The following is a 57,671-nucleotide window of genomic DNA, read 5'->3' on the forward strand; positions in this document are numbered from 1 at the left end:
GGTTCTATGGTTCTATGGTTCTATGGTTCTATGGTTCTATGGTTCTATGGTTCTATGGTTCTATGGTTCTATGGTTCTATGGTTCTATGGTTCTATTAGATATAGAACATGACTGAATCACTCCCTGTAAAGCACAGCGTGCGTATTTTGAGCACTTACTGACTCTGACGCCATAAAAGCAAAAAGCCCTCAGAACAGAGTTCTGAGGGCTTTTTTGTTATCGACCGATTACTTGTCTTTTTTATCGTGCTTATGAGGATGATCGTTGTACATCTCTTCAATTTCGTCTTGGTAGCGATCGTTAATCACTTTACGACGTAATTTTTGAGTTGGTGTCAATTCACCTTTATCCATCGAGAAGCCACGTGGCAACAATTTGAATTTCTTCACTTGTTCAAATTTAGCCAAACCCTTTTGCAGCTCAAATACACGCTTTTCGAACATCTCAACCACTTCATTGTGCTTAATCAACTCAATGCGATCGTGGTATTTGATGTTCAGTTCTTTCGCGTATTCTTCAAGCGTATCAAAACAAGGGACGATAAGCGCCGAGACAAACTTTCTGGTATCAGCAATCACGGCAATTTGTTCAATGTAATGATCTTTACCAATGGTGCCTTCAATCGCTTGAGGCGCAATATATTTACCATTAGAGGTTTTCATCAATTCTTTGATTCGGTCGGTAATAAACAGGTTACCATTAACGTCAAATTCACCAGCATCGCCAGTTTTTAAGAATCCATCGGCATCAAAGGTTTTCGCCGTTTCTTCTGGCATTTTATAGTAACCACGCATCACCATAGGACCACGAACTAAGATTTCGTTATTTTCGCCAATCTTAACTTCCGCTCCCGGCATAGGCATGCCAATAGAGTCAGGGTTGTAGCAAGTATCATCCCAGCATGACACGGTTGCCGTGGTTTCAGTCATACCATAGCCAAGCTTAACGTTAATCCCAATCGCTTGGAAAAAACGTCCGATGGTTTCATCAAGCTTTGCACCACCACATGGCATAAAGTTTATTTGACCACCAAGCAATTCACGTAGCTTATTTAGTACGATTTTATCCGCTAATGCATAGCTCTTTTTTAACATAAAAGAAGGCTGAACATTATCTTGACGACATTGCGCCATTTTAGCGCCCATATTCACCGCCCAAGTAAACAATACCTTGCGGTGTACAGGGGCCTTAGATACGCGCTCATGGATAGCCGAGAAGATCTTCTCATAAAAGCGCGGAACGGCGCTCATCACCGTTGGACGAATCTCACCTAACGCATCGCGCACCTGCATGGTGTCTTGTAGGTAGCAATTGGTTCCCCCTTTATATAAAACATAGAAGGTCCAAGCGCGCTCAAATACATGAGACAACGGTAAGAAACACAGCGACACATCGTCTTCTGATAAGCTCAAACGTTCATCATGCCCTTTTAACTGGGCACCAATGTTTTGGTAGTCCAACATAACGCCTTTTGGCTGTCCCGTTGTTCCCGATGTGTAGATAAGCGTCAAAAGATCATCAAAATTAGCCTGTTCAATTCGCGCTTGCAGCGTTTGCTCAAGGTGCTCTGGTTGAACACTTGGCGTGGCGATAAAGTCATCCCAACGTGTGACATAGGAATCATCTGTGATCTCGATGTCGTCGCTCATCGCAACAATCCACTCTAATTGTGGACACTCTTCATAAATAGAAAGCGCGGCGTCAAACTGCTCTTGTTCGCCAACAAAAAGAATACGTACGTCGGCATTTTGAAGAATATAACTGGTTTGAGCTGGGGTATTTGTTGGGTAAATAGGTACCGTCACCGCCCGCAGCTGGAGCGAGGCGAAGTCAGCGATGGTCCATTTCGGCATATTGTTGGCAATGATACCGATCTTATCTTGAGGTTGGATTCCTTTATTCAGCAAAGCGAGAGACAGCGCGTCAATACTAGCGCCAAACTCTTTCCAACTGATCCCTTGCCACACATTGTTAATCTTGTGTTTTAAGGCGATCTTGTCGCCACCTTGCGTGATCCTGTCGCGAATCTTTTTTACGATATGGAATTCTAAATTAGCCATGTTCTATCTTACCTTTAAGCGTACACATGTAAGCTTTTTCAGCGAACAAGTGTACCTATGATGGTAAAAAAGGCAACAGACTCAAATCAAAGTTATCAATAAATAATGTAACGAAAAAAGCCCCTGACACTAGGCTTTAAAGCTAATATCAAGGGCTTATTCTCATTGGGTGTGAATTACGCTAGTGCGACAACTTCACCACAAATCATCATCAGTTGATCACGCAACCAAATGTGACCTTTATCTTTTTCACTCGATTCATGCCAGCTTAGGTAGCCGCTAATCATCGCATTATCAAATGGCAATGCAATGACTTGTAATTGATCTTTATTGACCGCGTTTTCTACCATCCAACGTGGTGCGATTGTCACAAGCTCAGACTGTCCGACAACATATAGAACATTACTTAAGCTAGTGCCTTCATAAGATGCTTGGCACTCTAAGTCTTTATAAGCGTGCTCAGAGAAACTGCGAACACCGTGTACTTTAGATAGTTTCGCGTGCTTTTCATTGCTTAGTTGAGCAACGCTCACTGCATTGTGAATACGTGGGTGGTTTTTCGACGCAACAACCACTAACTCATCTTGGAAGATTTCTGTGCTTGAAAAGCCTTGTGCATCATAGCGTGCGTAATCGATAACAAAGTCGATTTCTTGGTAGCGCATACGGTCAGCCAATTGGCGGTCCGCTTCTGCATCTAAATGCAACTGTACGTGAGGCGCCTGTTCACCAATGTTTTGCATGATTTTTGGAGCAAAACGCATATCGCATGGAGAACAAATCGCCATCTTAAATAGACGTGTTGATGTCTCTGGCGTAAAGATTGAGCTTGGTAGCTCATTGCGAATCAATTGCAATGCTTGACGAACAGGGCCAAACAACTGACGAGCGCGTTGAGTAGGCTGGATACCGCGACCTTGGCGCATAAACAACTCGTCATTAAACATCACTTTTAGACGCGCTACGGCGTTACTAACTGCTGGTTGTGACATTCCTAAGTTGTGCGCTGCACGAGTAATGTTTTGTTCCTGCATTACTGCGTCAAATACGGTTAATAGGTTTAGATCTACGCCACGTAATGTGCTTTCCATGCGGTAGCTAGCGATTGCGCTCATAGCATCTTTTTTGTCTAACATTTAGTAAGCCTCGTTAAGTTTCAATCTCGAATATGTGGGTAAGGATTAAGCAGAAACGTATGTCGTTCATTTCTGTACCCTACAATGTTCTATTAATCCTCTGCATAGTTCGAGGACGAAGCAAACTATCCACTAATAATAACTTCAACACCAACTAGATTGATAAAGAATCATCATATTTTACCGACAACAATACAATAACCATAAACAACAATAGCTTACATGTATTATAAAAAAAGATAAATTATATTTTTGATAACTTTTGTTGCAAAGAACCTCTAAAATGATAAACGAACGCTATATGAGTGCAATTTAATGATAGAAGCTCTTCATCGCTATATTTTATAGGTCACCGCTCAAACCATTAGCCAATTAGATAGGTGAAACAAATAACGACAAGGTGATTCATTTAAGATATGGATAACCCACCCACCCTATATACGAAAAAAAGCGACCTATCGTCGCTTTTTCTGCTGCTCTATGTCTTTAGCGGATGAGAAATGACTGAATTTCAGGATGCTAAGTAAACGTATCCCTAAGATTCGGGCTCACATTGAAACTCGGACTCACATTGAAACATAGCTGGGAAAGTCAACTTTCTCCCACAAGCGTTGGCGCAACAATTGACTACAATGCCACTCCCCTGACATTAACCAATGTGCTATCTCGCTTGCTACATCTGGATAAACCACGCGCTCTGCTTGTTGCTCATCTAACCAATCCCTAACCACAGACGCGTTTAATGTATCCATAGTATGAGCTAACCCAAGGCTTTCTAATGTTGCAGCATTACTTTGTTGTTCAAACTGCCCTTCTAAAGGCTTTACCAATAACTTCTTGCCTAAGCTCAATGCTTCAGAAGGTAATTCAAAACCGCCATTTGCGATGACACCATTACATCGATGTAAGTCGACTTGAAAAGTCTGATGACTCAATGGCTTCATCGTCAAATTCTCAATGGTTGCGATTTCAACAACATCAGGGTGATAACAAACAAATGGCTGATTAACAAAGCGAACCAAAAGATCAATGATGACATCGAGACTTTCAAACGGCAGATAAACCAGAACCATCTCTTCTGACGTCACCTCATGCGATTGAGTATGCACAATCGGTGGCAAAATTGGCTGATCAAAGTGATACCAATGCAATCCTAGTTGGTGATCCGAGGGTGCGAAATGTTGGATAATTTGGCTGTCCAACCAACTTGAGCCTTTTTGTGGTACATCGAAGCGAAAAGCATTCTGATGACTAATACTCACCGTCGGCACTTTTTGGCGCTTCGCAGCCCAAGCCGAAATCGGCTCAAAGTCATTCACAACTAAATCATAATGGCTGACATCCAATGATCGCGTTTCTTGCATGAAATGGAGTATGTTGTTATCCGTCGCCGTTTGCAGATAGTCAACTTTGCCATTTTTCGTTACGAAGCTAAATCCGCGCCGAGTTTGGTATTGCCCAAATTGCTCCATTGAAAAGTACTTATCTTTGTCACGACCAGAGAATAAAAAATCAACCTCGACATCATGAGCCCGCAGAGCTTCACTCATGGCTCTCGCTCTAGCAATATGACCATTCCCGGTCCCTTGAACTCCATATAGAATCTTCACGCACATCCCCCTAAGCCAGTAGTTCGACGTAATCCAATACGACCAATTTTGACGTTATATAATTTGCAGTAACCCAATTCAGCGCAAACATGGCGCATAACACACCTAGCACCGCACCAATGACAACATCCGTTAAAAAGTGCACACCGAGCAAAACGCGCGACACGCCAATTAAGGTTGCCCAAATAAGGCAAGCAAAGAAGAATTCTGGATAGAAATGACCAATCACGGTCGCCATAAGAAATGCGGCGGCGGTATGCCCGGAAGGTAAGCTATAGCGATCGGATGGGGTGATAAAAGGTTGAACATACTGACAAAGCTCTTGTGGACGACGACGTTTAAAACTGTTTTTTGCCACCCAATAGATAGGGAGTTCAACGGCAAAAGCAAGCAACGCTACTGCTAGAAAGGCCTCGCCTACACGCTCATCAACACACCAAACAAAGGCTGCGAGGCAAGCATAAAGAGGACCATCACCACTTCTAGAAATTAACCGGCTCAGTCGCGCGACTTGAGCATTAAAACGGTGATCCAAACAAAACAATGAAAACGCTAAATCGAAACGAGCAATCGGTTCAATAGTACGCATGACCTACTCCTTGTCATAGATAATCTCGTATGATCAAAAAATAGTCAGGTTGCATGACAGTTAGGTGACGAATTGTTGGAGATATGATGAAGGTGAGTGAGGTAAGAGCTTACCTCACTCATTTTACTTAGCACGCTATCAAGGAAGTAGCGCGACTAACGGTTAAATGTCTTCGTGTTTATGAACCAATCCCCAGTCCGCTAATATGGCGTAAGCGGATGGAATCATGAACAACACCAGTAACGTGGAAGCGAAAATACCAAACACAATCGAGATCACTAACGGCTGGATAACCTGAGCCTGCAAACTGGTTTCCATCAGCAGTGGCAGTAACCCAGCAGCGGTTGTCATCGAGGTTAGGAACACCGCTCTAAACCGCTCCCGACTGGCTTTCACTACAGACTCGTGAACCGACTCCCCCTCATCGACATGATGACGAATGTATTGCACTAGCAAAATAGAATCATTCACCACAATCCCCGCTAATGACACAAAGCCCATGATGCTTGGCATGCTTAATGAGTGCCCAAGCAATAGGTGCCCCCACACCACGCCGATGAATGCGAGTGGAATGGCTAACATAACCACAAAGGGTTCTAAGTAGCTGCGAAACTGGTAGCTTAAAATACAAAACACACCAAACAGTCCGAGCAAGAACCCTTTACCCATCGAGGAACCGGTTTTTTCGGTATCTTTTGCTGACCCTTCAAAATCAAAACGAAGTCCAGGATAAGCTTGCTTTAGGATCGGCACTTCCTCATTCTGGAATTGGCGGATAATTTCAGATGAGCTGACTTTACTGCTATCGGTATCGCCAAACACGCTAATAGTTCGCAGCCCATCAATTCTCTGGATCCTGACATAATTACGCTGAAAATCCATGGTGGCGATAGCACCTAACGGCAATTGCGCCCCATCAGGAAGAATGATCGGGAAGTTCGCCAGTTGCTGAACATCAGCGATATCGTGCTTATTGAGTTTCACCTCGATTTTGATGTTCTCAACACCAAGCTGGATCTCATCGGCAGTTTGACCAAAGAAGGCCGCTCTTAATTGATTGGCTATCAGCTGTCCATCTACCCCGTATGTTTCTGCTCCTGGGCGCAACTTAACCAGAATTTCTTCTTTACCCAATCGCATGTCATCGAGAACACCATGCACACCATCGAATTCATTGAGATACTGCTGAATATCAATGGACGCCGCTTTAAGCTGCTCAAGGTTGTCATGCTTAATGCGAATTTCAATCGCTCGACCACCCGGTCCCATCGTAGGTTGTTTAAATACCAACGAGATAGGATCGGCCAGCTCGCCGACATCATCCCGCCACGCATCGACAAAATCGTCAATCAGCGTATTTCGTTCTTCCGCACCAAGAAGGTCAAGCCGAACCGTCGCAAGATGAGGCCCCGACTCGTTTGCATCTTGATTGGTGTTAAACTGGCTGGTGATCTGTTGAACTAACGTTCGCCCTCCTTCATTATTTTCACTCCATACCAGGTTGAGCTTTTTAGCGGAAGCAACCACGCGATCAACCACTCGTTCCGTTTGCGCGAGCGACGCCCCAGGCGGCAAAATAATACGAACTTCCGCCGTATCACCATCGAGCTCTGGGAATGGGACAAACTTCACCGCACCACCAGCAATTAACGCAATGGAAACCAAGAGCAGCGACAACACTCCCCCCATAAAGGCATACCGCTGCGATACGACCCGATCGACTGCATTAACTAGCGTAGTATTTCTAAAGTTCTCAAAGCGTTCGAGTAAAACACGCTTAAATTTAATCGGCGGTTTCTCATTTTTCTGTTTATGTAACGAGTGAGATAGGTGGCTCGGCAAAATCAAAAATGCTTCGATGAGGCTCAACGACAACACCAAAATCAGTACCTGTGGCACCGCCTTCAATACCGCGCCCATTTCGCCATCAAGGAACAGTAAGCTGCCAAAAATACACACGGTGGTTAAAAATGAGGAGATCACACCTGGTAGCACTTTCTTAACGCCATTAATGACCGCGTCATCAATTTTTTGCCCTCGGTCAAGATGCGAGGCAATCGACTCTGCAATTACGATGGCGTCATCCATCATGATCCCTATCGCCATCAATAGCCCGACTAACGACATAATGTTGATGGATAATCCAAGGCTCGCCATTAAGAACAACCCACCTAAAAACGCAACGGGCAAACCTGCCGCCACCCAAAATGAGTAACGGAAACTAAAGAATAACCACATGGTGGCAAAGACTAAGACAATCCCTTGCCAGCCATTTTTCACCATCATGGTCAAACGATCCCACAACACAGATGAGAGATCGTTGGTCATTTCTAGCGTCACGCCTTCCGGTGCTATCGCGCGTTGGTCCTCAACAAATTGCACCACATTGTCTTTAATTCGCAGGGCATCGTCTTCCTTGTTTTTACTAATTTTAAGCACTGCCGAAGGCTTGTCATTGAACAACACTTTCTGCTCATCCAACTCAAACCTGTCGGTAATCGTGGCCACGTCGCTAAGACGAATTAACGCACCAGAAGAGCTGGAACCAATCACTAACGAGGCAAGCTCTTGCGGCGACACTCGACGTTCATCAAAACGAATAAGAAAATTTTTGTCGATGGTCTCTACATTACCACTGGGTAGCTTCACGTTCTGTTTGCCAATTTTAGCGGCAATATCGTTCACGCTCAGCCCTAGTTGTCGCATTACCTGGGTATTGAGTTCAACACGATATTGATGATCAGAAAAGCCACTGACCTCAACCAATGACACGCCGTAATCGAGTTTCAATGTTCTCTTGAGTTGCTCGGCGTAGGCTTTGAGTTGTGGCCATCCTATATCCGCGGTAATCGCAATATCGACCACAGGTTCATTCCAATCGAGTTCTTGGACAATCGGAGACTCGATCTCATCGGGAAAATCATTGATAGAGCTAATCTGAGTCTGAACGTCCACCAGCATACGACCGATATCCGCTTTCTCAGATAGCTTTAACGTCAAGCGGGCGGAGCCTTCAATTGCTTCACATTTGGTCTCTTCAATGTTTGCTAAGCCATCAACGGCATCTTCCATACGAATGCATAGACTCTCTTCCACCTCTTGAGGTGACGCGCCGGGATAGGTGATCGCCGCCATGATGTAAGGAGGACTGAACTCGGGAAACGTCTCACGTTTAATCGTCGAGAGTGAAGATAGACCCAGTATTACCAGCGCCAACATCAACAAGTTGGCAGCGGTGGGATGTTTTGCGAAAAAACGAATCATGAGTCAGGTTCCCCCTGTTTCATGCTCGAATCTCTCAGCAACATGCCTTCAATCGCCGGCAATAAGTCATTCAGGATCAGTTTCTCTCCCCCTTGAAAAGCCCCTGCCACTGAAACTTGGTTGTCACGTCGATACACTACCGTAACTGGCATGATAGTAAGACGCTGCTCATCATCCATCAGGTACACTTTATCGCCGTGCAACGCACGCTCTGGGATCAGCCACGCTTGCTGTGGCTTACCTTCAATGATGACTTTAACAAACATTCCATTGACCAACAGCGGTGTATCAGACAAACCATTTCCCGTTGTGGCTTGTGGGATCTCAAGGATCACGCCTGCCGTTGCTTGGTTAGGATCCACCGTTTCACTCACGCGCACGACTTTTGCTGGCCATGTGGATAACAGGTTACCGCTACTTAACTCAATGACCGCATTTAGGCTTTGTAACGAGTCCTGTTCATTGCCATTAAACGTATTGGCGATCAATTGAAGATCGTGTATGGATAACTGAGCTTCCACTTCCATCATGTCAGTACCATGTGCGGTGACCATAGCTTGCTGCTGATTGACCACTTGATTGACCTCGGCATCCACTTCCGAAATCCGCAATGTCTGTGGCAAATAAATACGCGTTTTGGCAAGCAATCGCTGCGCTTCTTGCTCTTTTGCGTTATTCACATTGACCACCGCAAGCGCCACTTCTCTTTCATCCGGTAATAATGCCAATTGATTTTGTAGCTCTTGCACCAATTTTTGCTGGGACAGCATGTTTTGCTTTTGGGTATCCACATCCGACTGCGAGCTAAGGCCTCGCTTATTAAGATCGACTCGTCGTTGATACTCGTTCTTTGTTAATGTCAGGCGATTAAGCTCGATGGTTAGCGTTTGCTTTAAGTTGATTTCTTCTTGATCAATACGCGCAAGCTGTGTCTGACTGGATTTCACATCAGCAATAGCCTGCGATAACCTGAGTTGGTAATCGAGCGGGTCGATACGCAACACTTCCGTGCCTGCTGCGACGATGTTGCCCTTTTCTAACGCAGGATGTTTAAACACCACTTCACCAGATACTTCCGAAATAGCCTTCCATTCCAGTTTTGGCGTCACACGACCAAAACCCACAGCCAAGGGGGAAGAAAGTTGCGGCTGCATGGTAACAATATCCACGACTCTGGCACGATCACCGGCAGGTTTTGTTGGAATATCAGGTCTTAAATTAATCGCGGCGACCAACACCAGCACTCCCACTGCAAACGCAGGAAAAAACAGTAATTTCTTATTCATAGGCTTCATCATTAACATTCTGATTTTTAATAATTAGTACGCAGCAAGCCACGCGTAAGAAGTTGGATGTTGTGGTCGAGTAATTCATCGAGGAACGTTTCCGTTAACTCAATACCATGCAGTTGCAACATCGCAGGAGGTGCAAGGAACGGGAAAACCATGAGGGCAATAAAGGAAACCTTACACAACTTAGGATCCACACCATCTCGTAAGTAACCCGCCGCTTGTAATTTTCCAAAGATTAAGTCGTGATCAGGTCGACCAATATCGCTAAAGACTTTTTCAAACAGGCGTCGCTGCGTGGCCGATGGCGGCATATGCATAACTTGAGAAATCAACCTTGGGAACTGCGGTACTTTATTCATTTCGTGATAGTAGATTCGCATAAACTCAAAGATATTTTTGTGATCATCTGAGGCAAAGGTAGCTTCCATTTGCTGCTTCATCGGCTGAATCGTTTCCCGAATCATCGTCTCAAACAGCCCCTCTTTATTACCAAAGTAGTAACGAATCATCGCAATATTAACGCCAGCTCGTTGTGCGATTAAACGAGTAGAAACCTTGTCATAAGGCATGACGACAAACAAATCTCGAGCATGACTTAACAGCTTTTCTCTAGTGTCGGTTTGCTTACTCGGTCGTCCCACCTTTCTTTTTATCGCCACATCGTTTTCTTGCATCTCTGATCTCTTTTATTAATCAATCGATTAATTATAGAACAATTAATTAACATATTGAGAGCGTTTAAATTCATCACTATTTAATCAACTGATTAAATAGTGATGAATTCGCCTCATTTCAGTCTGACTCATCCGATAACCAGAAAAAATAGCGGAAACACTTGACGCTGAAGTGTGAGTGCGGTACTAATTTGTTAACCAAATTTCGTGGAATGTATAACAATGACATTACGTTTTTCTCTCCTGCTGAGCCTCCTCCTTATCGTGAACAAAACGCGCGGGTAGCCAGTGTCTGAAAAACACCACTAAGAATTTTCTTAAAGCCCGCATCGAGATGCGGGCTTTTTTATATCAATCGAACAGGACGTAAACGATTAACCTGTACAAAGAGGAAGCAAATATGAATGACCAGGTAATTATCTTTGACACCACGTTGCGTGACGGCGAGCAAGCTCTTTCAGCCAGTTTGACAGTAAAAGAAAAACTGCAGATTGCTTTCGCTCTCGAACGCCTGGGTGTGGATGTTATCGAGGCTGGCTTCCCAATTTCATCGCCAGGTGATTTTGAGTCTGTACAGGCCATTGCCAAGAACATCAAAAATAGCCGTGTTTGTGCGTTGTCTCGAGCGGTAGCAAAAGACATCGATGCAGCAGCTGAAGCACTAAAAGTTGCCGATGCTTTTCGTATCCATACGTTTATTTCCACTTCGACTGTACACGTACAAGATAAATTGCGCCGCAGTTACGATGATGTGGTCGAAATGGCAGTAAAAGCGGTGAAACATGCCCGTAACTATACTGACGATGTCGAATTTTCTTGTGAAGATGCCGGACGAACGCCTATCGACAACCTTTGTCGTATGGTTGAAGCGGCAATCAACGCCGGCGCAAAAACCATCAACATTCCGGACACGGTGGGCTATACAGTACCAAACGAATTTGGCGGTATTATCCAAACCTTGTTTAACCGAGTCCCTAACATCGACAAAGCCATCATTTCCGTGCACTGCCACGATGACTTAGGCATGTCGGTTGCTAACTCGATTGCGGCTGTCCAAGCGGGCGCACGTCAAATTGAAGGGACCATTAACGGCATCGGTGAGCGCGCTGGTAACTGTTCACTAGAAGAAATTGCCATGATCATCAAAACTCGCCAAGAGTTATTGGGAGTACAAACCGGTATCAATCACCAAGAGTTGCACCGCACAAGTAAATTGGTTAGCCAGCTTTGCAATATGCCGATTCAAGATAACAAGGCCATTGTTGGTGCTAATGCATTTAGCCACTCTTCCGGCATCCATCAAGATGGCATGATCAAAAATAAAAACACTTACGAAATCATGACGCCTGAGTCCATCGGTCTTAAAAACAAAGCCTTAAACCTAACCAGTCGTAGTGGTCGCGCAGCTGTGAAGAGCCATATGGATTCAATGGGTTACAACGAAGCTGAATATAATCTAGATGCATTGTATGAAGATTTTTTGAAACTGGCGGATCGCAAGGGGCAAGTCTTTGACTACGACCTAGAAGCCTTGATGCATTTCTCAAATCTTCGTGAAGAAGACGACTTCTATAAGCTTAACTACTTGAGTGTTCAGTCTGGTAGCATCATGGCGACCACTAGCATCAAAATTCAATGTGGCGATGAAGAGCGTTGCGAAGCGGCAGTAGGCAACGGTCCGGTTGATGCGCTTTACCAATGTATTTACCGTGTAACGGGTTACGACATTGTTCTAGATAAGTTTGATTTGACTGCAAAAGGTGAAGGCGAGGATGGTTTAGGACAAGCCGACATTATTGCTAACTACAAAGGTCGCAAATACCACGGAACCGGCGTTTCAACCGACATCGTTGAAGCCTCTGGTCAAGCACTACTGCACGTGATCAATAGCATTCACCGTGCCAATCAAGTGGAAGAAATAAAACAGAAGAAAGTAGAGACGGTTTAAGTCTTTATCAAAAATCTTATAAATTAACGCAAATACAACAAGTAAGGAACAGGACACCATGGCAGGCACATATAAAATTGCAGTATTACCAGGCGACGGCATTGGTCCAGAAGTAATGGCTCAAGCACACAAAGTATTGGATGCAATTGAAACTAAACATGGCATCACATTTGATTGCGAAGAATATGATGTTGGCGGTATCGCCATTGATAACCATGGTTGTCCGCTTCCAGAAAGCACGGTCAAAGGTTGTGAAGACTCAAATGCGATTCTATTTGGTTCCGTCGGTGGTCCTAAATGGGAGCACTTACCACCCAATGATCAACCCGAGCGCGGCGCCCTGCTTCCTTTACGCAAGCACTTTCAACTGTTTTGTAACTTGCGTCCAGCACAAATTCACAGTGGCTTAGAAGACTTCTCTCCGCTGCGCGCAGACATCTCAGCTAAAGGCTTTGATATTGTCGTAGTACGCGAACTAACCGGTGGCATCTATTTTGGGCAACCAAAAGGCCGTGAAGGTGAAGGTCCAACAGAAAAAGCATTTGATACCGAAGTGTATCACCGCTACGAAATTGAACGCATTGCTAAAATTGCCTTTGAATCGGCTCGCTTGCGTAATAAAAATGTTTACTCCATCGATAAAGCTAACGTATTGCAAAGCTCTATCCTGTGGCGCGAAGTCGTTGAGGAAGTGGCAAAAGACTACCCAGATGTCACGCTTAATCACATGTATATCGACAATGCGACGATGCAGCTAATTAAAGATCCTTCTCAGTTCGATATCATGCTGTGCTCAAATATCTTCGGCGACATCATCTCTGATGAATGCGCGATGATTACCGGCTCAATGGGTATGTTGCCATCAGCAAGTCTAAATGAAAGCCAGTTTGGTTTGTATGAACCTGCGGGCGGTTCTGCGCCAGATATCGCTGGTAAAAACATTGCTAACCCAGTCGCACAAATCCTTTCTGCTGCACTGATGCTTCGCTACAGCTTAGGTGAAGAAGCCGCGGCTCAAGATATTGAATCTGCAGTCAGTAAGGCACTGTCTGCTGGCGAGCTTACTGCCGACCTATCTGGTGATAAGCCTGCACTGAGTACATCAGAGATGGGCGATAAAATTACTAGCTATATCGCTAATAGCTAATAGCTAATAGCTAATTAGGTTGCCGCCAATAATGGTTCGCAATTGCGCGATGGCAAATCATGTCATCGCGACATCATAATAAGAATACTCTGCTTGCGTGATGAAATAATTCGCGCAGACCAACAGCAAGGAATTAGCAATGTCGAAAACACTGTATGAAAAAGTCTATGATGCGCACGTCGCCGTAGAAGCCGAAGGTGAAAACCCAATTCTTTATATTGATCGTCACCTAGTCCATGAAGTGACGTCTCCACAAGCTTTTGATGGCTTACGTGAGAAAGGTCGCCCAGTTCGCCAAGTCAATAAAACCTTCGCCACCATGGATCATAACGTCTCCACTACAACGAAAGACATTAATGCGTCAGGTGAGATGGCTCGTATCCAAATGGAAACACTATCAAAAAACTGTGAAGAGTTTGGTGTCACACTGTATGACCTAAATCATAAATACCAAGGTATTGTGCATGTAATGGGCCCTGAGTTAGGCATCACTCTTCCGGCGATGACCATTGTTTGTGGTGACTCCCACACCGCAACACATGGCGCTTTTGGCTCATTAGCATTCGGTATTGGCACCTCTGAAGTTGAGCACGTATTAGCAACTCAAACCCTAAAGCAATCTCGTGCGAAAACCATGAAGATTGAAGTGAAAGGCAAAGTAGCGCCTGGCGTGACTGCAAAAGATATTGTACTGGCCATTATTGGTGAAACTACTGCCGCTGGCGGCACAGGTTATGTCGTTGAGTTTTGTGGTGAAGCCATCACCGATCTTTCTATGGAAGGCCGAATGACCGTGTGTAATATGGCCATCGAACTCGGTGCTAAAGCAGGTCTAATTGCACCAGACGAAACGACATTTGAATACATTAAAGGTCGTAAATTTGCTCCGCAAGGCAGCGACTGGGATGCAGCCGTTGAGTATTGGAACACATTTAAAACCGATGCTGATGCGACGTTTGATGCAGTTGTGACACTCAATGGTGCCGACATTAAGCCTCAAGTCACATGGGGTACCAATCCGGGTCAAGTGATCGCAGTAGATCAACCTATTCCTGCACCAGAAAGCTTTGCAGACCCAGTAGAGAAAATGTCGGCGAAAAAAGCATTAGCGTATATGGGACTTGAAGCGGGTAAATCCCTAACCGATTATAACGTCGATAAAGTCTTTGTCGGCTCTTGTACTAACTCTCGCATCGAAGACATGCGCGCGGCAGCAGCTGTTGCAAAAGGTCGCAGCGTTGCCTCTCACGTACAAGCATTAATTGTTCCAGGCTCTGAACAGGTAAAAGCACAAGCAGAAGCAGAAGGCTTAGATGTTATCTTTAAAGAAGCTGGATTTGAGTGGCGTCTACCTGGCTGCTCTATGTGTTTGGCCATGAACAATGACCGATTGGGTCCTCAAGAGCGCTGCGCGTCTACCAGTAACCGCAACTTCGAAGGTCGCCAAGGCCGTGATGGCCGTACCCACTTAGTCAGCCCTGCGATGGCTGCAGCCGCCGCTATTGCTGGTCATTTTGTTGATATCAGAGAATTGGACTCATAAGGAATAATACATGTCAGGATTTAAACAACACACAGGGTTAGTCGTCCCTTTAGATATCGCCAACATCGACACTGATGCGATTATTCCTAAGCAGTTTTTGCAAAAAGTCACTCGCACGGGTTTTGGTCAGCACCTATTCAATGACTGGCGCTTCTTGGATGACGCAGGTCAGCAACCTAACCCTGAATTCATCATGAATGCACCGCGCTACCAAGGCGCTAGCATTTTGCTCGCGCGTGAAAACTTTGGCTGTGGCTCTTCACGAGAGCACGCTCCTTGGGCACTAGCAGACTATGGTATTCAAGTCATGATTGCGCCGAGTTTTGCCGATATTTTCTATGGCAACTCTATCAATAACCAAATGGTGCCGGTCCGGTTAACTGAGCAAGAAGTTGATGAGCTATTTCATTTCGTTGCCAACAACGAAGGCGCTGAAATTACCGTCGATCTGGAGTCAATGAAAGTCTCTGCAAATGGCAAAGAGTATTCGTTTGAAATCGATGAGTTCCGTCGCCACTGCTTGCTAAACGGTTTGGATAATATTGGTTTAACACTGCAACACGCCGATAAGATTTCCGCCTATGAAGCAAAAATTCCAAGTTTTCTAAAGTAGAAGCTTCTGGATAAGCATGACTATGCATTCACATCAATCCCGGTTCATCACCGGGATTTTTTGATCTATCACTAATATCACTCTCTCTATAATTATACGACTCTCTCTATGACTACACGACTCCGTACCTTGCTTTCCCTGTATCAATGGCAATAATTATCTCAATATGAAAGTTTATCTTGCTAAGTAAGGTCTTTTACAACTAGTCACTATCAATACGGATGTTCATTATGTTTCGAGTACTATCATTTCTTGCCCTTTTCCTAACAACCAACGTGTTGGCAGCCCCAAAATCCGAGCTGTGGGCTTTTTGGAATGTAAGTGATGAGTCCAACGAGCAGGTGATTTCTCATCAGCCTTGGCAGCAGTTTCTTGACCGCTATCTTGTGACTGAAGGAGAGAATACTTTAGTGCGCTACGTACGCGTGTCTAGCGATGACAAGCAAAACTTAAAGCGTTATCTAGAACAACTTGCCAGTATCGATCCAAGAACACTGAATCAAGCAGAGCAGTATGCTTACTGGGTAAACCTTTATAACGCGATCACTGTAGACCTTATTCTTGACCGTTATCCAGTAAAATCCATCACCAAACTTGGTGGGCTATTTAGCTTTGGTCCTTGGGGAGATGATGTCATTACCATCGCAGATCAAACACTGACACTGAATGATATTGAACACCGGATCTTGCGACCAATTTGGAACGACCCACGCACACACTACGCGGTAAATTGTGCCAGTCTAGGCTGCCCTAATTTGCAGACTCAAGCCTTTAACGCGCAAAACAGCAATGCGCTACTCGATCAAGCAGCGGCAACATACATAAATAGCAGCAAAGGCATTAACATACAGGGAGACAAAGCGACTCTGTCTTCCATCTACGAGTGGTTTGCCGAAGATTTTTCTGCGCAAGGTGGGGTGATGGCACATATCAGCCAATACCGTCCAGAAGTCGCTCAGTTCAAAGGGAAACTTGACTACGATTATGATTGGGCATTGAATTCAAAATAACGCAAACTAGCGTTATTCGCATAGGGAGAAACAACCGCCGAGCTAAAAGCTCGACCCAGGTTGCGTTAAAAACTCGATTTCTTCCTGTGTAGACAGGCGTCCTAAAATGTCATTTCGATGTGGGTAGCGCCCAAAACGCGCAATAATGGCTTGGTGGCGCTGCTCAAAATCAAGGGTAGATTCAACACCATTTTGGGCAAATAATTTAACTGCGCGCTCGTGAATCACTATTGATTCACTGTGCATGAATGGCATATATAAAAAGGTACGCTCTTGTGTACTGAGCGCGGCATCTAACTTAAGCGCAATACACTCTTGCGCTAAAACAAGAGCCATGGGATCGCAAGAAAACGCACCCACTTGATCGCGATACAGGTTTCGAGAAAACTGATCCAGCACGATCACTTCAGCCAAGCGCCCTTGCGCGCACTCTCTCCATGAAGACAATTCACCAGCAGCGGCAGCAGCATGTAATTGAGTAAATCGCTTAGCAATAACCGCATCAATCGACGCCCCGCCAGAAAACCAATCACTCGGCGTCAATTCATCGAACCAAAATGTTAATACATCCTTGTATTCCATCATTATTTAAATCCTTTTACCTTTTTGATTAAGTCATAGGCTTTTTGAATTTCCTGAGACTTTTCTTTTGCTACATTCATCATTTCTGGCGGTAAACCTTTCGCCATCAACTTGTCAGGATGGTGCTCGTTCATCAATTTACGATGCGCACGCTTAAGTGTTTTTGCATCCGCCGATTCATCAACCCCTAGAACATTATAGGCATCTGATAATTGAGACGCGCTGCTCGCCTGCTGCCAACTGCCACCTTGACCGCCTTGATATTGACCCCCTTCAAATCCACCATGTTGGAATCGAAATGCCGCTTCTTGCATACGCAGTCGTTGCTCTAACTGTTCCGCAGAAAAACCTAACCCCTGTGCGATACGATGCAACACATCACGCTCAGTTGGGTGGATGCTGCCATCCGCAAAGGCGGCGGAAATCTGCAGCTCTAAAAAAAACTGCAACAGGTCATGACGGCCACCAGAAGAGATTCTCACCTTGTCAAGTGTGCGCTCTAAGGGAAAATCCGCCTCTTTTCCTAGTCTAAATGCATTCTGAGCCTGCTTTTTTTGCTCACTATTAAGGTTCATGCGATCCATCATAATGGTTGCAAGCTGAATCTCTTCTTGAGTCACTTGGCCTTTTGCTTTGGCCACATGCCCCATGACTGCATAAGCAGAATTTAAAAATTCTTGCTGGCGCTCTTCCTGATTAACTCCACCAAACCCACTGCGATTGAACCCAGCACGGTTCAAGCGCCTTGCTTTATCAAACTGGTGCCCAAGGAACAATCCAAACAAGGCACCAAGAGGCCCGCCGAAGAGTATGCCAAAGAATACACCTAAAATTTTTCCTATCATTTGTATAATGTGCTCTCTATCTATGAATTTTTGCGTTGATTCGCAGTCTACTAGTGTCTGTAAGGTCAATTTCCTTTATGATAGGAACCGTCTTATATACGATTCAATATCAATCGTTTTCAATAGAATGAATCAAGTTAAACAGGATAGTACAACTCGATGTCACGTTATTCACGCTCATATCTAGCGGCTTCTGTCGCTGCTGCGCTGCTCGCGTCCTACGCACACGCCGAAGATACATCGAAAAATAATGGGCAAACTATGCCTCCAACAGACCAGTGCTCTGTTGATACTGCACAAAGTTCTGACTCCAATCAAGAGCCAATCAATATTGAAGCCGACTCATTAGAGGCGATCAATGGCCAACGCGCGACCTATAAAGGGGACGTGGTTGTCACTCAAGGCAATAAAACCCTTACGGCAAACCAAGTCACACTACACCAGCAAGAAAACATTGTTGTTGGTGAGGGCAACGTTGTCATGAGTGATGGGGAGATCAAAGCGGTATCGGATAAAGTAACTAATAATCTGAATAAAGATGAGCTGACCCTCGAAAATACTCAATACAAGTTTCTTTGTACTCCAGGGCGTGGTGAAGCTATTTTTGTCTCTAAAACTGGCAAAAAAATGTATGAGATTGAGGATGGCTCAATTACTACTTGTCCAGAAGGTGATAACTCTTGGCGATTTCTGGCTGACGATATAAAAGTGGACCAAGAAAGCGAGGTAGCCACGCTTTATGGTAGCCGAGTCGAAGTCAAAGATGTGCCTATTTTTTATATGCCCTATATTAGCATGCCTATTAGTGGTAAACGAAAAACTGGCGTCCTCTTTCCTTCGTTATCTTTAGGTTCAAAAAACGGTCTAGAACTGCAAGTACCTGTGTATTGGAATTTGGCCCCCAACTACGACTTGCTGACCACATTCCACTACATGCAAACTCGTGGGCTGCAATTAAAAGCCGATTTTCGCTACTTAACCGATACTAGCAGGGGTGATCTTCGCTCTGAATACCTTGCTAGCGATAGTAAATACCCTGAAAGAGGCGATCGCTGGGCCGTTCAGTATAAGAACAATAGTAACTTTGGAACGCACTGGAAGTTAGACTTTGACTACTCACAAGTCAGTGATAATGATTACTTTCAAGATCTCGACTCCAGTATTGGTAGTCGCTCAGAAGGCCAACTGTCTCAACGTGGCACCGTCGCTTACCGTGATGAGTTCTGGGATGCAGCCCTAACAGTGCAAGACTTCCAAATCTTGGTGGATGACACCAAGCCTTATCAACTGATGCCGCAGTTCGAATTTAACTATTATCGTCCTGAAGTATACAAAACCATCAACTTTGACCTTGTCAGTCATGTCTCTCGTTTTGAAACAGATGATAAAAACAAACCCTCTGCGACTAGAGCTCACATTGAGCCAGGCTTAACTCTACCTTTATCTACGACTTGGGGCACATGGACGACCGAAGCCCGCTATATGCTGACTCAATATCAACAAGATATTGAAGGCCTTGATACTAGTAGCAACAGCGACTTGCTGGGGTTAAAAGAGAACGTCACGCGTTCCTTACCTGAGTTCAGAACCCATGCCAATGTCGTTCTAGAGCGAAATACGGCATTTGTTGAAGGCTACACGCAAACGCTTGAGCCTCAAATACAATATCTCTATGTACCGGAAGTCGATCAAACCGACATTTATAACTACGACACCACGCTACTGCAAACGGATTATTACGGCCTATTTCGTAGTCGCCGATTTAGCGGTGTCGATAAAGTCGCTGCCGCCAACCAAATTAGTTATGGTGCAACGTCGCGCTTTTATGATGGTGGGCAAAAAGAACGTCTGGCGCTCTCGTTTGGTCAAATCTATTACTTAGATGCGACCAACAAAAACCCGAACTCACCTAATGCAGACGCCAAGTCTAGCTACTCATCTTGGGCGGTAGAAACAGATTTCAATTACAACGACCGCGTGTTTTACCACGGTGGTATACAGTACGACATCGACTCATCAACGGTTGCCCTAGCAAACAGCGCCATTGAATATCGCGTTGATGATGACTTTATTCAAGCCAACTATCGCTATGTCACCAAGGAGTATATTGAAAGTGTTAACAGCTATACTACTGATGAGCTAGAGAAGCTGACCCGTAACGGCATCAATCAAGTCGGTTTTATGGGCGGGTATCAAATCAACCGACGCTGGCTTGCTACCGGACAGTATTACTATGACATGACTGAAAAAGTCTCGGTAGAATGGCTAGCAAAACTCGAATATCACTCTGATTGTTGGTATCTCGGTGTTGATTACAGTCGCCAATTAAGAAGCTGGGAATCTGGCATTGTCGGAATTGGCGCGGCGAACTTTGAAGATAATGTTCGCTTTAGCTTTGGTATTACCGGACTCGGTGGCAGCTCAAAAGCGCCTGAGCCACCAAACGGTAACGCACTGAAATATGGCCGACCTTTTATACTCAATGATTAATTCCCTTATGACCCGTCTCACGGAAAAACGTCATGTTAGGAACTTTATACGCTTCTCCAACTCTTAGTTGGAGAAGTTTACACTAGGAATATCGATGAAATTTATTAGCAAAATTCTCTCTACTTTATTATGCGCAACCGTCGCTCTGCACGCATTTGCAGCACCGGTTGAACTAGATAGAGTACGTATCGTTGTCAACGATGGTGTTATTTTACAAAGCGACATTGAATCAGCGACAAAGACTCTGTTTGCCAATGCGAAAAAAAATAATCAAGAGTTGCCATCACAAGACATTATTCAAGAGCAAATTCTCGATAAGCTAATTTTAGAAAAGCTGCAACTTCAAGAGGCGGAAAGAATTGGGGTTCGAATCGATGATAACCGTCTTGAAGAGACATTAAAGGACATCGCAAAAAACAACCAACAAACCGTCGCGCAGCTTCGCCAAACTGTCGCTGAAGAAGGCTTGGGGTGGGAATCATTTCGTGAACAAATTCGTGACGAAATTGCCGCAAGTGAAGCTCGAAATGCCATGGTTAGACAACGCATTAACATCCTACCAGCAGAGGTTGATAACCTAGCTGAATTGCTCGCTCAAGAGAGTAATGCCACCGTCACCTATAAAATTAGCCACATTCAATTACGCTTTAAAGAAGGTGAAGATAAGAGTGACGTTGAGAAACAAGCGAAAGACATTGTTGCTAAACTCAATGATGGCGAAGACTTCTCAACGATGGCCTACACGTACTCAAAAGGGCCAAAAGCCTTAGAAGGTGGTGATTGGGGCTGGATGCGAAAAGAAGAAATGCCGACTATTTTTGCTGATCAAATAAAAATGCAAACGAAGGGAAGCATTATTGGTCCATTCCGTAGCGGTGTTGGATTCCATATCCTTAAAATTGACGACGTAAAAGGTTTAGAAACCGTGTCCGTCACAGAAGTGAATGCGCGCCATATCCTCATTAAACCTACTGTCATCTTAAGTGATGAAGGGGTGAAACGTGCACTCAACAGCTACATTCAAAAAATTCAATCTGGCGACGCTACCTTTGCAGAGCTCGCCGAGCAATACAGTGCGGATCCGGGCTCTGCCGCTCAAGGGGGAGAGCTTGGTTACCAAACGCCAGAACTGTATGTTCCTGAATTTAAACATCAGGTAGAGACGCTACCGATTGGCCAAATTAGTGCCCCATTTAAAACCGTTCACGGTTGGCATATCGTTGAAGTGTTAGATCGACGTGATGTCGATAAGACCGGCTCAGCGATGCAAAATCGCGCGTATCGTATTTTGTTCAACCGCAAGTTCAATGAAGAAGCCTCAGCATGGATGCAAGAAATCCGCGCTAGTGCATTTGTTGAAATGATCGACGACGAAGACACTGACAATACCAGCAACTAAGTAGCTATTTAGCTATTTAGCTATTTAGCTAAGTAATTAAGTAATTAAGTAGCCAAGTAACTTAACAACCAACGGAACGAGAAGATTCTATGTTACGAAAAACAAAACGAATCCTAATCACTGCTGGAGAACCTGCTGGTATTGGACCCGATTTAGTCGTCGCATTATCGCAACGAGAATGGCCTTACCAGATCGTTGTCTGCGCTGATAAGTCGCTGATTGCCGAACGAGCAAAACAACTTTGTACGCCGTTAACACTTATCGATTACGACAGTGCATCTCAGGATATACACCAAGCGGGTACGCTGATTGTCCTTCATGAGCCACTAAGTACCCCAGTACAAGCTGGGCAGCTCGATGAGTCTAACGGTCAGTACGTATTAAATACGCTAGAAAAAGCAGCAAAAGGCTGTATGAATGGGGAATTTGATGCTATTGTCACCGGCCCTGTGCATAAAGGGGTGATCAACCGTGCTGGCGTCAGCTTTAGTGGCCATACTGAGTTCTTTGCTGAGGTGTCAAATACACCACTTGTCGTAATGATGCTGGCTACCGAAGGCCTACGTACTGCGTTAGTTACGACCCATTTGCCTTTGACAGCCGTCTCTGCCGCAATAACCAAAGAACGTGTTGCAAGTATCATTGAGATCTTGCACCACGACCTCGTCAGTAAATTTGGCATTGATCATCCAACCATTTATGTGTGTGGACTCAACCCCCACGCGGGAGAAGATGGAGTCCTAGGTTCGGAGGAAATCGAAACGATTACTCCAACACTAGAAACCCTTCGCAGGGAAAAAGGTTATAACCTTATCGGCCCACTACCTGCCGATACGATTTTCAATGACAAATACCTGCGCGATGCAGACGCTGTTTTAGGTATGTATCACGACCAAGTGCTTCCTGTATTAAAATACAAAGGCTTTGGTCGTTCAGTAAATATCACACTTGGTCTACCCTTTATAAGGACATCGGTTGATCATGGCACTGCTTTAGATCTTGCAGGCACTGGCCTTGCAGATTTTGGCAGCTTTGAGACAGCATTAGCATACGCGATAGATTTAGTAGAGAGCAGACAATGAGAAATGATGTCCACTTAGGGCACAAAGCGAGAAAACGCTTTGGTCAAAACTTCCTTAACGATCCGTACATCATCGATGGTATCGTATCGTCTATCAATCCAAGACCAGGTCAAAACCTTGTTGAGATTGGTCCAGGCCTTGGTGCGATCACTGAGCCAGTCGGTAAAGAAGTGGATAAACTGACGGTTATCGAATTAGACCGTGACCTGGCTGAACGCCTACGTAACCACCCAGATTTGGCAGATAAGCTGACCATCCACGAAGGCGATGCAATGCGATTCGATTTCACTCAACTTGTGAAGCCGAATAACAAACTGCGTATTTTTGGTAACCTACCATACAACATCTCAACGCCACTAATGTTCCACCTTTTTGAATTTCATAAAGATATTCAAGATATGCACTTCATGTTGCAAAAAGAGGTGGTCAACCGTTTGGCTGCAGGTCCTGGCAGTAAAGCCTATGGTCGCTTAACCGTTATGGCGCAGTATTACTGTAAAGTGGTCCCTGTACTAGAAGTGCCACCAACGGCGTTTGTTCCACCACCAAAAGTTGATTCCGCAGTTGTGCGCTTAATGCCTTATGAAGTGTTGCCGCATCCGGCAAAAAACATTAAATGGTTAGAGCGTGTATGCCGTGATGGCTTCAACCAGCGCAGAAAGACCGTTCGAAATTGCTACAAGTCTCTTATGTCTACTGAAATACTCGAAGAGCTTGGAGTTAACCCCGGCATGCGCCCAGAAAACCTCACTCTGGAGCAATTTGTTGCCATGGCCAACTGGCTAGAAGACAACCACAAATAATGAACTCTTCGCCTAACATTTACCATGTTGGGCGTTTTTTTTAAGCAAAGGAGAGAGACATGGATACTTCTTCCCCTTGTGTTAAATGCCAAGTACATACTAAATACATCGTTGAGCAATCTGATCCCGATAATCAACGCTTTGTCTTTGCCTACATCATTACCATTAAAAACCTCAGTAAAGAAACGATCCAACTGCTTAGTCGCCGCTGGTTAATCACCGATGCAAATGGCAAACAAATGAGTATTGAAGGTGATGGCGTCGTTGGGCAACAACCGATAATTGAAGGCAATGACGAATACACTTACAGTAGTGGTACGGCAATAGAAACCCCTGTTGGTGTCATGCAAGGTCACTACGTCATGCTTGATGGTAAGGGGCAAGAGTTCAAAGCAGAGGTTGAGCCCTTTCGGCTTGCCGTACCAAATATTCTCAACTGATACCATGGGCCAGCCACATAAATTCACCTCACGTATCAGTTCGTGTAGCATGCAGGCGCCATAGCTACATGACTAAAACTACGCTTTTTAATCTGCAAACATTATAGGTACAGTTTGGCCAATTATATTATCGGTGACATTCAAGGTTGCTTTGATGAGCTTACCCAATTACTCACATCTGTCGAGTTTAATGCCAATGTCGATACACTCTGGGTCGCAGGCGATCTCGTTGCCAGAGGTAATAAATCTTTAGAAACCCTTCGTTTCCTAAAGGAATTAGGAGCGTCAGCAAAGATCTGTCTAGGGAATCATGATCTTCATCTCCTCGCGGTTTCTTTGGGTGTACACCCAATCAAAGCGAAAGATCAAACATTACCTATCCTCGAAGCAGACGATCGTAGTGAATTGTTAGAATGGCTTCGCCAACAGCCACTGCTTCTTGAGCATGATGAGTTTGTTGTCTGCCACGCAGGCATTTCACCAGACTGGTCACTATCTACCGCAAGAGCATGTGCCCGCGAGGTTGAGGTCGAGTTATCCTCAGACCGTTGGCAGCAACTCATTACCAATATGTATAGCAATCAGCCTGATAAATGGCGCTCAGATTTAATCGGGATAGACCGCTGGCGATATACTATCAATGCGTTTACTCGAATGAGATTTTGTTTCCCAGATGGCCGTCTTGACATGGCATGCAAGCTTCCTCCTGAGGAGATAAAAGACGACCAGCTACTGCCTTGGTTCCAAGCCCCACAAAGAATTAAGTTACAAAAAGCCGTTTTATTTGGTCATTGGGCGGCATTGGGTGGCTATATCAGTAGCGAAGTGATTGGGCTAGATACCGGCTGCGTGTGGGGAGGAACTCTCACTATGATTCGCTGGGAAGATAAACAATTATTCTCCCAAGCAGCGCTTTAGAACTCGAAGAACTCATGCTAGCGGATCTTTCGCTTAGCGCATACACAAGTGACAAAATCATTCCATAGGTCGGAGCTACTTACCAACCTATGGACTCAATCTATAGGCAACCCGTCCTACTGATTTTCAAGTATCACAAAGCTCATGTCGTATTGGTTTTTTTCATCGGCTGTAAACGCTTCACGATAGGTTTCACGCCACTCCCTTCCCCATTCAGGAAACTGAGTATCCCCCTCTATAGCAGCGTCGATGAACGTTAAGTAGAGTTTATTCGCCATTGGTAGGCAATGGCGATAAAATGCCCCGCCACCAATAATCATCACTTCCGCCTCATCATGTACTAACGCTAACGCGGCATCCAATGATGTCACCGTATCCACACCATCAATGGTCAATGTCTCGTCTCTGGTCACAACAATATTTCGTCTGCCCGGTAGCGCACGCCCAATAGAATCATAGGTCTTTCTTCCCATAATCACGGGTTTACCCATGGTACATTTTTTGAACCACCCAAAATCGGCAGGAAGATGCCAAGGCATTTGATTATCTTTGCCAATAATGCGATTGCTCGCCATGGCTGCTATCATACTGATGATCATTGTTATTATTCCTATTTACTGCTGATACAAGTCGCTCATAAGCGCTTGGCGTTCTATCTCCTGCCTTAAAAGCTCTAAGCCTTAATAACTTTAAGCCTTAAACAACGGAGCGGCGACGGTAGAATAGCAGCCCCGGCATCGCTAAGCCAATAGCAAGTCCGGCGATAATAAACATCGCTTTAAGAAAGTTCTCCATTAAGGTTGCCAATAAGTCTGGTGTAAAGCCTAGATGGTTAATCTCGACCATTGCAATCATCGCCTTAAAAGCAAACACGCCCGGTACCATAGGAATGAGTGCCGCAACGGTAAATACTTTCGGGTGTGCTAAGAATTTATGCGACCAATGGACACCAATACAACCGACAATCGTGGCGGCAAAAAACGTCGCCCATTCAATAGGCACCCCATAATGCAGCATAAGAAAGCGGCTGCCATGTCCTATCGCTCCTCCTACCGCGCAGTAAGCCAATGCATTTTGAGGAACATTAAAGACCAACGCAAAACCCACAGCAGGGATGGCAGCAAAAAACATGTCATTGAGTAACGCGAGTATAAGATCAAATCCTGGTATAACCATTATTGCACCCACCCTAGTACGTTAGTGACACTCATCGCGCCGACAATCCCTAGACAGGTTGCTAGGGTCAACAAACTGGCCATGACAAAACGAGCAATACCCATATTGATGTAACCTTTGATCATGTCGGCAACAGAGTTGATGAGCGGGAAACCAGGGACTAGCATCAATACCGAAGAAGCCATCACTAATTGAGGCTGAGCGCCAATACTGTAGATCACCGCTTGAGCGGATATTAACGTGGTCACAAAAGCTGTGACTGTAAAGTTAAGTAACGGATTGAAGTGACGATGGCCGACTTCCTGCCTCACAATCATACCTATGGATGAGGCTAAAAATGTCATCATAAATACCGACCAATCCCCACCGGCAAGGCGGCTAAATGCCGCGCACGACAAACCAATCATGATCACGACCAGCCAGCGATTATAGCGCTCGGGGCTAATGGCATTGAGTTTCTTTTGCGCCAACTCATAATCGAGAATGCCCTTCTCCATCATGATACAAATTCGCTGAACTTGCGTGACAACACGCATGTTCAGCCCTTTATCCGGACTCCTACGCGCCGTCGTCACACAATGTTCGTGGTAAACGGTTGTCACAACTAAAGAGCTTGCTGACAGAGAGACTTCAACTTCATCCATGCCCGCTGCAATGCCTATCCGATGCGTGATATGACCGACCAATGTGCTCTCTGCACCGTGAGCTAACAGCATTTGACCAGCTTGAGCGATCAGTCTTGATACGTTTCTTTGTTTTGATGCCATGGTTCCTTCCAGCATACACAATAATTTTGGTTCGTCAGTTTGCCTTATATTGGGTTGAGTAAAAATGATTTAGGTACAAAAAAGCCGCAATATAATATTGCGGCCTTATTTAACAATCTTGCGAATCGCGATTAGTCACGAACATAGATGACGTGTCCATCATCTTCTTCGTCATCCCAATCATCGAAGTCATCACCATCTTCGGTCACAACGTCTTTACCAGCAATCGCATCTTTGTGGTAATCATCCCACATGAAGTCAACTTTCTCTTCTTCAGAAATCTCTTCCTGAGCTCGAGGTAATGTCTCCATAAAGTCAGCCAGCTTATAGCACAGTTCTTTGGTACCTTGCTTGTTCACCGCTGAAATCTTAAAGTGATCGTCTTCCCAACCTAATGCATCAATCACTTCTTGGATGATCTCGTCCGCTTCTTCCTCAGACATTAGATCGACCTTATTGAACACCAACCAACGAGGCTTACCAGCCAGCTTTTCACTGTACTGCTCAAGCTCATCAATGATAGTCAACGCATTTTCAATTGGGCTAGACTGATCGATAGGCATGATATCAATGACATGCAGCAGCACTCGGCAGCGCTCTAGGTGCTTCAAGAAGCGAATACCTAAACCTGCGCCATCCGCAGCACCTTCGATAAGGCCTGGAATATCGGCAACGACGAAACTTTTCTCAGGAACAACACTCACCATACCCAAGCTTGGGATTAGCGTCGTAAATGGGTAATCTGCCACTTTAGGCTTCGCTGCTGAAACCGCACGAATAAACGTCGATTTACCTGCGTTAGGTAGACCTAGCATACCCACGTCAGCCAGCAACAAAAGCTCTAGTCTTAGCTCGCGTAATTCACCTTTAGTACCCAGGGTCTTTTGACGTGGTGCACGGTTAACTGAAGATTTGAAACGAGTGTTACCAAGACCATGCCAACCGCCCTTTGCTACCATAACTTTTTTGCCATGCTCAGCAACTTCAGCAACGATCTCATTGGTATGAATATCAACGGCGCGAGTACCTACCGGCACTTTCATTACTTTGTCTTTGCCGCGTTTACCTGTACAGTTTCCACCTCGGCCATTTTGACCACGTTCCGCATCATAAAAACGCTGAAAACGGTAATCAATCAATGTGTTAAGGTTTTCATCAGCTTCGATGTAGATATCGCCACCATCGCCGCCATCGCCACCATCAGGGCCACCTTTAGCCACAAATTTTTCACGCCAAAAACTCACAACGCCGCTACCGCCGTCACCAGCTTGAACTTTTACTACCGCTTCATCTACGAACTTCATCTCTTACTCCGACTACTTCTTCGCGTGTATATCCTAGATACTCGATGTGTCACTCTGCGCGACTCAATATTACGTCAACGAACTACGAATAAACCCATCTTCTAGGCTAAAACAATTATCACTACATTTTAGCAGATGACAGAGACGATTCCCCACTTAACCTATGCGAATTCGAGTAAGTAGAACTTCGTCTCTATCGACTGCTTATAAATAAAAAACCCTGCCGAATCGGCAGGGCTTTTGAATTCAGCTAGAAAGCTAATTTAATAATTGAGCACTAGGCCAATTATTAACCTTCGATGCTTACAAACTTACGGTTTTTAGGACCTTTAACTTCAAATTTCACTTTACCTTCAGTAAGAGCGAAAAGAGTGTGGTCTTTACCGATGCCAACGTTTGTGCCAGCGTGGAACTTAGTACCACGTTGACGAACGATGATGTTACCTGCAAGAACAGCTTCACCACCAAAACGCTTAACACCTAGGCGTTTGCTTTCTGAATCGCGGCCGTTACGAGTAGAACCACCAGCTTTTTTGTGTGCCATTGTTAAACTCTCCTAATCGATTAAGCGTTGATACCAGTGATTTTCACTTCTGTGAACCACTGACGGTGACCTTGTTGCTTACGTGAGTGCTTACGACGACGGAACTTAACGATTTTAACTTTATCGCCACGACCGTGTTGTACTACTTCAGCAACTACTTTGCCGCCCTCTACTAGAGGAGCGCCAACTTGGATCTCTTCGCCGTTAGCAACAAGAAGAACTTTATCAAATTCTACAGTTGCGCCAGTTTCAACGTCTAATTTCTCTAAACGAAGGGTTTGACCTTCGCTTACTCGGTGTTGTTTGCCACCAGATTGGAAAACAGCGTACATATTTTACTCCGCTTTTTCCGCACAGCCTTTTGATTGTTATTTGAACAATGAGGGTGTGCGCTAAACTAATCATCAATAGGGCGCAGATTCTACGCGAACCATTAACCTATGACAAGCCATATTTTAAAAATTTTGGCGAAAAGCTAATCGCCAAAGAAAAGTGCGGCAATAATGCCTTTTAAGCATGTATTAATCAACGTTTTTTAGTGTATTATTCACCAAATTATAATGATCGACTAAGCCTTATAGGCTCTATGCTCAACCGGGTACGTAATGGATTTTAAAGCTATCCAATCACTAACTGCTAGTGACATGGTAAAAGTGAACGAAACGATTCAGGCACAATTGAACTCTGAGGTCAGCCTTATCAATCAATTGGGCTTCTACATTGTCAACAGTGGTGGGAAACGCATCAGACCACTTTTGGCTATATTATCAGCAAAAGCCCTAGGCTATGATGGAAAAGCTCACACCACGGCGGCAGCCTTTATCGAGTTTATCCACACGGCAACTCTGCTCCATGATGATGTGGTTGATGAGTCCGACATGCGCCGTGGTAAGGCAACAGCAAACGCAGCCTTTGGTAATGCGGCTAGCGTATTGGTCGGTGATTACATCTATACTCGCTCGTTCCAAATGATGACCGGATTGGGCTCGCTACGAATTCTTGAATTAATGAGTGATGCGGTGAACGTTATCGCCGAAGGTGAAGTACAGCAATTAATCAACTGTAATGATCCTGACACCACTGAAGCCAGCTATATGCAGGTCATCTATTCAAAAACTGCTCGCCTTTTTGAAGCCGCCACACAAGTTGGAGCTATTCTCAACGACGCTTCACCAGAAGTAGAAACTGCGCTGCAAAACTACGGTAAGTACTTAGGCACTGCATTCCAACTTATCGACGATGTGATGGATTACACCTCATCGGGTGATGATATGGGTAAAAACGTAGGTGATGACCTTGCAGAAGGTAAACCAACTCTGCCACTGATTCATGCTATGCAGCACGGCAAACCCGAAGAAACAGCGATGATCAGAGAAGCCATTGAAAAATCAAACGGCATAGATAAAATCGACGCGATTCTTGCGACAATGAAGCGTGTTGGCTCGTTATCCTATACGGAAGAGCAAGCCTACAAAGAAGCTGACAAAGCGATTGCAGAGCTCACAGTGCTTCCTGAGAGTGTTTACAAAGACGCACTTGTCGCATTAGCCTATATGGCCGTTAAACGAAGCGCATAACATTTCCGGTATCTTCGCTAGTTAAAATAAATAGAGACAAAAGAGAATGCTGTATTCTCTTTTGTCTCTATTTATTCCAGTAACGTGATTTCAGTTAATAGTATTGGTCGCAACCATTATGAAGTTGTAGGTTTTCGTCAATCTCATCAATTGACAGTGCCCATTGCAACTCACTACCTGAAGGTGCAATGAGCACCGATCCCGAGACTTCATCAACCACCAGCACTTGCCCTACCCCATGTTGGGACTCAACCCACATACCTTGGCTAACGTCTTTGATATCCATACCCCTTCCTTTTTTTAGTCGTATCCCGACATAACTAGGGTATAGATCAAAAAAACCGATCTATAAAAGATCGGTTTTACTATTAGACATGTTTTCTACAGCAAGATTGTTTACTTAGCGAACTCAATACCAAGTTCAATATCTTTATTCAACGTTTCTAGCATGCCATCAAGCGCTGCTTTCTCGTAGTCGCTCAATTCGCCGTAGCTTAGGATTGCTTCCGCGCCGTCTTTACCCAGTTTCACTGGCTGTGCAAAGAATGGCGCATGTTCACCTTCGCCTTCAACGTAAGCGCATTCAATGACATTCTCTTCACCTTGTAGGCCTTTCACTAGCGCTAGACCAAATCGACATGCTGCTTGTCCCATAGACAAAGTTGCCGAACCGCCACCCGCTTTCGCTTCTACGACTTCAGTACCGGCATTTTGAATACGTTTAGTCAACGCTTCTACTTCTTCAGCGGTGAATTCCACACCTTCTACTTGAGATAGTAAAGGAAGAATTGTCACACCAGAGTGACCACCAATAACAGGCACACGAATATCACCAGGATCTTTATCTTTTAAGCCAGCAACAAACGTTTCAGAGCGGATAACATCCAATGTCGTAATACCAAACAGCTTACGCTTATTATAAACGCCGGCTTTTTTCAGCACTTCTGCTGCAATAGGTACCGTTGTATTCACTGGATTCGTGATAATCCCGATACACGCTTCTGGACATACTGCCGCAATACGCTCCGCCAAAGACTTGACGATCCCAGCATTTACATTAAACAGATCTGAACGATCCATTCCAGGCTTACGAGCCACACCAGCTGAAATCAGTACAACATCCGCACCTTCTAAAGCAGGTGTAGGATCTTCACCAGCATAACCTTTAATAGAAACCGGAGTGGGTATATGACTTAAGTCAGCGGCAACGCCTGGAGTGACTGGTGCAATGTCGTAAAGAGCTAAATCTGAACCCGCAGGAAGGCGGTTTTTCAATAGAAGGGCTAAAGCTTGACCGATGCCACCTGCGGCACCAATGACAGCTACTTTCATGGGCGTTCTCCTTGAGAGAGGTTCTCTTATTAATAGTTTTGTAGGGTAATTTTTCATCAGTTAAAGAAAATCTATAATATTCACTAATCGATTACAATCAATTAACCTCAGCTTTGCGAGGTCGCGCAACTCACCAAACACGTGCTACTAAATTAGCACGATATCCCTCGAATAATAACCTTCTTTTTTTCTTGGTTTTTATGGAGTTATAGCACTTTATTTAGCTATAAATAATAGTGATACTGTCGACATAAACTATGGATTATTTGGTCAACAAACGGGTTCTGTGCAACAATAGACGGATCACTGCAAGTCGGACCAATTTAAGAGGCGTTTATGCGCAATAATGATAAACAAGACAATCTCGTTCGTGCATTTAAAGCACTGCTAAAAGAAGAACGCTTTGGCTCACAAGGCGAGATCGTTGATGCACTAAAAATTGAAGGGTTTGAAAACATCAACCAATCAAAAGTGTCACGCATGCTAACAAAGTTCGGCGCAGTGAGAACAAGAAATGCAAAAATGGAAATGGTCTACTGCTTACCCGCAGAGCTTGGGGTACCGACGGTTTCTAGTTCACTACGCGAACTCGTACTTGATATTGATCATAACAACGCGATTGTTGTCATTCACACGGGACCTGGCGCGGCACAGCTTATAGCAAGGCTACTTGACTCCCTTGGTAAAGCAGAAGGGATTCTTGGTGTTGTTGCTGGCGACGATACTATTTTTATCACGCCTACGCTCAACATTACCACCGAACAACTCTTTGACTCAGTCTGCGATTTATTCGAATACGCGGGCTAATTTCAAACAGTAACATTCAGAATAATGTGTCACGGAACATAGGGTTTCGTGATACACATCACATCTTAAATAATCCAACACCGATTCCAAAAATACACTTAACTTATTGTTTTAAATAATTTATACCACCACACATCAACTCCCCTACAACCTTCTGGCACAGATAAATCACCTATTTTTATTAACAATATGATAATTTTCTTCCAAATTATTTGGTATGATTGCGCTACTTTTTCAACAAACGGATTGAAAAAGATGCCGTTTCCGCATAGGAAACCTCTGAAGACGACTATAGTTATTCAGGGTTAGTAATGAATAAAGGAAGGGAAATTCATGGCATTGAAGAAACTTATCAAAATCGGCGCTATTGCAGCAGCAGTCATGGGCGCTGGTGCAGTTAATGCTCAAGAGTTTATCACTATTGGTACGGGGTCAGTAACTGGGGTTTATTACCCTACTGGCGGTGCCATTTGTAAGTTGGTAAATAAAGGTCGTAAAGACCACAATATTCGTTGCTCTGTTGAGTCAACTGGCGGTTCAATTTACAACGTGAACACGATGCGTGCTGGTGAGCTAGATTTTGGTGTTGTTCAATCGGATTGGCAATACCATGGCTATAACGGTACGAGCAAATTTGAAGACCAAGGTCCTTACAAAAAACTTCGTGCTATGTTCTCTCTGCACACAGAACCTTTCAATATCATTGCTCGCGCTGATTCTGGCATTGAAAATGTTAGCGACCTAAAAGGTAAGCGAGTCAACATTGGTAACCCTGGTTCTGGTGACCGTGCAACTATGGGCGTGGTAATGGATGCCATGGGTTGGACAAACAGTGACTTCAAATTGGCCTCTGAGTTAAAAGGCTCTGAGCGCTCACAAGCTCTGTGTGACAACAAAATTGACGCGTTTGTTTACGTTGTCGGTCATCCAAATGGATCAATCAAAGAAGCAACGACATCTTGTGATGCTCGCCTGATCCCAGCGACGGGTGTTGAAGTCGACGAAATCGTTTCAGCCAACCCATACTACGCATACAGCTCTGTTCCGGCAGGTATGTATCGCGGCTCAGATCAAGACGTGAAGAGTTTTGGTGTAGCGGCAACAATGGTGACAACATCAGACGTGTCTGACGAAGTCGCTTACAATGTTGCAAAAGCTGTCTTTGAAAATTTTGATACCTTCAAGCGTTTGCACCCAGCATTTGCAAACCTGAAAAAAGAAGACATGGTTAAAGCAGGGCTTTCTATCCCTCTTCATCCAGGTGCTGAGAAGTACTACAAAGAAGTCGGTCTTCTTAAGTAATACTCCAAGTAGGGAAGCATCGCTTCCCTACTGTTTTTCGTAAATAATATTACTCAAAATAAATGAAACCAGATTTCTTATCTGGTTTGGCTACTTGGGCTCAACGTTCACAGCCCACTACTTTCTAGCCAAACATACACAACAACAACCACACCTTCGCATCCATTGACTACACTATTAGGGGCGAAACAGGGTTCTATACCTAAATGACTTGCAGAGACAAGTTGGTAATGCTCACTAAATCTCAATCGACATAAGAAACGATGGGATGGTATTAAGCGCACCGACTCACCACCGCTACAAGTAAAAAGGGATAATCCGTTGTTGGGAAACATTGGACCATGAATAATAAAGGATAAAGTACATGACGCAGACATCACAACCGTCGCAAGATGTGCAAGAAATGGTCGCGCAAGCCGATACTGGAGCACGAAGCCCACAAGGAATACCAGCAAAGATCCTCTGGTTTGTTCCTTTGTGTTGGTCGCTATTTCAACTTTGGTATGCTTCTCCGCTGCCATTTATTTTTAATTTTGCCGTTCTCAATGATACTGAAGCGCGTTCAATACATTTAACGTTCGCTATTTTCTTAGCTTTCACCGCTTATCCAGCGATGAAATCCTCCCCAAGAGACCGAATTCCTGCAATAGATTGGGTATTAGCATTATTGGGCAGCTTTTCTGCCGCTTATATCTTTCTCTTTTATACCCAACTAGCTGAACGTTCTGGTGCGCCTACGACCATGGATATTGTCGCGGCAGTCACTGGGATGATCTTACTCCTTGAGGCGACACGACGTGCATTAGGGCCTCCGCTCATGGTGGTTGCGGCAGTATTTCTGCTGTACACCTTTGGTGGTCCTTATATGCCTGATGTCATCGCGCATAAAGGGGCAAGTTTAAACAAAGCCATGTCACACCTTTGGCTTACTACTGAAGGGGTGTTCGGCGTCGCTCTAGGTGTATCCACCTCCTTTGTTTTCTTGTTTGTACTCTTTGGTGCGATGCTGGAACGAGCAGGTGCTGGTGCTTACTTCATTAAAGTTGCGTTCTCTTTACTAGGGCATATGCGTGGCGGTCCAGCAAAAGCGGCAGTTGTTGCCTCTGGCCTATCTGGACTGGTCTCAGGTTCATCCATCGCCAACGTGGTGACCACAGGTACCTTTACTATCCCATTAATGAAGCGAGTGGGTTTCCCTGGTACCAAAGCCGGTGCTGTTGAAGTTGCCGCTTCCACCAATGGGCAACTGACTCCACCAATCATGGGTGCTGCGGCATTTCTAATGGTTGAGTATGTGGGTATCTCCTATGTAGAAGTGATCAAGGCGGCACTACTTCCCGCGCTCATTTCCTACATTGCCCTAATTTATATCGTGCATTTAGAAGCCTGCAAAGCTGGTATGACAGGACTACCTCGCCGCCATAACCCGACACTGGTTCAAAGCCTATTATCATTTACGGGCACCATTTTAGGACTTTGCGTCATTAGTGCCGCCGTCTATTATGGGATTGGCTGGACTAAAGGGGTATTTGGTGATGCCGCAACACCGATTGTTGGCGTAGCGCTCCTCATTTCTTATATCGGCTTACTTAGAATCTCTGCCCGTTACGCCAAAGAAGGCGTAATGGAGATTGATGCCGAGTTAACCGAAGTCCCAGATCCAGGGCCAACCATCAAGTCTGGTTTACACTTTTTACTGCCAATTGTCGTCCTAGTATGGTGTCTCACTGTTGAGCGATTCTCTCCAGGGCTATCCGCATTCTGGGCAACCGTCTTTATGATTTTCATCTTGATAACTCAACGTCCGCTGATCGCGATAATGAGTAAATCGGATGATGTTGCACAACAGGCAAAAGCAGGATTTGTTGACCTTGCCGAAAGCATGGTATCTGGTGCTCGCAACATGATCGGTATAGGCGTCGCGACAGCAGCGGCGGGTATTGTCGTTGGTGTCGTTACCTTAACGGGTATTGGTCTTGTCATGACCGACTTCGTTGAGTTTATTTCCGGTGGCAGCATCATTTTGATGTTGTTGTTTACTGCGGTCATTAGCTTGATTCTCGGTATGGGCTTACCCACTACGGCCAACTATATTGTGGTATCAACCCTGATGGCACCGGTGATTGTCACCTTAGGCGCAGCTCATGGTCTGATTATTCCTCTTATTGCCGTCCATCTATTTGTTTTCTACTTTGGTATTTTGGCCGATGATACCCCTCCGGTTGGTCTCGCTGCCTTTGCCGCTGCTGCAATCGCTAAGTCAGACCCAATTCGTACGGGTATACAAGGCTTTACCTACGATATTCGTACCGCTATTTTGCCATTCATGTTCATTTTTAATACTCAGCTCCTGTTAATGGGTATTGATTCATGGTGGCACTTAGCACTCACCGTCATTTCATCCATCATCGCTATGCTCATTTTCTCAGCGGCGACCCAAGGATGGTGGTTAACCAAAAATAAATGGTGGGAAACGGTATTACTATTAGTGCTAACTTTCACCTTCTTCAGGCCCGGATTTTGGTGGGATATGGTCTACCCTGCAAAAGTTGTTTCACCTGGGATTGAGATAGCGCAAATCACTGAACAGCTAAATGTTGGACAATCCATCGAATTACGAGTAGGTGGTGAAACCTTTGATGGCAAAGCCGTAGAAAAAACGGTTCGCCTACCATTTGATGACAGCGCCACCACAGCTGAAGATAGAATCGCCTCTATGGGACTCATGCTCACAGAAAATGACGGTAAGATGATTATCGACATGGTTGAGTTTGGTAGCCCTGCGGAAGCTTCTGGACTTGATTTTGATTGGGAAATCCAATCCATCATACAAGATGCGGAACGACCAATGAAAGAATGGATGTTTCTACCAGCGCTACTCATACTCTTAGCCATGGCTATGAATCAAAAACGTCGTGCTCGTAGGGAAGCGTTAAGCGCGTAAGACAGATAGGGCTCCCTATAAGTGGGAGCCTTAGTAAGGACAAAGCGACCTCACCTAGCGTGAATTAAGAAGAGAAATCACATGTATAAACAGATCCTTGTTCCTGTCGATCTAAATGACAAAGGCTTTTCCGATAAAGCTGTAGAGATCGCGGTGTGGCACGCCAAACATTCCAATGCGGAAATCCATCTCCTGAATGTGCTACCAGGCATTCACATGTCGATGGTCGCCACATACTTTCCTAAAGATGCAGCGGCCAAAATGAAAAGCGATGTAAAAGCACAACTTAAGGCATTCGCTGATCAGCATATTGATGATGAAGTGATCTTTAAAGTTCACGTCGCCGAAGGCAAACCCTACGCCACCATATTAGATTTTGCTGAACGCCTTGGAGCAGACTTAATCGTTATGCCAAGCCATAAACGCTCAAAAATTGATAAAGTGGTGCTTGGCTCTGTGGCGAGTAAAGTAGTGCAAAACTCCCCGATTAACGTTTTAGTTGTCAAACCACAAGCCGACTGACCCAAAGATTATTGCCACAAAAAAAGGTAGCATCTGCTACCTTTTTTAACGCTAAAACAACGCTGTCTATGCTAAGGCTTTCACGTCAACACTCTAGCAACGAAATAAATTACACAACACGGTTTAATACTGAGCCTTGTTGAAAGGCCTCTAGATTATCAACCAATATATTGCAGAGCTTTTGTAGCGAAGAGTCACTTCCCCATGCCACATGAGGCGTTAATAGCAATGTGGGCATGTCTTTATTTACGATCAAAGGGTTATCTTCTGGGGCGGGCTCTTGAGTAAACACATCGACGCCAGCGCCCGCTATCACACCTTGTTGCAACGCATCCACTAACGCGTGTTCATTGACTAAACCACCCCGTCCGGTATTAATTAGCACCGCCGTTGACTTCATTAACTCGAGTTCGTGCTTATCAATCAGATTTACGGTGGACTCTGTCAAAGGACACAACAAACACACTGCATCAGACTGTTTAAGGACGCTATCAAACGTCTGATAGCCCGCTCGAACCTCCGATGCGCCTTTTCGCTCAGCAAACACCACCTTCATCCCTACCGCGGACGCCAGCTTGGCCGTTGCTTGTCCCAGTGTACCTGAGCCGATAATACCCAAGGTTGACCCAGCCACGTCTCGAATCAGGTGCGTAAAGAAACAAAACTTACCCTGTTTCTGCCACTCACCTTGAGCAATATCATTATGATAAGCGCTAATGTTTCGAAACAAAGCAAACAATAGCCCTATCACGTGTTCGGGAACCGATTGAGTCGCATAACCTTGAATATTAGAAACGGCGATACCCCGAGACTGGCAGTAAGAAAGATCAACATTATTAACGCCCGTTGCCGTCACTGCAATGTGCTGTAACTTGCTTGCCTGCGCTAACACCTCTTCACTTAGTACCACTTTATTCGTCACGATAATATCCGCATCCACAATCCGCTCTGCAATCTGGGACGGCGTGGTGTCGGGATAACTCAACCACTGATGTTCAAACGATAAAGGCGCTATTTTAATATGAGACGGGATAGTATCTCGGTCCAAAAACACCACCGTTGGTGCACTAGGTTCAGGCGAGTTCAAACACTTTTCATAGGACGGTTGTTTAGATAAATCGTGATGTGTATCGGTCATAGAGCATCCTTAACTAGCACTGACCGATAGTCTCAATCCGGTCAAATTAACATTTGGGTAGAGTTTTATAATCCGGTAAAACTGGCGCAGGGTCAAAATGTTCAATCACCATTTTTTCCGCTTGCGGATAAAACTCACACGGGACAAAAATAGAACTCAGCGCCAACGTTTCTGGATGATAAAAAGAAAGCTCCGTAGCATGAAGTGCCAACGTGTCTGAATACTGCTTTGCTTCATCATGCGCATAAAACTCATCCCCCACAATCGGATGCCCGATTGCCAACAAATGTACACGTAACTGATGAGAGCGGCCAGTAATCGGAAACAAGCGCACGATGCTGGTTTTCCCTTCTTCTGCCACCACCTGATAGTAGGTCTGTGATGGCTTACCGTCTTGATAACATACTTTTTGCCTTGGTCTATTCGGCCAATCGCAAATCAGAGGCTCATCAATCAACCCCTCTTTTATTTCAGGCGTGCCCCATACTCGCGCATAGTAGATTTTATGGGTCAGTCGATATTGAAATTGCTTCTTGATCGCACACTCTGCTGGCTTATTTTTTGCCAGTAGCATCAACCCCGATGTCGACATATCAAGCCGATGCACCACTTGGATCTCAGGGTATTCTGCATGCAGACGGCTCCACATACTATCGTAGTGCTCAGCGGCTCTCCCTGGCACTGATAACAATCCAGAGGGCTTATTTACCGCCAGGATGTCTTCATCTTCATAAACGATATCAATCCAAGGGTCAGTGGGTGGGGTGTAGCTTAGCATCGCCATAGTCATTACCGATGATTAAGGGAGATAGATATAGATGAAGGTAACACTTGGTGGTGGACCTTTATCCGATACAAAGCGCGGAAACAAAAAATGCAGCAAACGCTGCATTTTTTATTATCATGCCAGCTTAGTTGTGGCTCACAACAATCAGACGTAGCGAGTCCAACTGCAATTGTGCGTTATTGATATAACCATCTAACGCTTTAATCTGAGTATCAATCGCCTCGATCTCTTCATCGCGAATATTTGGGTTTACCGCTTTCAATGCCTGAAGACGCTCCAGTTCACCATTGAGACTAGAGTACATGGCCTTGTGCGCCTGCTCTTTCGCTTGTGTAAGCTTAGGCTCCACGACCGCATTACCCGCTTCAATCAAACGTACGACTTCACCTTGAACCGATGTCACGAGCTTGCTCGCTAAGTGACGATTAACAGGGCTTAACTGACGGTTAAAGCCTTCAAACTCTACTTGAGCAGACAAATCATTACCTCGTCCATCGATCATCAAGCGAATCGGCTCTGGTGGCAAGAATCGGCTAATACCACTACGTTTAGGCGCTTGTGCGTCCACCACGTACACCAACTCAAGCAAAATAGTTCCGACAGGCAACGCCTTATTCTTCAGCAATGAAACGGCACACGTACCAACGCCTTCACTCATCAGCAGATCGATACCGCCTTGAATCATTGGGTGCTCCCAACTAATGAAGTTCATATCTTCACGAGATAGCGCAGTATCGCGGTCGAAGGTAATGGTTGCACCTTCATAGGGCAAACCAGGATAACTTGGTACCATCATGTGCTCAGATGGCGTGACCACCAAAGCGTTTTCACCTTTGTCATCTTGGTTTAAGCCGATAGTATCAAATAAGCTTAACGCGAAAGTCACCAGGTTAGTATCACCATCGGTCGCTTTAATATCATCCGCTATTTTTTGCGCCGCTTCGCCACCATTAGAGTGCATCTCTAATAAACGGTCACGCCCCTGCTCTAGGTCGTGCTTCAGCTCTTGATTATATTGACGCGAACCTTCAATAACCTCGTCCAATTCAGTCACATCACCAGAGGCTAGCATATTTACAATCGACTCTTGGTAACGGTCATAGACCATTCGACCCGTTGGGCAGGTTTCAGCAAAAGCGTTCAACCCTTCATCAAACCAACGCGCCAGGATCGCCTGAGAAGTCCCCTCTAGGTACGGTACATGCACGTCAATGTCGCGACTTTGTCCAATACGGTCCAAACGGCCAATACGTTGCTCAAGCAAATCCGGGTTAAATGGCAAATCAAACATAACCAGTTGATTAGCAAACTGGAAGTTACGACCTTCAGAACCAATCTCACTACAAATTAGTACCTGAGCACCACCCTCTTCCTGAGCAAAGTAAGCCGCCGCTTTATCACGCTCCAGAATTGACATGCCTTCATGGAACACAGTCGCGCGAATGCCTTCTCGCTCACGAAGTGCCTGTTCAAGCTGCAAGGCCGTGCTTGAGCGTGATGCGATAACCAGAATCTTTTCACTGCGTTTTGCTTGGATTTTTTCAATCAACCAATTCACACGTGAATCGAACTGCCACCAACTTGAATCTTCACCTTCAAACTCTTGGAAGATCTCTTCTGGGTAAAGCATCTTCATCGCGCGAGCTTCTGGAGCCATTTTGCCGCCAATCATGCCAGATACACGCATTGAAGTGGTGTATTGCTGTGGAATAGGCATAGGAACCAAATTCACATTACGCGTTGGAAAACCTTTAATCGCCGCACGCGTATTTCTAAACAGTACGCGTCCCGTGCCATGTCGGTCCATCAGGTTATCAATCAGTTCCTGACGTGCCGTGCTTTTTTCATCATCATCCGCGCCACTTTCTAAGACGTTAAACAAAGGCTCTACGTCTTGTTCCGAAAGCAATTCTGTAATTTGATTCTTGGCTTCATTGGCCAATTTTTCTCCAGAGAACAGAGCGGTAACCGCATCTGCAACCGGAGCATACTGATCTTCTTCTTTTACAAACGCGTCATAATCAAAGAAACGGTCAGCATCTAACAAGCGTAAACGAGCAAAGTGGCTTTCACGTCCTAGTTGCTCTGGTGTGGCAGTAAGCAGTAATACACCAGGTGTCTTTTCGGCTAATGCTTCGATAACTTGATACTGACGACTTGGTTTTTCTTGGCTCCACTCTAAATGGTGCGCCTCATCGACAACCAATAGATCCCACTCACCTTCCAAGGCTTGCTCAAAACGCTTGCGACTCTTACGCAAGAAATCCAATGAACACAGCACAAACTGTTGAGTATCAAATGGGTTATCCGCCTCGGCGTACGCTTCAATACAGCGCTCTTCATCAAAGATTGAGAAGTGAAGATTAAAACGGCGCATCATTTCAACTAACCATTGATGCTGTAGGGTTTCTGGGACCACAATAAGGACACGCTCAGCACGGCCAGATAACACCTGCTGATGAATGATCATACCCGCTTCAATCGTTTTACCTAGGCCAACTTCATCAGCTAGCAATACGCGAGGCGCATGACGACGCCCAACTTCATGAGCAATGAAAAGTTGATGTGGAATCAAACCAGCTCGCATACCACAAAGACCACGCATTGGGCTTTTATGCTGCTGATGTTGATTGGTCAGTGCACGATAACGCAACACAAAATTGTCCATACGGTCAATTTGCCCTGCGAACAATTTATCTTGTGGCTTGTTAAAACGAATATGGTTGCTTAAAAAGATCTCACGCAAGGCCACATCTGTGTCTTGCGTGTCTTGGCGCGTACCAATATAAGTCAAAACGCCTTGGTCTTCCGACACATCCGCAACTTCTAAAGACCAGCCTTCTTGGCTATCTATAACATCGCCGACATTAAAAATGACTCGGGTTACCGGTGCATCACTACGTGCATAAACACGGTTTTCTTCCGATGCAGCAAACATCAATGATACTGTTCTCGCATCCAATGCGACGACCGTACCCAAACCTAAATCACTTTCCGTATCGCTAATCCAGCGCTGCCCTAAAGCAAATGTCATAGAACGAATACCTCACTCTTTTCGATATCTTTTGCGGTTATTTGGCGGTAGCTCAGAGTCACTATTGAGCTCACAACTCCGCCCAAATAATAGTAGATGATGACACAAAAATTGCGCATTCCTACCACTTGATGAAAGGTCGCTCATCTTACTTGAAGGCGTGATTTAGGTCACGCCAATTGCACGGAAAACCTCAGTTTTTTTTGTTTTGGTCACGTTGACATAAAACTGAAAAAAAATAGTGGCATTTGTTAACGGTAAGGTGAGAATTTTCACTTATACTGAAAGTGTAAACGTTACAAAGATGTTAAACCATTATGGACTTGTGAACGTATACAAGGATAAGCCATTCAATCTTATTAGTTTTGATTGAAGCAACCAAAGTTGACTCACCGTGTACACAGACGAGCCAGCGAGGATCCAAAACCTGATTCGTCTCAGCTGTGAGCAACTTGCCAGGACAACCGCGGAATGCGGCAAGGAGACTCTATGGGCGACACCGACCGTAAAATTTTTGTTCTCGATACCAATATCCTTCTCCACGAACCCTTCGCTATTTATTCATTTAAAGAACACGATGTTGTCATTCCAATGACGGTATTAGAAGAACTCGACCGAATAAAAGACAGTAAACGCGACGTTGCTCGTGACGCTCGTGTCGCTATTCGGGCACTTGAGAATCTTTTTAAAGACGCCACGCCCGATGAAATATCTGAAGGAATTCCCTTCTCCCACGAGCAGCAAGCAACTGGCACTATCTCCATATTGGCTGATTATATGCTGCAAGAAACCTTCAAAGCATTTGCCGACAAAGAAGGCGACAATCGAATCCTGAACGCCGTCCTATACTTGCAGAACAAACGTGCACCGCGCGATATCATCCTAGTCACCAAAGACATCAATATGAGACTGAGAGCTAAAGGTGCCGGCGTATTGTTTGTCGAAGACTATCGTACCGACCAGCTCATTGATGATGTGGAATATCTGACAAAAGGCTTTCAAAAAATACCGGGCGATTTTTGGGATGGCATTGAAAACGTAGAGACCAGTGTACTTGGCAGCAACACCTTCCATACGATCAATAGAGATGCCATCGCCCCTTCATATGTGAATCAATATCTGGTTGATGAAGAGAGTGACTTTGCTGGTAGGGTCGCGGATATTCATGAGGAAGACATCACCATAAAAGACCTCAGTCATGAGCGCTTGCTGTCTCGCCAAGCTTGGGGGATTCGCCCGAAAAACACTTACCAGGGAATGGCAATGGATGCCTTGCTTGACCCTGATATCGATCTCGTTATTTTAACTGGCGCGGCAGGGAGTGGTAAAACACTACTCGCGATGGCAGCTGCGCTTGAAATGACCATAGAAAGAAGCATGTTTGATAAAATCATCGTGACACGTAACACGCCAGATATTGGCGAGTCGATAGGTTTTCTTCCTGGTAGCGAAGAAGAAAAAATGATGCCATGGCTGGCAGCGATTACGGATACGCTGGAAGCACTGCACAAGCATGATCATTGCACCGAAGGATCATTAAAATACATTTGCGACAAAGCCAATATTCAATTTAAATCGATTAACTTTATGCGAGGGCGCTCGATACAAAATGCCTTTGTGTTGCTCGACGAGTGCCAAAACCTTACAGCATCGCAAATTAAAACCATCATCACTCGTTGTGGCGAAGGAACAAAAATTGTCTGTTCAGGTAACCTTGCGCAAATAGACTCTCATTACCTTACCCCTGTCACTTCAGGGCTTACCTACATGGTAGAACGATTCAAAAACTTTTCAGGTAGCGCCAATATACATTTAAATGGTGTGGTTCGAAGCCGACTGGCTGAATATGCGGAAGAGAATTTGTAGGTCCTGGGTCCTGGGTCCTGTGTCCTGTGTCCTGTGTCCTGTGTCCTGTGTCCTGTGTCCTGTGTCCTGTAGGATAGTGTCTATTATTAAGCCGACTTCAATAAAAATCGCGGCATTAAGCCGCGATTTTCAAGATCTTATCACTAGTTACCCAACGGCGTTATAGTGACTTCACATAAATTTAGTCTGTGCCACCCACGGTAAGCGCATCGATTTTCAGACTTGGCTGACCAACGCCAACAGGCACGCTTTGACCTGCCTTACCACACACGCCAACGCCTCGGTCTAGGCTTAGATCATTACCTACCATCGACACCTGTTGCATCGCTTCAATGCCAGAGCCAATCAAGGTTGCCCCTTTCACTGGAGTGGTAATTTTACCATCCTCAATCAAGTATGCCTCAGAGGCAGAGAAAACGAACTTACCCGATGTGATATCGACCTGGCCACCACCAAAGTTAGGCGCGTATAGACCCTTTTTCACTGTCGAAATGATTTCTTCCGGTGTATGTTGCCCTGGCAACATGTAAGTATTCGTCATGCGCGGCATAGGTAAATGAGCGTAAGATTCTCGGCGGGCATTACCCGTTGGATTCACACCCATTAAGCGTGCATTCAACTTATCTTGCATGTAGCCTTTTAACACACCATTTTCGATTAAGGTGTTGTACTGACCGTGTACCCCTTCGTCATCCACATTGAGTGAACCACGCAAATCTTTAAGCGTACCATCATCAACAATGGTGCAAAGCTTAGAGGTCACTTGCTGACCCAGTTTACCCGAGAAAACCGATGACTCTTTGCGGTTAAAGTCCCCTTCTAAACCATGACCCACCGCTTCATGCAATAAGACACCTGGCCAACCTGATCCCAATACCACTGGCATGGTGCCAGCTGGAGCATCAATCGCTTCTAGGTTAACTAGCGCCTGACGGATAGCTTCATCGGCATAGTGATAAGCGACTTGTCTGCCATTTTCATCTGAGATAAAAAAGTCATAACCGTAACGACCACCACCACCAGCACTGCCGCGCTCTCGACGATCGCCTTTCTGAGCTAGCACACTAATAGATAAACGAACCAAAGGTCTAACGTCCCCAGCTAGTGTCCCATCCGTTGCCGCAACCAACATCTGCTCATAGACACCGCTTAAGCTAACCGAAACCTCACTCACCAGAGGCTCCTTAGTACGGATGTAAGCATCCAACTCTTTTAATAGCTCTGTTTTTTGTTGTTTTTCCCAACTTTCTAGCGGGTTAACCGCTGCGTAATACACTTGATTATCGCGTCGAGTCAACGCCTTAACTGAAGCGCTTTTCCCTTGCTGAGCAATACCACGTGCCGCCATCGCACTTTGCTTTAACCCGTCGAGGGTCAATTGGTCAGAATAGGCAAAACCCGTTTTTTCACCCGTAACGGCACGCACACCAACACCACGGTCGATATTGAACGAGCCATCTTTAATAATACTATCTTCAAGAACTAGAGATTCATGCCAGCTAGACTGAAAGTAAATATCCGCATAGTCGATCTGGCGAGTCGCAATGCTGGCTAGTGTAGCTTCGATATCTTGCTCTGTAAGACCTGTTGGCCCAAGTAGCGCATCTTCTATGCGTTCCATATTCATACTCTTATTATGGTAATGAGTGTAGATGTTGTTCGAAGCGAATATGTTTCGCAACAGGCATGGTTTGCCTGACTTCATTAACAACATCAAAATTTAAATCGGCAATGATGGTGCCAACCTGACCTTCCAGTTGACCTTGTATTTCTCCCCATGGAGAAATCACCATCGAGTGACCCCAGGTTTCGCGGCCACAAGGATGCGTACCACACTGATTCGCCGCTACGATCCAACATTGATTTTCTATTGCTCGCGCTCGCAGCAACACTTCCCAATGCGCTTGCCCGGTCACCGCGGTAAATGCGGCTGGCACGACAATCACAGTGGCACCTTGCGCTCGTAATGCACTATAAAGATGAGGAAAGCGCAAGTCATAGCAAATTGTCAGGCCTATCGCACCAAAATTCACTGGTACCATGGCCATGCTGTTGCCGGGTTTGAATGTCTCAGATTCTCTATATCGCTGAAACCCATCATCAACATCGACATCAAACATGTGCAGCTTATCATAGTGATTTAATCGCTGCCCGTTACCGTCATACACTAATGTCGTGGTACTCACCTCTGTCTCAGAGCGTCGAATTGGGAAACTACCCACAATTAGATTCACGTTATTAGCTTTGGCTATAGCCGCTAACTGCTGCTGTAATTCCCCTTTTCCAAGCGGCTCTGCGTAGTGGTGATACTCTTCTCTTTTACCAAACACCAGTGAATTTTCCGGCGTGAGAATCCATGTTGCCCCTTTGCTGGCAAGAAACTGAACCTGCTTGTCTATAAAGGCTAAGTTCTGTTTAGGATCTGGACCCGAAGTCATTTGAATAATACCGAAGCGTTCCTTGCTCATGGATTACTTTTTCTCCTTTTTTAAATCATCAGGGAGTGTGTATTCCCCCTTACTTCGCGATATCTCACTCACGACAGGTGAGTCGAGCTTTCCTTTCACTGAGTAATTCACCTGAGTGACAACTTCAACCACAGGTGAAATGACTGTCGTTACTGCCAAGACAACCAATGCTGTTTGTGGCGTCACGGCAAACGCGGTAATAATAGGGATCCCTGATGTCATGTCTGGAGTGAAGTTCACTTCAGCATCCACCGTTTGAGCTGATAAATCGGCTAAGCCTTTTATTTTCATTTCGCCTGCAACGGCATCCATTTCAATGTCGTTAGTCACAAAAATACCATCGCGTATCTTGCCACTACCGGTAATGGAATTAAAAGCCATCCCTTTATCAAACACGTCGGTAAAGTCGAGCTGCATCTTACGGATGATAGAGTCCAAACTAAATAACCCTAATAAACGAGCCGCACCACTGACATCAGAAATCACCCCTTTGCCTAGCTTGGTTTTAATCTCTCCATTTACCGTATCCACCCGCATTGACCAAGGCGCTCCGTCCCATGACAACGTAGAGTTCAGTTCAAAAGGCGCACGTTGGATACCAGAAGTAATCCCAAACCGCTCCATCAAATCGCTATTATTCTCGCCCTCAACGCTAAGATTAACGTGGCTTCTACTTTGCTCGCCAGCCACCATCCAATCACCATCTATATTAATGGTATTGCTGCCACTACTAAGATTGAGCTTATTCCAAACTAACTTGTTCCCTTGGCGAGACACGTCCATATCGACCTTGCCCACTTTATAGCCTTGGAACCAAAAATCATCAATCTTAAGCTTACTGTCAGGCAGAGAGTTAAAGAAGTCACGGTCAAACTCGCTCACTAATGGTGCAGACAAGTCCTCCTGCAATATGATTGGCTCATCTTTATCTGATGCTTCATTGAGTGATGGCAAGTAAATGTGCAATCGTTTTAGCGCAACGTAAAGCTGGTTATCATCACTGTAATTAGCCTGCCCTTTCGCTTCTTGGCTATCCAGCTCAAACTGCCAGCCACCTTGCTTATGGCGAGCATTAAAGTCGACGTCATGCCACTCAATACCAGCAAGCGTCAACTCTTTCGCTTCAATGTAAACGCGTGTCGGTAACGGAATCGTTGGGGTATTCAAATCATCCAAAAGCGCCTTTTTAGTGCTTGGTGGCTGCTTAGCGAGAGCGCTCCACTCATCAAAGCTAAACCGATCTGAGCGAACTTGAAAATCATGTCCAACAATAGGACTAATTTTGAAACCACCTTTACCCAGCACTAAGTTGGTCGCTTTCAATACTGGCGTTTCTTTTGTGATATCAATTTCAGTTTGATACTTCACAGAAGGAAGCTGTAATCGCGCCGAGATAGCTTGCTGGTTACCAGAAGCCTGTAATCTTGCTTTCCCTGCCTCACCAAATGCTTTCTTTAATGGGTAAGGATATTCACTGGCGAGAGTCACCAAATTGGCATTCAAGTCTAATTGATAGGTAAAGCCAACATCATTGAGCTGTAGGTCGACATCTAAACTCCAAGGCGCGTGCCCCTTTAGCCCACTGACAAAGCGCTCACCTACATAAGGCTCCAGCGGTGCCATCGTCCAGTCACCGATAGCATCGATATTCACGCCATAGCCTTTACCTGAATTTTGACCATCAAAATCAAGCGTTATCGGCTGGTCTAGTAGTGTTGCGGATAGTCCTTTCGCGTTCACTAGGTCGTTATCAAATGCGATTTTTCCCGACACTTTTTCTAGTGTCATCGGCGGCGCATCTATCTCAACATGGTTGTCTTTAAGTTCCGCATAACCCCATGCTCTCGATGGCGTTGGATCTTCGGAAAATGGAATGTATAACTGAAAATCCGCGTCGACTTGACCACTAACTTGAACCGCAGTCAACGCGGCACCAACCGAGCCAACTAAAGGTGTCGCCATCATATAGTCACGGACGGCACTGCCACTTCCCGCCGCTTTCGCTTCAATTTCTAGGTGCCCATCGCCTCGGAGCTCAGGGATGCGACCCGTAATTCGTTTACCTTTTACGCCCATAAGCGTGGCTGCTTTTGAGTCAATATGCATCGCTTCATTTTGGAATAACAAATCCAATTGAAGGTTAGTTAATGGTGGCCAGTTAGTATCAAAACTAAACTTGGCATCACGCAAGCCGACCCAAGCTTGGAACATGCCATTATTGTCGTTATACGGAAAATCAGACAGCTGGCCGTACCAAAGCAGCTTCGCAGTATTCACGCGCCCTGCCTGAATCGCAGCAGACAAATAGTCCGTTAAACTCTGCCCAAGCGCGAGTGTAGGGAGGTAGCGCCAAGTCTCACCAGCATTGTAGAGATCCGCCTCAGCATAAAATGAAAGAAATGGGCTACTATCTTTGGGAAAGTCGAGTCGAAATGCGCCTAAAACCTGAATATCGGCGGTCGCAGCCGTCACTTTATCAGACCATAGTGACCAGCCCTTATCGCCATGATTCTCCCAATGAATATCAACTAAGCCCTGCTTGATATTCAATGGGGCTTGAAACACATCGCCGTAAGGGAATTTATCATCAATGACCATCACTGTTGCTTTGGCCTTATTCAGATTACCCGCCACACTGCCTGACACATGAGAAAAGCCCGGCAATAGTGCCCATTGCGATAGCGACATTTGCTGAAAACTTGCAGAGTATTGAAGTGAATCAGGACCACCTTGCTGGGCAATACGAATGTCTTCAATCCGCCCACCAGGATTCAGCTTATCTAGCCACTCGGTGACCGTCGCATCTGGCGCCAATGAAGCAAGCGGTTTTAAAGCGTCAATTTCTAATTGAGACAGATTCACCTGCCATTGATTTTGGCGGTTCCAATCAAGGGCAATATCCAATTCCGGCCAAGGCGTGTCATTCGTTCTGGCGGTGATTTCATGGGCGTTAATTTGCCACCCTGTTTTAGACGGGTGAAGATGTAGCAAAGCCGACTCAAGAACTAACTGGTTTTCTACACCATCTTTTTCCCACATCAGCTCGGAAGGTAACACTTCAACATACGCTTCTTTAGCGGTGCTCTTATCAAGAGTTAACCAAGCTCGCAGGCTAGTATCCCCTCCAGTGATCCCGGTTTTCTTTGCCGTTTCGTCGGTTAACCATGGAGACACCGACATTTTATCTAACGTGACGTAAAACGAACCAGTAACATCACTTAAACTGCCGTTATCAATAAAATCCGCACGTACTTCCAATGAATCTAGATTGGCATCGGCAATGGATACCGTCCCTTGTGCAAGGTGACGAGCATTTTCATTTCGCCATTGCAAATTGGTAATATCTAGCTCGCGAGGCTCTCCCGAGATGGCTTGATAAAAAATCGTCGATTCAACGACTGAGAAGCGGTCAAGTTGTCGCAGTAAAATATTATCAAGTCGATTAATAATATCTTCGGCATTTTTAGCCGGCTCATTGCCAGCAGGTGGCTTCAGCTCGCTTTTGTTACTTGTCGCCTTAAGCAGATCAACGGTACGAATATCTAAAATCATACCGTTGATCGACATATCAGCAATAACGGGCTGACGCTGTATTACCGTTTGAACCAAATCAAACTCAAGTTCCAGATTGGCAACTTCGAACTTACTTTGTTCATTTTTAGGCAGACCAACCACAACGCCCTGTAAGGAGATGGAAGGATGGGTATTGCGCCAAAAACCTCGAACGTCACTGATCGATACATCAAATCCCGTTCCTTGGTTGATCCAAGCAACAATTTCGGGCTGTATGCGGTTAAGCTGAGGCAAAGTGACGCGCAACACTGTGACCGTAGTAGCAAGCAACACTAACACGGTCAACAATATCCAAAGGAAAAAACGTACTAACTGATTAACGCGAGGACTCACACACTACTCATCACATCATAACAACATCAAATTGTTCTTGAATATACAAAGGTTCCGCTTGAATACGAACCTGTTTACCAATAAAGACTTCAAGCTCAGCCAACGCATGAGACTCATCGCCTTCTAGCGCTTCGGCAACAGCAGGAGACGCATAAGCAACAAACTTGTCTGCGTCATAGGCTCGGTTAACACGAGTAATCTCACGAAGGATCTCATAACATACCGTTTCTACTGTCTTCACCGAACCACGGCTTTCACAAGTTGGACAACCACTACAGAGAACATGTTCAATACTTTCACGTGTTCTTTTACGTGTCATCTCGACCAAACCAAGCTGAGTAAAACCATTGATATTGGTTTTGACTCGATCCTTAGCTAACGCGGCATCAAGCGAGGCTAATACTCGCTGGCGATGCTCCTCAATCGTCATGTCGATAAAATCAATAATGATAATACCGCCTAGATTGCGCAGCCTTAATTGCCGAGCAATCGCTTGAGTTGCCTCTACATTGGTATTGAATATGGTGTCTTCTAAGTTTCTGCGCCCAACAAACGCGCCAGTATTAATATCAACCGTTGTCATCGCTTCCGTTTGATCAATAATCAGATAACCACCGGATTTGAGGTTCACTTTTCGCTCTAGAGAACGTTGAATCTCATTTTCCGTGTCGTACATATCAAAGATCGGCTTATCACCTTCATAGAGCTCTAGTAGGCACTCCAACTCTGGCACAAATTCGCGGGTAAACTCTTTCAGACTCTCATAAACCAAACGAGAGTCCACTTGAATTCGGGTCAATTCAGTACCCACAAAATCACGCAGAATTCGGTGCGCTAAACCAAGCTCACCATATAAGGTAGAGCGTGTTTTATACTTAGTTCGTCGCTCATTGATTTTAAGCCACAAGCGTTTAAGAAACTGAGCATCTTGCGCTAATTCTGTTTCATTCGCCCCTTCCGCTGCGGTACGAATAATAAAACCGCCATTCTCATCACAGTAGTCCGCCACCACTCGCTTGAGTCGATTTCTTTCTTTTTCACTTTCAATGCGCTGAGAAACACCGACATGGCTTGCGCCGGGCATAAAGACGAGATAACGAGAGGGTAAGGTGATGTCCGTGGTTAAACGAGCACCCTTAGTGCCAAGTGGGTCTTTCACCACCTGAACGACAATGTCTTGTCCTTGACGAACCAGTTCAGAAATATCTCTAACCTGAAACTGCTTCTTTTCATTTTCTGCCACACACTCGGTATGCGGTACAATATCTGAAGCGTGTAAAAACGCGGCTTTCTCTAAACCTATGTCCACAAAAGCAGCTTGCATCCCCGGCAATACTCGGCTGACTTTCCCTTTATAGATATTACCCACAATGCCACGTTTCGCTTCACGCTCAATGTGAACTTCCTGAAGAATTCCACCTTCAATCATTGCAACTCTTGTTTCACTTGGAGTCACATTTATCAACAGCTCTGCACTCATGAGCGCACCTCAATTTTTAATTATTTATAAATTCTTGCAAGAGCTGGTCAGTTTCATAGAGTGGCAATCCTACTACCGCGTAGTAGCTTCCTTCGATACGAGAGACAAAACGCCCTCCGAGTCCTTGAATTCCATAACTGCCAGCTTTATCTTGTGGCTCACCACTTAACCAGTATTGTTGTATTTCATTTTCAGTTAGTGGTTTAAACCAAACATCCGTCTTCACAACGACAGATGCTTGCTTATCAGTAGATACAACACTTACTGCTGTCATCACTTGGTGCTGATCATTCGCCAATAATTGCAACATCCGTTGCGCATCATCAAAATCAACTGGCTTTTCTAAAACCTTGCCATTTTGGACAACAACCGTATCAGAGCCAATCACGACGGCCCCATCACTGCCATCTTCAATTGCCTTTAGTCCAGCCAGTGCTTTTTCAAGCGACAAGCGCTCCACATATGCTTCAGCGCTCTCTTGCTCGCCTTTTAACTCTTCAATATCAGGACTAACGGTCGAAAATTCATAACCCAACTGGTTAAGCAATTCTTTACGTCGCGGCGAGGTTGAGGCTAATACGATCTTATGCTTCATTGCGTTATGTTCTTCTCGGTTACCTGACATGCCAATGCCTTCTAATACGACGCAGCAACATAAACATCCATGGCCAAAGTATACAGTTAATCAACCCACTCCACAGCGACATCGGATTAAAAGTCACGTCTTGGATCAAATACTCACCGAAAAAGATTGCAACCTCTAGCCCCATGGACAGCAAACCGATCACTGTCGCCTGCTGCCACAGCGCCATGTTTCTTAAAACAAGAAAATTGAGTGCCACCACATAAACAATGATGGACATCATCATGCCACGAATACCAAGTGTAGACCCCACAAGTAGGTCCCACACTAATCCAACAAACAACGCAGTACCCACATTGACGCGATGCGGTAATGCGAGCACCCAATAACACATCACTAATAGCAGCCATGACGGTCGAATAAAATCGAGTACGCCCGGCCAAGGTATCGTTTGTAGGGTAAGCGCCACCAGCAATGAAAATCCAATTACTAGCTGACTGCGGAATCCACGATTAGTCATAGTCTATATCTGTCTCTTATTGCGCATTCAGCGTCGCTTCAACTTCTTGCTGCTGCCTGTCTTGGTTAGGCCAAATCAACAATAAGTAACGCAAACGGTCAAAATCAACCACAGGTTCTGCGATGATGCTAGCAAACTCTCTACGATTATCGCGCTGCACTTGCTTAACATGCGCCACAGGATAACCTTCTGGGTAAATGCCACCTAACCCCGACGTCACAAGCAAGTCATCTTGCTGAATGTCAGTACTGGTTGGTATGTGTTCTAGTTGGATTTCATCAATTGCACCATTGCCGGATGCGATCACACGAATATCGTTACGGATAACCTGAACAGGAATTGCACTATTTGAATCCGTGAGCAACATAATTCGGCTGTTGTGGGCGCCTACAAATGTCACTTGCCCAACAATACCGTTTTCATTGATCACTGGCTGCCCTTCGTAAACACCATCAATTCTGCCTTTATCAATCACGACCTGGTGACGATAAGGAGAGGTGTCTACTGCCATGACCTCAGTCACAACCTTCTTTTCATCTCGGACAAACGATGATCCCAATAACTCGCGAAATCGTTGGTTTTCTTCGCGATATTGATCCAACAAAATCAAATCACTCTTTAAACGTAAGACTTCGCGCTTAAGGTTAATGTTTTGCTCTGCTAGACCCTGCCGTGTGTTAAATCGCTCATAGACACCATCAAACATGCTTCGAGGCAAGTTAGCAGCGTACTGAATGGGCGCGACGGCACTATTGAGTAAGTAACGGAAATTAGAGAATGTATCTAAACGACTATCAGCCAGCATTAAGCCAGCTGATAGAGATACCGCAAGAAATAGGCGAAGTTGTAAGGAAGGACCTCGACCAAATATTGGTTTCATGTACTCATTATCCTAATGTGGACTCTGGTTTCAGTGCCACACTAAAACCAGAGTGAAACCATTATTCTTCAGTAAACAGATCGCCACCGTGCATGTCGATCATTTCTAATGCTTTACCGCCGCCACGAGCCACACACGTTAGTGGGTCTTCAGCGATCACCACTGGAATACCAGTTTCTTCTGTAATCAAACGATCGAGATCGCGAAGTAGTGCACCACCACCCGTTAATACCATACCGTTCTCAGAGATGTCAGACGCAAGCTCCGGTGGACATTGCTCTAGCGCAACCATTACCGCAGAAACGATACCAGTTAGTGGCTCTTGAAGCGCCTCTAGAATCTCATTGGAGTTTAGGCTGAAGCTACGTGGCACACCTTCAGCAAGGTTACGCCCACGAACTTCAATTTCTTCAACCGTATCACCCGGATAAGCAGAACCAATCTCATGCTTAATTTTTTCAGCCGTCGCTTCACCAATTAAGCTACCGTAGTTACGACGGACATAATTGATAATCGCTTCATCGAAACGGTCACCACCGATACGCACAGATGAAGAATAAACCACACCGTTAAGTGAAATCACCGCCACTTCAGTTGTACCGCCACCGATATCAATAACCATCGAACCCGTTGGTTCTGATACACGAAGACCCGCACCAATCGCAGCTGCCATTGGTTCATCGATCAAATACACTTCACGAGCACCAGCACCTAGTGCTGACTCACGAATCGCACGACGCTCTACTTGAGTAGAGCCACAAGGAACACAAACCAACACACGTGGGCTTGGTTTTAATACGCTATTGTCATGCACTTGCTTAATAAAGTGCTGAAGCATTTTTTCAGTCACATAAAAGTCAGCGATCACGCCATCTTTCATTGGACGAATTGCCGAAATGTTACCCGGAGTACGACCTAGCATTTGCTTAGCAGCATGTCCTACTGCTGCCACGCTTTTCGCCGAACCCGCACGATCTTGACGGATAGCAACTACAGAAGGCTCGTCTAGGACGATACCTTGGCCTTTTACATAAATCAGTGTGTTGGCAGTACCTAGATCTATCGATAGGTCGTTAGAAAACATGCCACGCAGTTTTTTAAACATATTCTTCGCTCGTCCTGCAAGAATGAGAAGACAAAAATTGCACTAAATGTACCAATGCCTTGCCATATCAGCAAGGCATTGGAGCAGAAACATGGGCTGAAAACCTCATTTTCTTACAGTTTCCTTACTTAACGCAAAAAATTGACAATAATTCACCACTAGACAGGCCAGTTTATTGTGAAAAAGACATGGCGTTGTAAGTGAACAATGATTTTCCTACAATGCAAGAAATAGCGCATATGGGCAAAGCGGGGATAGAATCGCACGGAGAGTACGCACCGGATTCATCACGGTGTGTTCACATGTGAACACTATAGATTGGACAAGCGCCCTCAAAAAAGGGGCGCGTTCATTCAGAAAGCAAATATTCCACACACATCATTAACAACGCAACGTCGTTAGGTCTTTCGCCAGCGGTTTCGTCGACCCGGTTTAATTGCCGCTATTCTCTTACTTGCTTCCGGTAGCAATTGAACTTCAGGGGCAAAATAACGGCCTTGACCACCACTTACGCCAAGGTCAATCAAGGTATGCCATTCTTTTTTCGTTTCTACGCCAACAGCAATAACCTTAGTTGTCGAATCACCACAAGCACCAACCATACTACGGACAAACAGTTGGTTCTCATCTCTTTGATCGATTTTCTTAATCAAGCTGCGGTGTAGTTTTAAGTAGTCGACTTTAAGGTCTTTAATGTAATGAGTACTAACAATCGAGCGCCCTGCTTGACCAATAATCACGGTACAACCTAACCCTGACAGCATCCTAATCACCGGGCGAATATAATCCAAATGTTGGATGACTCGTGCTTCAGAAAACTCAAACGCCAACTGTTGTCTCTGCGCAATAGGTAACTGAAGCAGCTCATCTCTAAACCATTTAAAATGACGTTTATGAGCAAATGGCACCACATACAAATTGATCGAAATTGGTAATATTGCCTTTCCTTGCTTAATGTTACGAATCACTTTGTTCAAGACTGAACGATCCAAGTTGGACTCATAGCCCACTTGAATAAGCGCGGAATGAAAACGGGAAGCTTTCACCACGCCACGCTCAGGATCTTCAATTCGAGCAAATAACTCACGGTGCAGAACTTGTAGATCTTTCCCCTTTTCATAGAGATAACAAGGCTGAGAAAAGATCAGTAGATTTTCAGGCAACAGGGCTTTATCAAACAAAGTTCGCCAGCGCACACTGCCACGCTCATCCATCGTTTGTGTTTGTTTACTGTAGCGGCTCCAGTTGTTCGCCTTCTGCAGCTGAGCGCTTTTCAGTGCCGTTTCAGCCTCTTCCATGATTCGGCCTTGGCGCTCAGACTCAGCATACATGCTGACCCCGATGTGACACCAATTGTCTTCATCCAGAGGAAGAGGTGGCGTCACCTTGGCTAACTGACGTAAACACTGATTAGCAAGCGTAGCGACATCTTTTGCACTTTGATGGGGGATAAATACCGCAAAATCGGCATCAAAATAACGAGAGAAAATGGCATCAGGGTATTTTTGTACCGCATTAGACAGTACCTCACCGACCTCAATTAAGAAGTCATCAGAAACCGCCTTACTGTTGTGCTCAGTCACCTGATCCCAATCCTCGATACGAAACAGCATCACGCCACCTTGTGCGCCACTTTCTAACAGAGCTGACTCAAGCTTGCTGTCGAAAAGCATTCGGTTTGCGCTGCCTGTCAAAGGGTCGAGGAAAGTTTGAGTACGAATAAACGTATCAAAGCGACTGCGCTCTTGCCTAGCATCTTGCAATTCTTCGATCAGAATATCGAGAGCTTCACTCGCGGTATACGGCCATTCGCGTAAGTCTCCCTTCGCGTATTGCTCAACGCGACCCCCTAAGATCATTCGACCACGCTCTTCAAGCAACTCTGAACCGATCAGCTGTAGCCGTAGCCACTTCACACCTTGCATTAAACAAAAGACTATCAACCCAAATGCTAACGTCACCGACCACATCGCCTCTAAGGAATAACGAACACCAAGGTAAGGAGGCAGAGCGGTAAAACTAATGGTGTAGCCATCATTGCGTTCTAAGGTGTAGGTTCTTTGATAGATGATCGTGCGATCAATCATGGGAGAGGTATTTTTGTAGCGGTAAACCACACCGGCAGATGAAGAAAGCTGCATCTCAATAATGTTGCTTGCCTGCAACATTTTTGGCATCCAACG

At 45.1% G+C, this 57,671-nt stretch carries 46 protein-coding genes (1 of these 46 running past the window's edge); 17 read left to right on the plus strand and 29 right to left on the minus strand.

What is annotated here, in order from left to right:
* Nucleotides 1–228 precede the first annotated feature (228 nt).
* From L4D74_RS15965 to L4D74_RS15995, 7 genes are all read right to left on the minus strand, one after another.
* Complete coding sequence (locus L4D74_RS15965; protein WP_428753232.1) at nucleotides 229–2,061, minus strand: AMP-dependent synthetase/ligase; 1,833 nt, start codon at nucleotides 2,059–2,061, stop codon at nucleotides 229–231.
* A 176-nt stretch (nucleotides 2,062–2,237) separates the two neighbouring features.
* Nucleotides 2,238–3,197: a transcriptional regulator LeuO gene (gene leuO, locus L4D74_RS15970; protein ID WP_265676223.1), complete on the minus strand. Its 960-nt coding sequence runs from the start codon at nucleotides 3,195–3,197 to the stop codon at nucleotides 2,238–2,240.
* Nucleotides 3,198–3,763: 566 nt separating this feature from the next.
* Nucleotides 3,764–4,807: an MJ1255/VC2487 family glycosyltransferase gene (locus L4D74_RS15975; RefSeq protein WP_428753234.1), complete on the minus strand. Its 1,044-nt coding sequence runs from the start codon at nucleotides 4,805–4,807 to the stop codon at nucleotides 3,764–3,766.
* Between the two features lie 10 nt (nucleotides 4,808–4,817).
* Nucleotides 4,818–5,396 (minus strand): phosphatase PAP2 family protein, encoded by a 579-nt coding sequence (locus L4D74_RS15980; protein WP_428753236.1) that lies wholly within the window; start codon nucleotides 5,394–5,396, stop codon nucleotides 4,818–4,820.
* Nucleotides 5,397–5,558: 162 nt separating this feature from the next.
* The gene (locus L4D74_RS15985; protein WP_428753238.1) at nucleotides 5,559–8,660 is read right to left on the minus strand and encodes an efflux RND transporter permease subunit; all 3,102 of its coding nucleotides are present in this window, start codon (nucleotides 8,658–8,660) and stop codon (nucleotides 5,559–5,561) included.
* Complete coding sequence (locus L4D74_RS15990; protein ID WP_428753419.1) at nucleotides 8,657–9,955, minus strand: efflux RND transporter periplasmic adaptor subunit; 1,299 nt, start codon at nucleotides 9,953–9,955, stop codon at nucleotides 8,657–8,659. Before L4D74_RS15990 ends, L4D74_RS15985 begins: the two co-directional genes overlap by 4 nt.
* A gap of 17 nt (nucleotides 9,956–9,972) precedes the next feature.
* Nucleotides 9,973–10,626, minus strand: coding sequence for a TetR/AcrR family transcriptional regulator (locus L4D74_RS15995; RefSeq protein WP_428753240.1), 654 nt, complete (start codon nucleotides 10,624–10,626; stop codon nucleotides 9,973–9,975).
* Nucleotides 10,627–11,026: 400 nt separating this feature from the next.
* Between L4D74_RS15995 and leuA the strand changes: the two genes are divergently transcribed.
* From leuA to L4D74_RS16020, 5 genes are all read left to right on the plus strand, one after another.
* Nucleotides 11,027–12,574 carry a 2-isopropylmalate synthase gene (gene leuA, locus L4D74_RS16000; RefSeq protein ID WP_428753241.1) on the plus strand — a complete coding sequence of 516 codons (1,548 nt, stop codon included), beginning with the start codon at nucleotides 11,027–11,029 and terminating at the stop codon, nucleotides 12,572–12,574.
* A 58-nt stretch (nucleotides 12,575–12,632) separates the two neighbouring features.
* Nucleotides 12,633–13,721, plus strand: coding sequence for a 3-isopropylmalate dehydrogenase (gene leuB, locus L4D74_RS16005; RefSeq protein WP_428753243.1), 1,089 nt, complete (start codon nucleotides 12,633–12,635; stop codon nucleotides 13,719–13,721).
* A gap of 139 nt (nucleotides 13,722–13,860) precedes the next feature.
* Nucleotides 13,861–15,264 carry a 3-isopropylmalate dehydratase large subunit gene (leuC, locus tag L4D74_RS16010; RefSeq protein WP_428753245.1) on the plus strand — a complete coding sequence of 468 codons (1,404 nt, stop codon included), beginning with the start codon at nucleotides 13,861–13,863 and terminating at the stop codon, nucleotides 15,262–15,264.
* A gap of 10 nt (nucleotides 15,265–15,274) precedes the next feature.
* Entirely contained in the window at nucleotides 15,275–15,877 is a 603-nt protein-coding gene (gene leuD / locus L4D74_RS16015) for a 3-isopropylmalate dehydratase small subunit (protein WP_428753246.1), read from the plus strand.
* A gap of 230 nt (nucleotides 15,878–16,107) precedes the next feature.
* A complete protein-coding gene (locus tag L4D74_RS16020) occupies nucleotides 16,108–16,887 on the plus strand; it encodes a DUF547 domain-containing protein (RefSeq protein ID WP_428753247.1) in 780 nt (259 codons plus the stop codon).
* Between the two features lie 42 nt (nucleotides 16,888–16,929).
* Here the strand turns inward: L4D74_RS16020 and L4D74_RS16025 are convergent, their stop codons facing one another.
* Together L4D74_RS16025 and djlA are read right to left on the minus strand one after the other, a co-directional pair.
* On the minus strand, nucleotides 16,930–17,472 hold the full coding sequence (locus L4D74_RS16025; RefSeq protein ID WP_428753248.1) for a DUF924 family protein: 543 nt from the start codon (nucleotides 17,470–17,472) through the stop codon (nucleotides 16,930–16,932).
* Nucleotides 17,472–18,320 (minus strand): co-chaperone DjlA, encoded by an 849-nt coding sequence (gene djlA, locus L4D74_RS16030; RefSeq protein ID WP_265676294.1) that lies wholly within the window; start codon nucleotides 18,318–18,320, stop codon nucleotides 17,472–17,474. Before djlA ends, L4D74_RS16025 begins: the two co-directional genes overlap by 1 nt.
* 153 nt (nucleotides 18,321–18,473) lie before the next feature.
* On the opposite strand from djlA, the gene lptD reads away from it, so the two are divergent.
* The 6 genes from lptD to L4D74_RS16060 all read left to right on the plus strand — a co-directional run bounded on the left by lptD (nucleotide 18,474) and on the right by L4D74_RS16060 (nucleotide 25,446).
* Complete coding sequence (lptD, locus tag L4D74_RS16035; protein WP_428753249.1) at nucleotides 18,474–20,804, plus strand: LPS assembly protein LptD; 2,331 nt, start codon at nucleotides 18,474–18,476, stop codon at nucleotides 20,802–20,804.
* Between the two features lie 94 nt (nucleotides 20,805–20,898).
* Entirely contained in the window at nucleotides 20,899–22,203 is a 1,305-nt protein-coding gene (gene surA, locus L4D74_RS16040) for a peptidylprolyl isomerase SurA (RefSeq protein WP_428753250.1), read from the plus strand.
* Between the two features lie 89 nt (nucleotides 22,204–22,292).
* On the plus strand, nucleotides 22,293–23,285 hold the full coding sequence (pdxA, locus tag L4D74_RS16045) for a 4-hydroxythreonine-4-phosphate dehydrogenase PdxA (protein ID WP_428753252.1): 993 nt from the start codon (nucleotides 22,293–22,295) through the stop codon (nucleotides 23,283–23,285).
* Nucleotides 23,282–24,088, plus strand: coding sequence for a 16S rRNA (adenine(1518)-N(6)/adenine(1519)-N(6))-dimethyltransferase RsmA (gene rsmA / locus L4D74_RS16050; RefSeq protein WP_428753254.1), 807 nt, complete (start codon nucleotides 23,282–23,284; stop codon nucleotides 24,086–24,088). Before pdxA ends, rsmA begins: the two co-directional genes overlap by 4 nt.
* A gap of 59 nt (nucleotides 24,089–24,147) precedes the next feature.
* Nucleotides 24,148–24,528: a Co2+/Mg2+ efflux protein ApaG gene (gene apaG, locus L4D74_RS16055; protein WP_428753256.1), complete on the plus strand. Its 381-nt coding sequence runs from the start codon at nucleotides 24,148–24,150 to the stop codon at nucleotides 24,526–24,528.
* A 114-nt stretch (nucleotides 24,529–24,642) separates the two neighbouring features.
* Nucleotides 24,643–25,446 carry a symmetrical bis(5'-nucleosyl)-tetraphosphatase gene (locus L4D74_RS16060; RefSeq protein ID WP_428753257.1) on the plus strand — a complete coding sequence of 268 codons (804 nt, stop codon included), beginning with the start codon at nucleotides 24,643–24,645 and terminating at the stop codon, nucleotides 25,444–25,446.
* Between the two features lie 116 nt (nucleotides 25,447–25,562).
* Here L4D74_RS16060 and folA read toward each other — a convergent pair whose 3' ends face one another.
* The 6 genes from folA to rplU all read right to left on the minus strand — a co-directional run bounded on the left by folA (nucleotide 25,563) and on the right by rplU (nucleotide 29,569).
* A complete protein-coding gene (folA, locus tag L4D74_RS16065; RefSeq protein ID WP_428753258.1) occupies nucleotides 25,563–26,045 on the minus strand; it encodes a type 3 dihydrofolate reductase in 483 nt (160 codons plus the stop codon).
* Between the two features lie 97 nt (nucleotides 26,046–26,142).
* Nucleotides 26,143–26,622 carry a threonine/serine exporter family protein gene (locus L4D74_RS16070; protein ID WP_428753260.1) on the minus strand — a complete coding sequence of 160 codons (480 nt, stop codon included), beginning with the start codon at nucleotides 26,620–26,622 and terminating at the stop codon, nucleotides 26,143–26,145.
* Nucleotides 26,622–27,389, minus strand: coding sequence for a threonine/serine exporter family protein (locus tag L4D74_RS16075; protein WP_428753262.1), 768 nt, complete (start codon nucleotides 27,387–27,389; stop codon nucleotides 26,622–26,624). Before L4D74_RS16075 ends, L4D74_RS16070 begins: the two co-directional genes overlap by 1 nt.
* A 131-nt stretch (nucleotides 27,390–27,520) precedes the next feature.
* Nucleotides 27,521–28,693, minus strand: a complete 1,173-nt coding sequence (cgtA, locus tag L4D74_RS16080) for an Obg family GTPase CgtA (protein WP_250617469.1) — start codon at nucleotides 28,691–28,693, stop codon at nucleotides 27,521–27,523.
* Nucleotides 28,694–28,982: 289 nt separating this feature from the next.
* On the minus strand, nucleotides 28,983–29,237 hold the full coding sequence (gene rpmA, locus L4D74_RS16085; RefSeq protein ID WP_250617468.1) for a 50S ribosomal protein L27: 255 nt from the start codon (nucleotides 29,235–29,237) through the stop codon (nucleotides 28,983–28,985).
* A gap of 20 nt (nucleotides 29,238–29,257) precedes the next feature.
* Complete coding sequence (gene rplU, locus L4D74_RS16090; RefSeq protein ID WP_005437376.1) at nucleotides 29,258–29,569, minus strand: 50S ribosomal protein L21; 312 nt, start codon at nucleotides 29,567–29,569, stop codon at nucleotides 29,258–29,260.
* Between the two features lie 273 nt (nucleotides 29,570–29,842).
* Between rplU and ispB the strand changes: the two genes are divergently transcribed.
* Nucleotides 29,843–30,814: an octaprenyl diphosphate synthase gene (ispB, locus tag L4D74_RS16095; protein ID WP_428753265.1), complete on the plus strand. Its 972-nt coding sequence runs from the start codon at nucleotides 29,843–29,845 to the stop codon at nucleotides 30,812–30,814.
* Nucleotides 30,815–30,908: 94 nt separating this feature from the next.
* On the opposite strand, the gene L4D74_RS16100 is transcribed toward ispB, so the two are convergent.
* Nucleotides 30,909–31,100, minus strand: coding sequence for a hypothetical protein (locus L4D74_RS16100; protein WP_428753266.1), 192 nt, complete (start codon nucleotides 31,098–31,100; stop codon nucleotides 30,909–30,911).
* A 110-nt stretch (nucleotides 31,101–31,210) separates the two neighbouring features.
* Nucleotides 31,211–32,146 carry a malate dehydrogenase gene (gene mdh, locus L4D74_RS16105; protein ID WP_428753268.1) on the minus strand — a complete coding sequence of 312 codons (936 nt, stop codon included), beginning with the start codon at nucleotides 32,144–32,146 and terminating at the stop codon, nucleotides 31,211–31,213.
* Nucleotides 32,147–32,482: 336 nt separating this feature from the next.
* On the opposite strand from mdh, the gene argR reads away from it, so the two are divergent.
* The 4 genes from argR to L4D74_RS16125 all read left to right on the plus strand — a co-directional run bounded on the left by argR (nucleotide 32,483) and on the right by L4D74_RS16125 (nucleotide 37,721).
* Nucleotides 32,483–32,953 carry a transcriptional regulator ArgR gene (argR, locus tag L4D74_RS16110; protein WP_265676249.1) on the plus strand — a complete coding sequence of 157 codons (471 nt, stop codon included), beginning with the start codon at nucleotides 32,483–32,485 and terminating at the stop codon, nucleotides 32,951–32,953.
* 333 nt (nucleotides 32,954–33,286) lie between these two features.
* Entirely contained in the window at nucleotides 33,287–34,255 is a 969-nt protein-coding gene (locus tag L4D74_RS16115; protein WP_428753270.1) for a TAXI family TRAP transporter solute-binding subunit, read from the plus strand.
* Between the two features lie 364 nt (nucleotides 34,256–34,619).
* Complete coding sequence (locus L4D74_RS16120; protein WP_428753271.1) at nucleotides 34,620–37,199, plus strand: TRAP transporter permease; 2,580 nt, start codon at nucleotides 34,620–34,622, stop codon at nucleotides 37,197–37,199.
* An 81-nt stretch (nucleotides 37,200–37,280) separates the two neighbouring features.
* Nucleotides 37,281–37,721 carry a universal stress protein gene (locus L4D74_RS16125; RefSeq protein WP_428753273.1) on the plus strand — a complete coding sequence of 147 codons (441 nt, stop codon included), beginning with the start codon at nucleotides 37,281–37,283 and terminating at the stop codon, nucleotides 37,719–37,721.
* Between the two features lie 109 nt (nucleotides 37,722–37,830).
* Here the strand turns inward: L4D74_RS16125 and L4D74_RS16130 are convergent, their stop codons facing one another.
* The 3 genes from L4D74_RS16130 to rapA all read right to left on the minus strand — a co-directional run bounded on the left by L4D74_RS16130 (nucleotide 37,831) and on the right by rapA (nucleotide 42,680).
* Nucleotides 37,831–38,859 carry a D-2-hydroxyacid dehydrogenase gene (locus L4D74_RS16130; protein ID WP_428753274.1) on the minus strand — a complete coding sequence of 343 codons (1,029 nt, stop codon included), beginning with the start codon at nucleotides 38,857–38,859 and terminating at the stop codon, nucleotides 37,831–37,833.
* Nucleotides 38,860–38,905: 46 nt separating this feature from the next.
* The gene (locus tag L4D74_RS16135; RefSeq protein ID WP_428753276.1) at nucleotides 38,906–39,643 is read right to left on the minus strand and encodes an RluA family pseudouridine synthase; all 738 of its coding nucleotides are present in this window, start codon (nucleotides 39,641–39,643) and stop codon (nucleotides 38,906–38,908) included.
* Nucleotides 39,644–39,770: 127 nt separating this feature from the next.
* A complete protein-coding gene (rapA, locus tag L4D74_RS16140) occupies nucleotides 39,771–42,680 on the minus strand; it encodes an RNA polymerase-associated protein RapA (RefSeq protein ID WP_428753278.1) in 2,910 nt (969 codons plus the stop codon).
* Nucleotides 42,681–43,169: 489 nt separating this feature from the next.
* Between rapA and L4D74_RS16145 the strand changes: the two genes are divergently transcribed.
* Complete coding sequence (locus L4D74_RS16145; protein WP_428753280.1) at nucleotides 43,170–44,546, plus strand: PhoH family protein; 1,377 nt, start codon at nucleotides 43,170–43,172, stop codon at nucleotides 44,544–44,546.
* A 181-nt stretch (nucleotides 44,547–44,727) separates the two neighbouring features.
* On the opposite strand, the gene tldD is transcribed toward L4D74_RS16145, so the two are convergent.
* The 9 genes from tldD to csrD form a co-directional block, all read right to left on the minus strand.
* Nucleotides 44,728–46,173 carry a metalloprotease TldD gene (tldD, locus tag L4D74_RS16150; RefSeq protein WP_250617456.1) on the minus strand — a complete coding sequence of 482 codons (1,446 nt, stop codon included), beginning with the start codon at nucleotides 46,171–46,173 and terminating at the stop codon, nucleotides 44,728–44,730.
* A 7-nt stretch (nucleotides 46,174–46,180) separates the two neighbouring features.
* Nucleotides 46,181–47,014 (minus strand): carbon-nitrogen hydrolase family protein, encoded by an 834-nt coding sequence (locus L4D74_RS16155; RefSeq protein ID WP_428753281.1) that lies wholly within the window; start codon nucleotides 47,012–47,014, stop codon nucleotides 46,181–46,183.
* Between the two features lie 3 nt (nucleotides 47,015–47,017).
* On the minus strand, nucleotides 47,018–50,920 hold the full coding sequence (locus L4D74_RS16160) for a YhdP family protein (protein ID WP_428753282.1): 3,903 nt from the start codon (nucleotides 50,918–50,920) through the stop codon (nucleotides 47,018–47,020).
* A 10-nt stretch (nucleotides 50,921–50,930) separates the two neighbouring features.
* Complete coding sequence (rng, locus tag L4D74_RS16165) at nucleotides 50,931–52,400, minus strand: ribonuclease G (RefSeq protein ID WP_428753284.1); 1,470 nt, start codon at nucleotides 52,398–52,400, stop codon at nucleotides 50,931–50,933.
* Nucleotides 52,401–52,416: 16 nt separating this feature from the next.
* A complete protein-coding gene (locus L4D74_RS16170) occupies nucleotides 52,417–53,025 on the minus strand; it encodes a Maf family protein (RefSeq protein ID WP_428753286.1) in 609 nt (202 codons plus the stop codon).
* Complete coding sequence (mreD, locus tag L4D74_RS16175; protein WP_428753287.1) at nucleotides 53,015–53,503, minus strand: rod shape-determining protein MreD; 489 nt, start codon at nucleotides 53,501–53,503, stop codon at nucleotides 53,015–53,017. Before mreD ends, L4D74_RS16170 begins: the two co-directional genes overlap by 11 nt.
* A gap of 16 nt (nucleotides 53,504–53,519) precedes the next feature.
* Nucleotides 53,520–54,383, minus strand: a complete 864-nt coding sequence (mreC, locus tag L4D74_RS16180; RefSeq protein WP_428753289.1) for a rod shape-determining protein MreC — start codon at nucleotides 54,381–54,383, stop codon at nucleotides 53,520–53,522.
* A gap of 61 nt (nucleotides 54,384–54,444) precedes the next feature.
* A complete protein-coding gene (locus tag L4D74_RS16185) occupies nucleotides 54,445–55,488 on the minus strand; it encodes a rod shape-determining protein (protein WP_250617449.1) in 1,044 nt (347 codons plus the stop codon).
* Between the two features lie 398 nt (nucleotides 55,489–55,886).
* On the minus strand, nucleotides 55,887–57,671 hold the 3' portion of the coding sequence (gene csrD / locus L4D74_RS16190) for an RNase E specificity factor CsrD (RefSeq protein ID WP_428753291.1). The gene runs 207 nt beyond the window's last position; only the last 1,785 of its 1,992 coding nucleotides appear in the window; its start codon lies off the right edge, out of view — the gene reads right to left on this strand; it ends in the stop codon at nucleotides 55,887–55,889.

This window comes from Vibrio cionasavignyae, assembly GCF_050337155.1.
GTDB lineage: Bacteria > Pseudomonadota > Gammaproteobacteria > Enterobacterales > Vibrionaceae > Vibrio > Vibrio nomapromontoriensis.

What these genes read in the sequence shown, in the direction of transcription:
- L4D74_RS15965 (WP_428753232.1), bottom strand. Translation starts at nt 2,061, where the DNA reads ATGGCTAATTTAGAATTCCATATCGTAAAAAAGATTCGCGACAGGATC.
- leuO (WP_265676223.1), bottom strand. Translation starts at nt 3,197, where the DNA reads ATGTTAGACAAAAAAGATGCTATGAGCGCAATCGCTAGCTACCGCATG.
- L4D74_RS15980 (WP_428753236.1), bottom strand. Translation starts at nt 5,396, where the DNA reads ATGCGTACTATTGAACCGATTGCTCGTTTCGATTTAGCGTTTTCATTG.
- L4D74_RS15985 (WP_428753238.1), bottom strand. Translation starts at nt 8,660, where the DNA reads ATGATTCGTTTTTTCGCAAAACATCCCACCGCTGCCAACTTGTTGATG.
- L4D74_RS15990 (WP_428753419.1), bottom strand. Translation starts at nt 9,955, where the DNA reads ATGAAGCCTATGAATAAGAAATTACTGTTTTTTCCTGCGTTTGCAGTG.
- L4D74_RS15995 (WP_428753240.1), bottom strand. Translation starts at nt 10,626, where the DNA reads ATGCAAGAAAACGATGTGGCGATAAAAAGAAAGGTGGGACGACCGAGT.
- leuA (WP_428753241.1), top strand. Translation starts at nt 11,027, where the DNA reads ATGAATGACCAGGTAATTATCTTTGACACCACGTTGCGTGACGGCGAG.
- leuB (WP_428753243.1), top strand. Translation starts at nt 12,633, where the DNA reads ATGGCAGGCACATATAAAATTGCAGTATTACCAGGCGACGGCATTGGT.
- leuC (WP_428753245.1), top strand. Translation starts at nt 13,861, where the DNA reads ATGTCGAAAACACTGTATGAAAAAGTCTATGATGCGCACGTCGCCGTA.
- leuD (WP_428753246.1), top strand. Translation starts at nt 15,275, where the DNA reads ATGTCAGGATTTAAACAACACACAGGGTTAGTCGTCCCTTTAGATATC.
- L4D74_RS16020 (WP_428753247.1), top strand. Translation starts at nt 16,108, where the DNA reads ATGTTTCGAGTACTATCATTTCTTGCCCTTTTCCTAACAACCAACGTG.
- L4D74_RS16025 (WP_428753248.1), bottom strand. Translation starts at nt 17,472, where the DNA reads ATGATGGAATACAAGGATGTATTAACATTTTGGTTCGATGAATTGACG.
- lptD (WP_428753249.1), top strand. Translation starts at nt 18,474, where the DNA reads ATGTCACGTTATTCACGCTCATATCTAGCGGCTTCTGTCGCTGCTGCG.
- surA (WP_428753250.1), top strand. Translation starts at nt 20,899, where the DNA reads ATGAAATTTATTAGCAAAATTCTCTCTACTTTATTATGCGCAACCGTC.
- pdxA (WP_428753252.1), top strand. Translation starts at nt 22,293, where the DNA reads ATGTTACGAAAAACAAAACGAATCCTAATCACTGCTGGAGAACCTGCT.
- rsmA (WP_428753254.1), top strand. Translation starts at nt 23,282, where the DNA reads ATGAGAAATGATGTCCACTTAGGGCACAAAGCGAGAAAACGCTTTGGT.
- apaG (WP_428753256.1), top strand. Translation starts at nt 24,148, where the DNA reads ATGGATACTTCTTCCCCTTGTGTTAAATGCCAAGTACATACTAAATAC.
- folA (WP_428753258.1), bottom strand. Translation starts at nt 26,045, where the DNA reads ATGATCATCAGTATGATAGCAGCCATGGCGAGCAATCGCATTATTGGC.
- L4D74_RS16070 (WP_428753260.1), bottom strand. Translation starts at nt 26,622, where the DNA reads ATGGTTATACCAGGATTTGATCTTATACTCGCGTTACTCAATGACATG.
- L4D74_RS16075 (WP_428753262.1), bottom strand. Translation starts at nt 27,389, where the DNA reads ATGGCATCAAAACAAAGAAACGTATCAAGACTGATCGCTCAAGCTGGT.
- cgtA (WP_250617469.1), bottom strand. Translation starts at nt 28,693, where the DNA reads ATGAAGTTCGTAGATGAAGCGGTAGTAAAAGTTCAAGCTGGTGACGGC.
- rpmA (WP_250617468.1), bottom strand. Translation starts at nt 29,237, where the DNA reads ATGGCACACAAAAAAGCTGGTGGTTCTACTCGTAACGGCCGCGATTCA.
- rplU (WP_005437376.1), bottom strand. Translation starts at nt 29,569, where the DNA reads ATGTACGCTGTTTTCCAATCTGGTGGCAAACAACACCGAGTAAGCGAA.
- ispB (WP_428753265.1), top strand. Translation starts at nt 29,843, where the DNA reads ATGGATTTTAAAGCTATCCAATCACTAACTGCTAGTGACATGGTAAAA.
- L4D74_RS16100 (WP_428753266.1), bottom strand. Translation starts at nt 31,100, where the DNA reads ATGGATATCAAAGACGTTAGCCAAGGTATGTGGGTTGAGTCCCAACAT.
- mdh (WP_428753268.1), bottom strand. Translation starts at nt 32,146, where the DNA reads ATGAAAGTAGCTGTCATTGGTGCCGCAGGTGGCATCGGTCAAGCTTTA.
- argR (WP_265676249.1), top strand. Translation starts at nt 32,483, where the DNA reads ATGCGCAATAATGATAAACAAGACAATCTCGTTCGTGCATTTAAAGCA.
- L4D74_RS16115 (WP_428753270.1), top strand. Translation starts at nt 33,287, where the DNA reads ATGGCATTGAAGAAACTTATCAAAATCGGCGCTATTGCAGCAGCAGTC.
- L4D74_RS16120 (WP_428753271.1), top strand. Translation starts at nt 34,620, where the DNA reads ATGACGCAGACATCACAACCGTCGCAAGATGTGCAAGAAATGGTCGCG.
- L4D74_RS16125 (WP_428753273.1), top strand. Translation starts at nt 37,281, where the DNA reads ATGTATAAACAGATCCTTGTTCCTGTCGATCTAAATGACAAAGGCTTT.
- L4D74_RS16130 (WP_428753274.1), bottom strand. Translation starts at nt 38,859, where the DNA reads ATGACCGATACACATCACGATTTATCTAAACAACCGTCCTATGAAAAG.
- L4D74_RS16135 (WP_428753276.1), bottom strand. Translation starts at nt 39,643, where the DNA reads ATGGCGATGCTAAGCTACACCCCACCCACTGACCCTTGGATTGATATC.
- rapA (WP_428753278.1), bottom strand. Translation starts at nt 42,680, where the DNA reads ATGACATTTGCTTTAGGGCAGCGCTGGATTAGCGATACGGAAAGTGAT.
- L4D74_RS16145 (WP_428753280.1), top strand. Translation starts at nt 43,170, where the DNA reads ATGGGCGACACCGACCGTAAAATTTTTGTTCTCGATACCAATATCCTT.
- tldD (WP_250617456.1), bottom strand. Translation starts at nt 46,173, where the DNA reads ATGAATATGGAACGCATAGAAGATGCGCTACTTGGGCCAACAGGTCTT.
- L4D74_RS16155 (WP_428753281.1), bottom strand. Translation starts at nt 47,014, where the DNA reads ATGAGCAAGGAACGCTTCGGTATTATTCAAATGACTTCGGGTCCAGAT.
- rng (WP_428753284.1), bottom strand. Translation starts at nt 52,400, where the DNA reads ATGAGTGCAGAGCTGTTGATAAATGTGACTCCAAGTGAAACAAGAGTT.
- L4D74_RS16170 (WP_428753286.1), bottom strand. Translation starts at nt 53,025, where the DNA reads ATGTCAGGTAACCGAGAAGAACATAACGCAATGAAGCATAAGATCGTA.
- mreD (WP_428753287.1), bottom strand. Translation starts at nt 53,503, where the DNA reads ATGACTAATCGTGGATTCCGCAGTCAGCTAGTAATTGGATTTTCATTG.
- mreC (WP_428753289.1), bottom strand. Translation starts at nt 54,383, where the DNA reads ATGAAACCAATATTTGGTCGAGGTCCTTCCTTACAACTTCGCCTATTT.
- L4D74_RS16185 (WP_250617449.1), bottom strand. Translation starts at nt 55,488, where the DNA reads ATGTTTAAAAAACTGCGTGGCATGTTTTCTAACGACCTATCGATAGAT.